Genomic DNA, 55,732 nt, shown 5'->3' on the forward strand with positions numbered 1-55,732 from the left:
CGGCAAACAGATCGTCTGCGCGGCGATGCGTAAATTGCTCTGTATCGCCTATGGCGTGTTGAAATCCGGCGAACCGTTCAACCCCGAACTCGCTATTGCGAAGTGAGGGGCAAGACGGTATCTACGAAGCCGCGGCATTTGTAGGTCGAATTAGCCGAAGGCGCAATCCGACGATCCGAAGGCGAACCCGACACGCACCTCTCAATCACACCACCCACTCTGCCTCGCGCCTGAACGCTGCCGCCCTCCTCGCACGCAGCTTGCGCCACCAGATCACCACACCCGTCACTGACAGCACGGCTATCGCCACGCCCAGCACCGCGATCAGGATCCGCCCCGGCATCCCGAGAATACGCCCACCATGGATCGCCGGCTGCAGCATGTGGAACTGCTGGCCCAGGGTGCCTTGCCCCGGTATTTCCTGACCCAGCAACCGGGTCCCATCGGTACCGTGGAAGAACAGCCAGGCATTGCCCTGGTTGCTGTCGTGATCGCCGAAGCCGGCGCCGTAGAAGTTGTATTCGAAGCTGTAGTACAGCTCGCCGATGGGCTCGCTCAGGCCAAGGTCGGCCGCATGCTGCATGGCGTAGGCGTAGGCCTGGTGGAAATCGTAGGCGGTAGTGCCCAGCTCGTTCTTGGGCAGCCTGCCGCGCGCCTCGTAGACGCTCGGCTCTACCTTGGATACCAGCGACACCACCGGCTTGAACACCTGCTCGGGCAGGTTCATGGCCACGCTGCTCACCGCTACCGGGGTGAGCAGCAGCCACAGCCACAGGCCGCCAGCGCGGTGCACGTCATGATTCATGCGCTGGCGCTTGATCTTCCACGACGTCCACCACTTGCCGAAGAAGGGCCGTCCGCGGGGAAAGGTCAGCAGCAGCGAAACGAAGCAGTCGAGCACCCAGGCGATCGCCACGATGCCCATCAGCCACAGCCCCCAGTTGCCCGGCAGAGACAGGTTGTAGTGAAACTCGAGCATGAAGGGCACGAAGTTCTTGCGCGAGAAACAGCACTCGCCCCAGTAGCGCGTGCCGACCGGCGCGCCGGTCACCGCGTCGAGGTAATGCACCACGGGCCTGATATCGAAAGACTTGCCGGTCGCGGGGTCCTTGCGTGGCACCAGCGCCATCAGCGCGGCATGGCCCGGCTCGTCGGGGAACTCCATGTACCAGACCTGCATGCGCGGATTGGCCGCCTCGATCCGCTCGACCAGATCGCCCGGCGCCAGCACCGGGCCCTCGCTGGTGGTGTGGTAGAACTCGGGATTCAGCCACTCGTCCAGCTCGTGATGAAAGGCCAGGATGCTGCCAGTGATGCCCGCCAGAAACAGGAACAGCGCAGTGGCCAGGCCGATGTAGCGGTGCAGGAGCACGAGGATGGAACGCATCGTCGGTTATCCGTATTTCAGAAAGCACGAAGCCGCCGGCCCGTGCAGGCCGGCGGCTGGTTATCGATCAGAATTCGTAGCTGACCGTTGCGGTGACATTGCGCTCCTCACCCAGATAGCAGTAGTTCAGGCTGCTGCCGCAGGCCGCCACGTACCTTTTGTCGGTGAGGTTGTTGGCGTTCAAGCGGACATCCATACCCGGCAGGCCCACTTTGGCAAGGTCATAGCCGATGGAGGCATCGAAGAGCGTATAGGACGGAATACGTTGCGTGTTCTCGGCATCGGCCCAGCTCTTGCCGACATAGCGGATGCCCGCGCCGGTGCTCAGCCCTTCCAGGCGATCACCGATGAAACGGTAATCCGCCCAGAGGGAGGCCATGTGACGCACGGATTGGGTCGGGGTGTTGCCCTTGTTATCCAGGGTGCTGTCCAAGGCGCTGAACACCGACTTCGAGTATTCGATATCAGTGAAGGTGTAGCTGCCCAGCAGGCGCAGGCTGTCGGTCAGTTGCAGACGGGCTTCAAGCTCCAGACCTTGCGAACGAACGGCCCCGACCGGGCGGAAGAAGTTCTCGTCAGGCAGCTTGGAGGCGAGGTTTTCCTGCTCGATGTGGAACAGTGCGGCGGTATACAGGTCGTCGCTGCCTGCCGGCTGGTACTTGATGCCCAACTCCCACTGGGTGCCCTCAGTCGGTTCGAGCGGAACGCCATTGGCGTCGGCGGTCGAGTTCGGGTTGAACGATTCCGAATAGCTGAGATAGGGCGCCACACCATTGTCGAACAGGTACAGAACGCCGGCGCGGGACGTCAGCTGATTGGAATCCTTGGCCGAAGAGACGCTCGCACCTGCCGTTTCCACCTCGGTCTCGACCCAGTCCTGACGCAGGCCCAGGGAGAAACGCCAGCGGTCGAGCTCGATCAGATCCTGCATATACAGGCCCGTCTGTTCCAGTCGACGGGTCTGGGCGAAGGGCGCGCCGGGCGCCACCGGTGCGCCGTAGACCGGGTCGAAGGCATCGAGGTTGGCGACAGCCGCGCCGTAATAGGCCACCTTCGCTTTTCCGCGCTGGTAATCGATACCCGTGATCAGGGTGTGGCGAAGCGCACCGGTGTCGAATTCGGCCTGCAGCATATTGTCGATGATCCAGGAGTGCAGCCGCTCATCCGCACCGGTATAGGCGCGCGCCAGTTCCGAGGTATCCCCGACCCAGCCCATGCCATAGACCTGTTCCGACTCGACCTGCGAATCCAGATAGCGGAAGTTCTGCCGCATCGACCAGGTATCGTCGAAGCGGTGCTCGAACTGGTAGCCGAGCATCTGCTGGGTGCGCTCGAATTTCTCGTGATCGGGCTCGCCTTCGAAGAAACCATCGGAGAGATAACGCCCGTTGCGCCGATAGAGCGTGCCTTCGGCAGGCAAGCCACCGTGATAGCCGCTTTCAGGGTCGTGTTGCATATAGGCTTGCAGCGTCAGCGCGGTGTCCTCGGAAAACGCCATACGCACAGACGGCGCCAGCGCATAACGCTCCGATTCGACGTGGTCGTACTGGGTATCGCTCCGGTCAGCCAGGCCGACCAGGCGATAGGAAAGCTGCCCCTGCTCATCCAGAGGGCCGCCCAGATCGACGCCGATGGCCTTCTGCCTGTTGCTACCGACCGTCGCCTGGATCTGGCGGTATGGCTCGCGGGTCGGCTGCTTGCTGGTCATCGCCACCAGCCCGCCGGGGAGGCTGCGGCCATACAGCACCGACGAAGGCCCCTTCAGCACATCGATACGCTCCAGCAGATAGGGATCGATCTGCATGGTGCTGTAAGTGCCGGCATCCCCCATGACCTTGAGGCCATCGAGATAGAGGTTATCCACCGAGCCATCGTTGAAACCGCGCATGGCCACATAGTCGTAGCGGCTGGTGGCGCCGTAGGGGCTGCTCATCACTCCTGGCGTGTAGCGCAGGGCCTGGGCAACCGTGAGCGAGCCCTGGTCATCCATCTGCTGGCGGGTCACCACCGAGACGCTCTGCGAGGTTTCCACCAGCGGCATGCTGGTCTTGGTCGCCACGCTACTGTGGCTGGCGTTGTAGCCTTCCATCGCGCCCAGGGCGTTACCCAGAGCGAAGCCTTCGACCACCATCGGCTTGAGTTCAACCGTACTGGCCTGTTCAGCACGCGGCACCAGCGAATAGGTGCCCTGCCCATTGCGTAGCGCTTGCAGACCGCTGCCCTGCAGCAACGCGGCGAAGCCTTCGTCCACACCGTATTGCCCGCTCAAACCGCGCGACTGGCGGCCTTCGAGCAAGGCGCCATCCACAGAAAGCATGACGCCCGCCTCACCGGCGAAGCGGCTGAGGGCGCTGGACAGCGGGCCTGCGGGAATTTCATAACTGCGAACCGATTGCTCGCTGGCGGCGAACTGCGCTAACGCGGCAGGCGTAGCGACGAGGGTCGCCAGTGGCAGGCAGAACAGCGCGGCGCGAATGGCCTGCGCCAGGGGACGCGAACGGTGATACGGGCGGTCTTGGAAGGGCATGAGTGATCCTTTTTGCGGAGGGCAAATTCACGGTCAGTGACCCTATGCCCGCCCAGCTCACAAAAAGGGAACCCGAACAGGAATATTTTTTATTCGCGTTAAGGTCGAACTCAGACGTCGCCTGTTCGCCCCGAGGGTTCAAGGCTGATCCACCAGGGCATGCGCCGGTTGATGCGCAGCGGCAAGGTGCTTTCCAGCGCATCCAGCACCCGCTCGGTATCCGCCAGCGGAAACGCGCCCACCACACGCAGATCGGCGATGCGTGGATCGCAACCGATATAGCCACGGCGATAGCGGCCCAGTTCGGCGACGAAGTCTTCCAGGCGCTGATTGTCGGCCAGCAGCACGCCGTTGGCCCATGCCTGGCTGGCCGCCTGAGCGGGTTGCGCCGGTCGAATGAAGTCGATGCCGAAGGTGGCTTGTTGTCCTGAGGCAATGGTTTGCGGCGCGCCGAAGCGGGTCGGCTGGATTTCAACCATACCGGCAAAGACGTCGAGCTGGGTCAGCCCCGGATGTTGCCGCACCGCGAAGCGTGCCTGCTGGCGTGCCTGTACGCGGCCTTCTGCCGTGCGCAGCAGCAAGGGACGCCGTTCCTCAGGCGTATCGAGCAGCAACTCGCCGCGCAACAGGGAAAGCTGTCGGACATGCCGGTCGAAAGACACATCCACGGCGCTGTAGGTGTTCAGCCACAGTTGCGAGCCATCCGCCAGGCGCAGGTCGCGGACTTCGCCGACGGCGGTGCGTTGATCAGCCGACCACTCCTGCCACCCGCCCAGGCCCGTAGACAGCGCCAGCGCGCCGCCACCCACCAGCGAGAGCATCTTCAGCGCCTGCCTTCGGTTGGGCTGACGTTGTTGCAACAGACGGCTGGCTGCCCGCCCGGCCCGGTCATCGGCCAGTGGCTGGAATTGTCCGCTGATGCGCTCGACCCGTTGCCAGGCCAGTGCATGTTGCGGCTCCCGCAACCAGGCGTGCCAGGCCTGCCGGTCCGCCGCACTGGCGGAGCCCGACTGCAGCACCGCGAACCAGTGTGCCGCCTCCTGCAAGACCCGGTAATCGGCGTTCATGGCTCTTCCGCCAACAGCAGGCAGTGCAGCATCGCCTGCGCCATGTACTTCTTGACCATGCGCTCGGAGACGCCAAGCTCCACCGCAATGGCAGCGTACTTCATGCCATGCAGCTGGGACATGAGAAACGCCGTTGTCACTTTCGAGGGCAGGCGGGCCAACATCGCGTCGATTCGCAGCAAGGTTTCCACGATCAGCGCCTGGGATTCGGGCGAAGGCGCGACCGCCTCCGGTTGCAGCATCAGGGCATCGAGATAGGCCTGCTCCACCTGCCGGCGACGCCAGTGATTGATCAGCAGCCCCTTGGCAATGGTGTGCAGATAGGCCCGTGGCTCGCGGATGGCGGCCATGTCCTGATCCTTGCCCAGCAGCCGGACGAAAGTATCCTGCGCCAGATCGGCGGCGTTCTGACTGCAGCCCAGCTGGCGCCGCAACCAGCCATTCAGCCAGCCCTGATGCTCGACATAGAGCCGCTGTATGTATTGTTGCCGGATGAGACTGTCGGCTGCCATGGAGCCTCCCGCAGGTTGGCGAGAGGAATGATAACGCTTCTCAATAGCGGATTTCTACCGGCAGCACTTATCAGTTTCAGAGACGAGTCCATGCCCCAGCGGGTGTTTTTCTCTGGGCGAAAAAAAACCTCGAACTTCATTGGGGGAGGGGGAAGTTCGAGGTTGAATCCGGACCGCTAGGGCGGGGTCCGAAGATCTGCCAACACTTAACACAACAAGGAGCATCGAAGAGCTTTCACACCCTTCGTAGCCTAGGACTCGACTGTCCGGCCCGAAGTTCAATGCGCCACGAAAAATATTCGCGCCGTTACACAAACGAGGCGCGTCAGTGCGCCTCGTCCCAGTTGCCACCTACACCCGTCTCCACCAGCAGCGGTACATCCAGTTCAGCGGCATGGCTCATCAGCGGGCAAAGCGCCTCGCGCACCTGCTCGATCAGGTCTTCGCGCACCTCCAGCACCAGTTCATCGTGCACCTGCAGGATCACCCGCGCATCCAGCCCGCTCTGTTGCAGCCAGGCGTCCACGGTGATCATGGCGCGCTTGATGATATCCGCTGCGGTGCCCTGCATCGGCGCGTTGATCGCGGTGCGCTCGGCACCCTTGCGCATGGCGCCGTTCTTCGAGTTGATCTCGGGCAGGTACAGGCGGCGTCCGAACAGCGTCTCGACATAACCCTGCTCGGCAGCCTGGGCGCGGGTGCGCTCCATGTAGGCCAGCACGCCGGGGTAACGGGCGAAGTAGCGGTCGATATAGGCCTGGGCTTCACCGCGGGCGACGTCGATCTGCTTGGCCAGGCCGAAGGCGCTCATGCCGTAGATCAGGCCGAAGTTGATCGCCTTGGCGCGGCGCCGCTGCTCCGCACTGACCTCATCCAGCGGCACGCCGAACACCTCGGCGGCAGTGGCGCGGTGTACATCCAGACCGTTGCGGAAGGCGTGCAGCAGGCCTTCGTCCTGGGCCAGGTGGGCCATGATGCGCAACTCGATCTGCGAGTAGTCCGCCGCCAGCAACTTGTAGCCGGGCGCGGCGACGAAGGCCTGGCGGATACGCCGGCCCTCGGCGGTACGGATCGGGATGTTCTGCAGGTTCGGGTCACTGGAAGACAACCGGCCAGTGGCGGTGACCGCCTGGTGATAGCTGGTGTGGATGCGCCCGGTGCGCGGGTTGATCTGCTGCGGCAGCTTGTCGGTATAGGTGCCCTTGAGCTTGCTCAGGCTGCGGTGCTGCATGATCACCTTGGGCAGCGGGTAGTCACGCTCGGCCAGTTCCGCCAGCACGCTTTCGGCGGTGGAAGGCTGGCCGCCAGCGGTTTTCGACAGCACCGGGCAACCGAGCTTTTCATAAAGAATGGCGCACAGCTGCTTGGGCGAGCCGAGGTTGAATTCCTCGCCGGCGATATCGAAGGCTTCGCGTTCGAGCTGCACCAGCTTTTCACCCAGCTCGACGCTCTGCTGGCCCAGCAACTGGGCATCGACCAGAGCGCCGCTACGCTCGATACGCGCCAGCACCGGCACCAGCGGCATTTCGATTTCGTTCAATACCTTGAGCAGCGAAGGCGTGGCTTCGAGCTTTTCCAGCAGCGTCTGGTGCAGGCGCAGGGTGACGTCGGCATCTTCGGCGGCGTAGGGGCCGGCCTGCTCGATGGCGATCTGGTCGAAGGTCAGCTGCTTGGCACCCTTGCCGGCGATGTCCTCGAAGCGGATGGTGCCGCGACCGAGGTACTTGAGCGCCAGGCTGTCCATATCATGGCGGGTGGCGGTGGCGTCCAGCACGTAGGATTCGAGCATGGTGTCGAAGCGCAGGCCGCGCATCTCGATACCGTAGTGCGCGAGCACGTTCATGTCGTACTTGCCGTGCTGGCAGATCTTGCCCTGGTCCGGGTCTTCCAGCAGCGGTTTGAGGGCGGCGAGCACGCTGTCGCGGTCCAGCTGCTGCGGCACACCCATATAGCTGTGGCACAGCGGCACGTAAGCGGCCTTGCCGGTCTCGATGGCGAAGGACAGACCCACCAGCTGCGCCTTCTGCGCGTCGATGCTGGTGGTTTCGGTGTCGAAGGCGAAGCGCTCGGCGCGCTTGAGCTGCGCCAGCCAGCGGTCGAAGTCGGCCTGTGCGAGAAGCGTCTCGTACTCGGCTTCGGCCTGAATCGAAGCCCCTTCCGAGGTGTCCTCATTGCTTTCAGCGGCTTTCGCTTCACGCAACAGCTCGTCCAGCCACTGCTTGAACTCCAGCTCGCGGTAGAGCGCGATCAGCGCCTCGCGATGCGGCTCGCCGGGCATCAGGTCGGCCACCTGCACGTCCAGCGGCACGTCGAGCTTGATGGTCGCCAGCTCGTAGGACATGAAGGCCGCCTCGCGGTGTTCCGCAAGCTTGATACCCAGCGACTTGGCGCCGCGAATCGGCAACGCCGCAACCGCATCGAGGTTGTCGTAAAGCCCCTTGAGCCCGCCGGCGATGCCGTTGAGCAGGCCGCAGGCGGTCTTCTCGCCGACGCCGGGCACGCCGGGTATGTTGTCCACCTTGTCGCCCATCAGCGCAAGGAAGTCGATGATCAGCTCGGGGCCGACGCCGAACTTGTTCTGCACGCCTGCCACATCATAAACGCTGCCGGTCATGGTGTTGACCAGAGTGACGTGAGGGCAGACCAGCTGCGCCATGTCCTTGTCGCCGGTGGAAATCACCACGTCGCGCCCCAGCGCTGCGCACTGGCGCGCCAGGGTGCCGATCACATCGTCGGCCTCGACGCCTTCGACACACAGCAGCGGCAGGCCCAGCGCACGCACGCTGGCATGTAACGGCTCGATCTGGCCGCGCAGGTCGTCGGGCATCGGCGGGCGGTGGGATTTGTATTCGGCGAACAGCTCGTCACGAAAGGTCGGCCCCTTGGCGTCGAAGACCACCGCAAACGGGCTGTCCGGGTACTGCCGGCGCAGCGACAGCAGCATGTTCAGCACGCCTTTCACCGCGCCGGTGGGCTTGCCGGTGGAGGTGGTCAGCGGCGGCAGGGCATGGAAGGCGCGATAGAGGTAGGACGAACCGTCCACCAGGACCAGGGGCGTTTGACTCATGAGCGGGATCAACCTTTTCGATGGCCTCGGGGCTAGAATGCGCAGGACCAATCACTGGAAAGGGACAAGGTTATCATGCGCGCTCTCAAACACCTGATGCTGGCCGGTGTGCTGGCAGCCGTTCCGCTCGTCGGCTTTGCCCAGGAATCGGTGGACGGCGATCCGGACGTCACCATCCGTCAGGAAGGCGAACGCACAGTGGAGGAATACCGCGTCAATGGCTTCCTCTACGCCGTGAAAGTCACGCCCAAGCACGGCAAGCCCTACTTCTTGGTGCGCGCCGACGGCGACAGCAATTTCGTGCGCGCCGACCAGCCGGACATGCTGATTCCCGCCTGGGAGATCTTCCGTTGGTAAACGCCCGCTGTCATTGAGGAAGGCCCCCCATGTCCGTATTCACGCCACTTGAACAGCACGAACTGGAAGCCTTTCTGGCGCCTTTCCAACTGGGGCGCCTGCGCGACTTCCAGGGCATCGTTGCCGGCACCGAGAACAGCAACTTCTTCGTCAGCCTGGAGCGGGGTGAATACGTCCTCACGCTGATCGAGCGTGGACCAGTGCAGGATCTGCCGTTCTTCATCGAGCTGCTCGACGTGCTGCATCAGGCGCGCATCCCCGTGCCCCATGCCGTGCGCACCGCCGAAGGTGTGGCGCTGGGTACGCTGGCGGAAAAGCCCGCATTGCTGCAACCGCGCCTGCCGGGCCGGCACGTCACCTCGCCGAATGCCGCGCACTGCACGGAAGTCGGGCACCTGCTGGCGCGCATCCACCTGGCGACCCGCGAGCGGATTCTGGAGCGCCCCAGCGACCGTGGTCCGGACTGGATGCAGCGGGAGGGGCCGAGCCTGGCGCTGAACCTGCCCGACACGCAACTGCCACTGCTGCGCGATGGCCTGGCGGAAATCGCCGAGCTGAAGCCGAAGTTCCGCACCCTGCCCAGGGCCAACCTGCATGCCGACCTGTTCCGCGACAACGTGCTCTTCGAAGGCAGCCACCTGACCGGCGTGGTCGACTTCTACAACGCCTGCTCGGGGCCGATGCTCTATGACGTGGCGATTGCGGTGAACGACTGGTGCTCGCACCCCAACGGTGAAATCGACGAAGCGCGCAGCCGGCCCCTGCTGGCGGCCTATTCCGCCCTGCGCCGCTTCACCCCGGTCGAGGCCGAGCTCTGGCAGCCGATGCTGCGCATGGCCTGCGTGCGTTTCTGGCTTTCACGCCTGGTCGCCGCCCAGCAGATTGCCGGCCAGCAGGTGCTGGTCAAGGACCCCGACGAGTTCCACCGCCTGCTGCGCGCGCGCCAGCATTTCCACAGCGCATTGCCGTTCGCCTTCTGACAGGCAGGGAACATTTCCCCGCCGCCGGCGTCTGTCCTCTCCGCTTGTGGTCCTCCCGAGGAGTGCGGTTAAGATGAGCCACCTCGGCCATTCCTCACGCTTGTCAGGCTGACCACTCACCATCCTGATGCACCTGTGCCCTTGCGGGGCCGGTGGCATTGTCTTCAGGGAAACACGAATGACTTCACGCTATGTAATCGATGCCTCGGTACACCCCAAGGGCAGCCTGGAAACGCTGTCGCAACGGGAAGTCCAGCAGCTGAGCGAAGCCGGCTCGGGCAGCACCTATGCACTGTTCCGCCAATGCGCCCTGGCGATCCTCAATACCGGCGCACATATCGACAATGCCAAGACCATCCTCGAAGCCTATGAGGACTTCGAGGTGCGCATTCATCAGCAGGACCGGGGCGTGCGCCTGGAACTGATCAACGCGCCCGCCGACGCCTTCGTCGATGGCCATATGATCGCCAGCACCCGCGAAATGCTGTTCAGCGCACTACGCGACATCGTCTACACCGAAAACGAGCTGTGCAGCACGCGCATCGATCTGAGCACGTCCCAGGGCATCACCGACTATGTCTTCCACCTGCTGCGCAACGCCCGCACCCTGCATCCCGGCGCCGAGCCGAACATGGCCGTATGCTGGGGTGGACACTCGATCAGCAGCGAGGAATACCAGTACAGCAAGCGCGTCGGCCATGAACTGGGCCTGCGCAACCTGAACATCTGCACCGGCTGCGGGCCGGGCGTGATGAAAGGCCCGATGAAAGGCGCCACCATCGCCCACGCCAAGCAACGCCTGGTCGGCGGGCGCTATCTGGGCCTGACCGAGCCGGGGATCATCGCCGCCGAGGCGCCGAACCCCATCGTCAACGAACTGGTGATCATGCCGGATATCGAGAAGCGCCTGGAGGCCTTCGTCCGCGTCGGCCACGGCATCATCATCTTCCCCGGCGGCGTCGGCACCGCCGAGGAGTTCCTCTATCTGCTCGGCATCCTGCTGCACCCGGACAACCAGGACATTCCCCTGCCGGTCATTCTCACCGGCCCGAGCGAAGCAGCACCCTATCTGCAGCAACTGCACGAATTCGTCGGCGCCACCCTGGGCGAGGCGGCCCAGCAGCGCTACCAGATCATCATCGACAATCCGGCCGAAGTGGCCAGGCAGATGGTCGAAGGACTGAAGGCGGTGAAGAATTTCCGCCGCGAACGCAACGACGCCTTCCATTTCAACTGGCTGCTGAAGATCGAGGAAAGCTTCCAGCACCCCTTCGACCCCACGCACGAGAACATGGCCAGCCTGCAACTGACCCGCGAGGTACCGCCCCATGAGCTGGCGGCCAACCTGCGCCGGGCCTTTTCCGGAATCGTCGCCGGCAACGTCAAGGACAAGGGCATCCGCCGTATCGAGCAGTTCGGGCGCTACGAAATCCATGGCGACCCGGCGATCATGAAACCGCTGGACGCGCTGTTGCAGGCCTTCGTCGCACAGCACCGGATGAAATTGCCCGGTGGACGGCCCTACGAGCCCTGTTATCGCGTGGTGAGCTGAACCTACGGGTCACGACGCTCCACCGACCCGACGAACGGGCGGTCAGACTCGCTGAGAGCCGCGCTTTGCTTGTCGGATTACGAGACCGGATCGTCGGATTACGCCTTCGGCTAATCCGACCTACAAAGGCCGGCTCTGCGCTGTGTAGGTCGGGTCACGCTTCACCGACCCGACGAGCGGGCGGGCGGACTCGCCGAGAGCCGCGCTTTGCTCGTCGTATTACGAGACCGGATCGTCAGATTACGCCTTCGGCTAATCCGACCTACAAAGGCCGGCTCTGCGCTGTGTAGGTCGGGTCACGCTTCACCGACCCGACGAGCGGGCGGTCAGACTCGCTGAGAGCCGGCGCTTTGCTCGTCGGATTACGAGACCGGATCGTCGGATTACGCCTTCGGCTAATCCGACCTACAACGGTCGGCTCTGCGCTGTGTAGGTCGGGTCGCGCTTCATCGACCCGACGAGCGGGCGGTCAGACTCGCTGAGAGTCTGGACGTTAGCTCAACCGCACTTGGAATTGCCGCAGTTGAGGCAGGTGGCGCAGCCGTCCATCTGCACCACGGCCTGGGTACTGCACTTGTTGCACAGCTGGGCGCCGGCGGGGAAGCCGTCGCCCGGCTCAAGGGCCACGGCGCCCTGGCTGGCTTCATAGGCGGCACGCTTCTCGGCCAGGTACTTGAGCTGGGTTTCGTCCAGCGCCTGGCCTTCGAGCATGCCAATGGCGATCAGATGGCGCTCCAGCACGCCGCCGATCTCGGCGACGATGGACGGCATGTAGACGCCGCCCTTCTTCAGGTAACCGCCACGCGGGTCGAACACCGCCTTCAACTCTTCCACCAGGAAGGTGCAGTCACCGCCTTTGCGGAACACCGCCGACATGATGCGGGTGAGGGCAACGATCCACTGGAAGTGGTCCATGTTCTTCGAATTGATGAAGATCTCGAACGGGCGGCGCTGCTCGTGCTGCGTGCCGGCGTTGAGCACGATGTCGTTGACGGTGACGTAGAGCGCGTGCTCGAACAGCGGCGACTTGATCTTGTAGGTCATGCCGATCAGTGTTTCCGGGCGCTGCAGGCTCTCGTCCATCTCTACCACGGGCTTGCCAGCGGGTTGCGGCTCGGCGGGCGCGATAGGGCGTTCGAGGGTTTCATCGACGACCTTGAAGCCCTTGATGCGCTGAGTGATCTTTACGGTCATTGTGTTCTCCATCCGGGCGGCGGGCCGCCCGGCTAACGTCAGGTGGGCCGGCTCAGTACTTGCCGTAATAGCCTTCTTTGAGGGCGTCGAAGAGGTTGGCGGCGCTGTTCACCTCGCCGTCGTATTCCACTTCCTGGTTGCCCTTGAGCTCGACCACGCTGCCGTCTTCGAGGGTGAAGCGGTAGAGGGTCTTCTCCAGGTCGGCTTCCTTGACCAGCACGCCCTGGAAGGCCGCCGGGTTGAAGCGGAAGGTGGTGCAGCCCTTGAGGCCCTGGCGCCAGGCGTAGCGGTAAATATCCTTGAACGCCTCGAACGGGTAGTCGGTGGGCACGTTGGCGGTCTTGGAGATCGACGAATCGACCCATTTCTGCGCGGCGGCCTGGATATCGACATGCTGCGTCGGGGTGATGTCATCGGCAGTGATGAAATAGTCCGGCAGCTTCTCGCCCGGCTCCTGGGAGCCCGGCTTGGCGCGCTCGTTGATCAGCGTGCGGTAGGCCAGCAGCTCGTAGCTGTAGACCTCGATCTTTTCCTTGGCCTTGCGCCCTGCGCGGATCAGGTTGCGCGAGTAGTGGTGGGCGAAGCTCGGCTCGATGCCATTGGAGGCGTTGTTGGCCAGGCTCAGGCTGATGGTGCCGGTGGGTGCGATGGAGCTGTGGTGAGTGAAGCGCGCGCCCTGTTCGGCCAGCGCCTCGATCAGCTCGGGCGCGTATTCGGCGATCTTCTGCATGTAGCGCGAATACCTGGCGTGCAGCACACGGCCCGGCACCTGATCGCCGACCTGGTAGCCGTCCTTCTTCATCTCCGGGCGCTTGCGCAGCATCTCGGCGGTGACTTCGAAGGACTCGGCAAGCAGCGGCGCAGGGCCTTTCTCGCGGGACAGTTCAAGCGCCACCTGCCAGCCGACCAGAGCCATTTCGCGGGCGACTTCTTCGGTGAACACGCAGGCTTCCGGGCTGCCATAACGCAGCTTGAGCAGAGTCAGGGCCGAGCCGAGACCAAGGAAGCCCATGCCGTGGCGGCGCTTGTGCTCGATCTCGTGACGCTGGCGTGCCAGAGGCAGGCCGTTGATTTCCACGACGTTGTCGAGCATGCGGGTGAACAGGCGCACCACCTCGCGGTATTTGTCCCAGTCGAAGCGCGCATCTTCGCCGAAGGGGTCGATGACGAAGCGGGTCAGGTTGATCGAGCCCAGCAGGCAGGAGCCGTAGGGCGGCAGCGGCTGTTCGCCGCAGGGGTTGGTCGCCCGGATCGCCTCGCACCACCAGTTGTTGTTCAACTGGTTGACGCGGTCGATGAGGATGAAGCCCGGCTCGGCGTAGTCGTAGGTGGAGACCATGATCATGTCCCACAGGTGCCGCGCCTTGACCCGGCCATAGATCTTGCAGGCCACCAGGCCGTCCTCGCGAACGATGTAGCCTTCGTGGGTCGGCCATTCGCGCCAGACCACCTGCTCGGGGTCATCCAGGTCCAGCTCGGCCTTTTCCTTGAGGTGCAGCGGGAAGATCAGCGGCCAGTCGCCGTCGGCTTCGACCGCCTGCATGAACTCGTCGGTGATCAGCAGGCTGAGGTTGAACTGGCGCAGGCGGCCATCCTCGCGCTTGGCGCGGATGAATTCGCGCACGTCCGGATGGCCGACGTCGAAGGTGCCCATCTGCGCGCCACGGCGACCGCCGGCGGAGCTGACGGTGAAGCACATCTTGTCGAAGATATCCATGAACGACAGCGGCCCGCTGGTATGCGCGCCGGCACCCGAAACGAAGGAGCCGCGCGGGCGCAGGGTGCTGAATTCGTAACCGATGCCGCAGCCGGCCTTGAGCGTCAGCCCGGCCTCGTGGACCTTGCCGAGAATCTCGTCCATCGAGTCGTCGATGGTGCCGGACACGGTGCAGTTGATGGTCGAGGTCGCCGGCTTGTAGTCCTGCGCGCCGGCGTTGGAAATGATCCGCCCGGCCGGGATGGCGCCGTTACGCAGCGCCCAGAGGAACTGCTGATACCAGAGTTCGCGCGTATCCTGCGCTTCCACTTCGGCCAGCGCCCGTGCCACCCGCTGCCAAGTGGCGTCTACGTCCGCATCGACCGCCGCGCCATCCTTGCTGGTAAGGCGGTATTTCTGCGCCCAGATATCCTCGGAGGCCACCTGCAGGGGAATGCTGGAAGTGGTTGTGCTCTCTGCCGCGACCGGCCCGCCCGTCTTCGCCATGCGCTGCGCATCCTCGTGTCGTATGGGAAAAATCGAAACGCGAAGCTTATGCCATGCCGGCGAGAATGGCACCTGACGGTTATCAATCTACCCCACAGGTACGCATGAAAATGACGCATTCCGGATCAGTGGCACGCAGGTCTGCGCGATCACGAAACAGCCTGTCAGAGCGACTCCAGGCACTGTGCCAGGGTTGTGCCCAGTTCCTCGACCAGCCGCTCGTAGCCCTGGGCATCCACCGGCAAACCCACGCCCAGCACATCCAGTTCGGCCATTTTCACCGGCAGACCGCTGGTCAGGGTTGCGGCCAGGCGCGGGCGGGCGGGGGGTTCACTGAATACGCAGCTGGGGCCGGCCTGCTGCAGACGCTGGCGCATGGCCGCGACGTGGCGCGCCCCCGGCTGCACCTCGCCGCTGGCGCTGAACACGCCCGTATGGCGCAGGCCATAGGCGGCTTCGAAGTAATCGTAGGCCTGGTGGAAGACGAAGAAGGGTTTGCTCTGCACGCCGGCAAGGCGCTGCTTGAGACGCTGATCCAGCGCCGCGAGGCGTTCGGCGAATGCCGCGCTGTTCGAGCGGTAGCGTTCGGCATTGGCCGGGTCGGCGGCAGCGAAATCACCAGCCATGCGCTCGGCGATCACCCGCGCATTGGCCGGCAGCAGCCAGAGATGGGCATCGAGACTGCCAGGGCGATGGTCGTGGTCATGCTCGTCGGCATACGCAGGCCCATGATCGTGATCGTGATCGTGATCGTGATCGTGATCGGCATGCTCGTGCTGATCGTCATGGGCATCGCCGAAATGCCGCAGCGTCAGCCCCGGCAGCTCCTGTATGGCGAGGCTCGGACCTTTGCGCCCGCTCAGCGCACGCGGCAGGAAATTCTCCAGATCGGGGCCGATCCAGTAGAGCAGCGTGGCCTCCTGCAGACGCCGCACGTCGGATGGGCGCAGCGCGTAATGGTGCGCCGAAGCATTGGCCGGGAGCAGAACATCCGGCTCACCGGTGCCATCCTGCACGGCGGCGGCAATCAGCTGCAGCGGCTTGATGCTGGTCAGCACCTGGATCTCGGCATGAGCGGGCGCTGCGCCGATAACCAGCGCAGCTACTAATAGGGGAAAGGTGAAAAGACGAATCACGGGCAGCACTCGCAGGTGTGAATTGGTACATAATAACGTCTCTCCACTATGACGTCGCTGACCATGTCCAAAACTCCGCTGGCCTGCACGCCACACGATCACGATCACTGCGTCAGCCATGCGCTGGCCGAAGCCGATACGCTCTGCGCGCGCCAGGGCGTGCGCCTGACCGCCCTGCGCAAGCGCGTGCTGGAACTGGTCTGGCAGAGCCACAAACCGCTTGGCGCCTACGACATCCTCGCCGTGCTGAGCGAGCAGGACGGTCGCCGTGCGGCGCCGCCGACGGTCTACCGGGCGCTGGATTTCCTTTTGGAAAACGGCCTGGTGCATCGCATCGCCTCGCTCAACGCCTTTATCGGCTGCACCCGTCCCGAGCATCCGCACCAGGGCCAGTTCCTCATCTGCCGCAACTGCCACACCGCCATCGAGATGGAGCAGCCGGCGATTGCCGAGGCCATCGTTGCCGCCGCGCGCACGGTGGATTTCAGCGTCGAGGGCCAGACCGTGGAAGTGGTCGGCCTGTGCGCACCCTGCCGGCGCGCGGCATGAACGAGGCATTGCTGCGGCTGGAGGACATCCACGTGCGCTTCGCCAGCCAGAACGTGCTGGAAGGCGCGCAGTTGCAGGTGCATCGCGGCGAGATCGTCACCCTGATCGGCCCCAACGGCGCCGGCAAGACCACCCTGGTGCGCGTGGTGCTGGGCCTGCTCAAGCCCGATCGCGGCCAGGTCTGGCGGCAACCGAAACTGCGCATCGGCTATATGCCGCAGAAGCTGCATGTGGACGCCACCCTGCCGCTGTCGGTGCTGCGTTTCCTGCGCCTGGTGCCGGGCGTGGAGCGTACCCGTGCCCTGGCAGCACTCGAAGAGGTGGGCGCCGGGCATGTCATCGACAGCCCGCTGCAACGGATTTCCGGTGGCGAGATGCAGCGCGTGCTGCTGGCCCGCGCCCTGCTGCGCGAACCGCAGCTGCTGGTACTGGACGAGCCGGTGCAGGGCGTCGACGTGGCCGGCCAGGCCGAGCTGTACCGGCTGATCGGCGTCTTGCGCGAGCGCCATGGCTGCGGCGTGCTGATGGTGTCCCACGACCTGCATCTGGTGATGAGCGCTACCGACCAGGTGGTCTGCCTGAATCGCCACGTCTGCTGTTCGGGGCATCCCGAGCAGGTCAGCAGCGACCCGGCCTTCGTCGAGCTGTTCGGCCAGGATGCACGCAGCCTGGCGATCTACCACCACCAGCACGATCACAGCCACGACCTGCATGGCAGCGTGGTGGTCGGCAAACCCCACGTCCACGGCCCCAATTGCAAGCATTGATCGACATGCCCGACTTCCTTCTCAACGCCCTGCTCGCCGGACTCGCCCTGGCGCTGGTGGCTGGCCCGCTCGGCTCCTTCGTGGTCTGGCGACGCATGGCCTATTTCGGCGACACCCTGTCCCACGCCGCGCTGTTCGGCGTCGCCCTCGGGCTGATGCTGGACGTCAACCTGACCCTGGCGGTGACGGTCGGCTGCGTGCTGCTCGCCCTGCTGCTGGTCACACTGCAGCAGCGCCAGCCGCTGGCCTCGGACACTCTGCTGGGCATCCTCGCCCACAGCACGCTGTCGCTGGGCCTGGTGTCGCTGAGCTTCATGGACGACGTGCGCATCGACCTGATGGGCTATCTGTTCGGCGACCTGCTGGCGGTCGGCCCAACGGACCTGGCCTGGATCGTCGGCGGCAGCGCGCTGGTGCTGCTGATGCTGATTCCGCTGTGGCGACCGCTGCTGGCGATCACCGTGCACGAGGAACTGGCCAGGGTCGAGGGCCTGCCGGTGGCGGCGATCCGCCTGGCGCTGATGCTGCTGATCGCCGTGGTCATCGCGGTGGCGATGAAGATCGTCGGCGTGCTGCTGATCACCTCCCTGCTGATCATCCCCGCCGCCGCCGCGCAGCGCCATGCCCGCACCCCGGAGCAGATGGCCCTCGGCGCGAGCCTCTTGGGCATCGTCGCGGTGTGCCTGGGGCTGGCGCTGTCGTGGTTCGAGGACACCCCGGCCGGGCCGTCCATCGTGGTCAGCGCCGCCGCGCTGTTCCTGCTCAGCTTCGCCTGGCCGAAGCGCGCCTGAGCCATGAGCGACCTGAAATACCTGCGCGGCTACCCGGAGCCGCTGCTCGCCCAGGTACGCCAGCTGATCGCCGTGGATCGTCTGGGCGATTACCTGACCCGGCGCTACCCGGAACGGCATCAGGTGCAGAGCGACAAGGCGCTGTACGGCTATGTGCAGCAGCTCCGGCAGGCGCATCTGAAAAGCGCGCCGGCCATCGACAAGGTGCTCTACGACAACCGCCTCGACCTCACCCACCGCGCCCTGGGCCTGCATACGGCGGTATCACGCGTGCAGGGTGGCAAGCTCAAGGCGAAGAAGGAGATCCGCGTCGCCTCGCTGTTTCGCGAAGCCGCACCGGAATTCCTGCAGATGATCGTCGTCCATGAGCTGGCGCACCTGCGCGAGCGCGAGCACAACCGCGCCTTCTACAAACTCTGCGAACACATGCTGCCCGGCTACGGCCAGATCGAATTCGACCTGCGGCTGTACCTGCATTGGCGCGAGGGGCAGAACGGCTGAAACGCATTATGGCCAGAGACCATGGGTGGATCGCTGAAGCGTGATCCACGGATTTGTAGGGCCGAACAATTTCGGCCATTCGTGCGCTCCGCTGGCCGAATGAATTCGGCCCTACGGGGTTGTAGCTCCGCAGGATGGAATCGCGGCAGGTGCTTGTGGCGCCTGCCGCGAAGCGCGATCAGGCCGGCACCGCCTTGGCTGCCGCCTCGCGATCCCAGACACGGTGCTGACCGAGCGCCTGAGCGAAGGCGCCGAACACCGCATCCACGTCATCACCCTCCAGCAGGCCGGCATCGGGCACAAGGTTCAACGACGTCAGCAGCGGTCGCGCCGCACCCAGCATGACGACAGGCTTGAGGTGCTTGTAGGCTTCCAGCAGATAGTGCCTGGCCTCGCCGGACTGGGCCATGGCCGCCGCCGCATCGGCTCCGCCGGGCACGAATACCGCATCGAACATGACCGACGGCATGCCGTCCATGGCCGCATCGACCACCAACAACTTGCCCTCGTCGGTCTTCACTGGCGCAGGCGTCGGGCCGATCAGCTTGGCGAAGGCGCCCTCTTTGGCCAGTTTGGCCTTGAACACATCGATGGCAGCGCCGTCCACACCGTTGGCCACGAGAATCGCCACCTTGCGCGACTTGATGTTGCCTGGCGCATGATTGGCCAGGCTCAGCGCCGGCGAGCTGGGCGGCGTCGGCTCTTTCTTCGGCACAGAGGGCTGCGTCGGTGCCGGCAGGCCGAGGTTCTCGGCAACCCGCCGGGCCAGTTCCAGGTCGATGTTGGCGAGTATTTCGTTGACCTGCCGTTCGCGAATGAACACCCGCTCGACCTTGCCCAGCTCGAAGGTGTAGGCACCGATGATATGTTCCTTTTCCGGCGCGCTCATGCTGTTGAAGAACAGCGTGGCCTGGGAGAAGTGATCACCGAAGGATTCGCTGCGGTTGCGGATCTTGTGCCCTTCGACCCGCTCGGGATAGCTCTCGAAGCCGCCATCCTGCGCCGCTGGCGGGGTTTCCTTGGGCCAGCCGCTATCGATGGAGTTGGGCTCGTAGTTGGCGCGCCCCTTGTGGATCGTCTGGCGATGAAACGCATCACGCTGGTTGTTGTGGAAAGGGCACAGCGGTCGGTTGATCGGGATCTCGTGGAAGTTCGGTCCGCCCAGGCGCAACAGCTGGGTATCGGTGTAGGAGAACAGCCGGCCCTGCAGCAGCGGGTCGTTGCTGAAGTCGATGCCCGGCACGATGTGGCCGATGTGAAAGGCGGCCTGCTCGGTCTCGGCGAAGAAATTGTCCGGGTTACGGTTGAGCGTCATCCTGCCGAGCTTCTGCACCGGCACCAGCTCCTCGGGAATGATCTTGGTCGGATCGAGCAGGTCGAAATCGAAGCTGTGTTCGTCGGCCTCTTCCACCACCTGCACACCCAGCTCCCACTCGAAGTAGTCGCCCATCTCGATGGATTCCCACATGTCGCGGCGGTTGAAGTCGGGGTCCTTGCCAGCGATCTTCAGCGTTTCGTCCCAGACCAGCGAAAAGGCACCGGCCACCGGCTTCCAGTGGAACTTGACGAAGCGGCTGACACCCTCGGCATTGATCAGGCGGAAAGTGTGCACGCCGAAGCCTTCCATCGCCCGGTAGCTTCGCGGAATGGCGCGGTCGGACATGGTCCAGAGCACCATGTGCGCCGACTCCGGGGTCAGCGAGACGAAGTCCCAGAAGGTGTCGTGGGCCGACTGGCCCTGGGGAATCTCGTTGTGCGGCTCGGGTTTGACCGCATGCACGAAGTCCGGGAACTTGATCGCATCCTGGATGAAGAACACCGGCATGTTGTTGCCGACCAGGTCGAAGTTGCCCTCGTCGGTGTAGAACTTGGTGGCGAAACCGCGCACGTCGCGCACCGTATCCGCCGAGCCGCGCGAGCCCTGCACCGTGGAGAAACGCACGAATACCGGCGTTTCCTTGCCCTCGGCGGCGAGGAACGAGGCCTTGGTCAGCCAGCTGTGGTCGCCGTAGCTTGTGAACACGCCATGGGCCGCCGCGCCGCGGGCATGGACGATGCGTTCGGGAATGCGCTCGTGATCGAAGTGGGTGATCTTCTCGCGCATGATGAAGTCTTCGAGCAACGAGGGGCCTCGATCACCGGCCTTGAGGGTGTTCTGGTTGTCGGCGATCTTCACGCCCTGGTTGGTCCTCAACGCTGCGCCGGTGGCGTCGCTGCGAAACTGCTCCAGCTGATCGAGCTTGGCGTTGTGATTGGCGCGGTCTACCGTATCGGTGCCGGCCAGCTCGCTCTGTTTGGGGGTTGTGTTCGTCATGATGGGCCTCGGTTAGCAACTGGCTGAACCGCAAACGATCATCCGACAACGGCTGGATACGTGATCAATTCACGGTGTACCGATTAATGACCCTTCCAAGGCCGGCAAGGTTGCCGACTGCGACGATTTGTGTTGCCTATGGAAGCAGTAGATTCCTTCAATCGAACCAGCACAAACGAGCGACCTGAACACCAAGCAGGTAGAATGCCCGCCTTTCGCCGAACATCGGCTCCGAACGTCGCACCTACAGGTTCGCCCGTGATCGAATTCCAAGACGTCCATAAAACCTACCGGGTTGCCGGTCGCGATATCGCCGCGCTCCAACCGACCCGACTGGAAATCAGCGCTGGCGAGGTGTTCGGCCTGATCGGCCATTCCGGCGCCGGCAAGAGTACCCTGCTGCGCCTGATCAACCGCCTGGAAGAGCCTTCCGGCGGACGCATTCTGGTCAACGGCGTAGAGGTCACCGCGCTGGATGCCGAAGGCCTGCGGCGCTTCCGCCAGCGCGTGGGGATGATCTTCCAGCACTTCAATCTGCTGATGTCCAAGACGGTCGCCGACAACGTCGCCATGCCGCTGCGGCTGGCCGGCAGCTACTCGAAAAGCGAGATCGAGCGCCGCGTCGCCGCCCTGCTCCAGCGCGTCGGCCTGGAGGACCATGCGCGCAAATACCCGGCGCAACTGTCCGGCGGGCAGAAGCAGCGCGTCGGCATCGCCCGGGCGCTGGCCACCGAACCGGACATCCTGCTCTGCGACGAGGCCACCAGCGCCCTCGACCCGCAGACCACCGCGCAGGTGCTGCAGTTGCTGGGGGAAATCAACCGCGAGCTGAACCTCACCATCGTGCTGATCACCCATGAGATGGACGTGATCCGCCGGGTCTGCGACCGCGTGGCGGTGATGGACGGCGGGGCGATCGTCGAGCAGGGCGCGGTCACGGATGTCTTTCTGCATCCGCAACATCCCACCACCCAGCGTTTCGTTCTCGAAGACGAAGCCGTGGATGAAGGCGAACAGCGTGACGACTTCGCCCATGTACCAGGACGTATCCTGCGCCTGACCTTCCAGGGCGACTCCACCTACCAGCCGCTGCTGGGCAGCGTCGCACGCGAGACGGGCGTGGACTTCTCGATCCTGTCCGGGCGTATCGACCGCATCAAGGACACCCCCTACGGCCAACTGACCCTGGCCCTGGTAGGCGGCGATATCGAGGCCGCCCTGTCCCGTTTCGATAGCGCCGATGTTCATGTGGAGGTGCTGCGCTGATGGACGCTTTGTTTACCAATGTGGACTGGTACGAGATCTGGTTGGCGACGCTGGACACTCTGCTGATGCTCGGCGGCTCGCTGCTGTTCACCATCCTGCTGGGCCTGCCGCTGGGTGTGCTGCTGTTTCTCAGCGGCCCGCGCCAGCTGTTCGAGAACGGCCCGCTGTATGCCGCGCTGTCGTTCGTGGTCAACGTGCTGCGCTCGCTGCCGTTCATCATCCTGCTGATCGTGATGATTCCCTTCACCGTGCTGCTGACCGGCACCTCGCTGGGCGTGGCCGGGGCGATCCCGCCGCTGGTGGTGGGCGCCGCGCCCTTCTTCGCACGGCTGGTGGAAACCGCCCTGCGCGAAGTGGATCGCGGCATCATCGAGGCAACCCAGGCGATGGGCGCGACGACGCGGCAAATCATCTTCAGTGCATTGCTGCCCGAGGCGCGACCGGGCATCATCGCTGCGATTACCGTCACCGCCATCACCCTGGTGTCCTACACTGCGATGGCCGGCGTGGTGGGTGCCGGTGGCCTGGGCGACCTGGCGATCCGCTTTGGCTACCAGCGTTTCCAGACCGATGTGATGGTCGTCACCGTGGTCCTGCTGCTGGTGCTGGTGCAGATCCTGCAGAGCGTCGGCGACAAGCTGGTTACCCATTTTTCGCGCAAATGAACTAGTTAGCAGGCTGTTGAAAAACGTAGGCGAGGCAGGCAAGACAAGGCAAAAACAGGCGAGGACGCGGAGTTTAGTGTTCTAAATGAGCAGTCCGAGCCTGTTTTTAACGCAGTATTGCCAACGCAGGTAGTTTTTCAACAGCCTGTCCGGGCGAGCGAACCTTCGCACCCCATTCACCTCCGAAGGAACCGAACGATGAAAAAACTGATTGCCGCCCTGGCCACCGTCGCGGCGTTTTCCGCCCAGGCTGCCGAACTGAACGTCGCCGCCACCGCCGTGCCCCATGCGGAGCTGCTGGAATTCGTCAAACCCAAACTGGCCGAGCAGGGCGTGACGCTGAACGTGAAGGTTTTCACCGACTATGTGCAGCCCAATATCCAGGTCGCCGAGAAGCGTCTGGACGCCAACTTCTTCCAACATCAGCCGTACCTCGATGAATTCAACAAGGGCAAGGGCACCGATCTGATCAGCGTCGCGGGCGTGCATATCGAGCCCTTCGGCGCCTACTCCAGCAAGCACAAGTTGCTGGACGAACTGCCCAACGGCGCCAACGTGGTGATTCCCAACGACGCCACCAACGGCGGTCGCGCGTTGCTGCTGCTGGCCAAGGCAGGCGTGATCAGTCTCAAGGATGGCGCCGGCATCACCGCCACGCCGAAGGACATCGCCGACAACCCCAAGCGCATCAAGGTGCGTGAACTGGAAGCGGCGACCTTGCCGCGCGTGCTGACCCAGGTCGATCTGGCGCTGATCAACACCAACTACGCGCTGGAGGCCAAGCTCAACCCCACCGAGGACGCACTGGTCATCGAAGGCAGCGATTCGCCCTACGTGAACATCCTCGTCGCCCGCCCGGACAACAAGGACAGCGAGGCCATGCAGAAACTCGCCGCCGCGCTGCACAGCGAGGAGGTTCGCCAGTTCATCGAAGAGAAGTACCAGGGCGCGGTCGTTCCCGCCTTCTGATCTGCTCTTGGTCTGACGACGAACCCCGCCGCGTGCGGGGTTCGTCGTTCATGGCGCAGGGCCGAATTCATTCGGCCACGAACCGGCAATGGCCGAACAAGGTTCGGCCCTACGAGTAGGGGTTTAGTTTCGGAGCGGGCGGCTTCTACTGTGTCTGGGTCAGTAGCCCCGGCAATTCTGCCTTCAGCTTCTGCACTTTCAGCGGCGCGCGGATAAAGCCGCGCTGGCGACCGTCCGGGCCGATGATGACCAGGTTGCCGCTGTGATCGACGGTGTAGTTTTCCCGGCTGGTATCGCCGGGAATGAAGGGTATGCCGACGCCATTGGCCAGGGTCTGGATATCGTCCAGCGGGCCGGTCAGCCCGGTGAAGCCATCGCCGAAAAAGCCCAGATACTGCTTGAGCTGCTCAGGCGTGTCGCGGTGCGGATCGACGCTGACCAGCACCGGCTGCATGCGCTCGCGCACCGTCTCGGGCAGCTCGTTTCGCACTTGGCGCAGCTCGGCCAGAGTCGCCGGGCAGATATCCGGGCAGAAGGTATAGCCGAAGAACAACAGGGTCCACTTGCCCTTCAGCTCATCCACCTGGACCGGCTCGCCATCCTGATTGGTCAGGCTCAGCGCCGGCACCGTGCGGCTCTGCGGCAACAGGATGATGCCGGCATCCAGCATCCGGGTCGGATCGGCCTGGGGCTCGCTGTCGAGCACCCGGTAGACCGTCAGCCCGATGACCAGCGCGATCAACGCGACGAGGATGAACACGGTGGTCTGGATACGAGTCATGGGCTTCCTTGTTGAGCGGCTTCAGATATTCAGCAGCAGATAATGATCAACCAGCAGCGCAATGAACAGGGCGAACAGGTACCAGATGCTGAATTTGAAGGTCCTGATCGCCGCATGGGGCCGGCTGTCGCGGTACAGCACGACGGCCCAGTAGAGGAAACGCGCACCCAACAGGACGGCGGCAGCCAGGTACAGCGGGCCGCTCATGTGGATGGCATAGGGCATGAAGCTCACCGCCAGCAGCACCGCCGTGTAGAGCAGGATGTGCACCTTGGTGTAATGCTCGCCGTGGGTCACCGGCAGCATGGGGATATTGACCTTGGCGTATTCGGCCTTGCGATGGATGGCCAGAGCCCAGAAGTGCGGTGGCGTCCAGGCGAAGATGATCAGCACCAGCAGCAGCGGTTCGGCGCTGACCTGCCCGGTTACCGCGACCCAGCCCAGCAACGGCGGCGCGGCGCCGGCCAGCCCACCGATGACGATGTTCTGCGGCGTGGCGCGTTTGAGAAAGCCGGTGTAGACCACCGCATAGCCGAGCAGCGAGGCCAGCGTCAGCCAGGCCGCCAGGGCATTGGTGAACACCAGCAGCAGGGCCAGCCCGGCGACGCTCAGCGCCAGGGCGAAGGTCAGCGCGGCGAAGGGTGAAACCCGCCCCTCGGCCAGTGGCCGCTTGTGGGTGCGCGCCATCACCGCGTCGATACGACGGTCCACCACATGATTGACCGCCGCCGCGCCCCCGGCGCACAGGGCGATGCCGAGGTTGCCGAACAGCAGCACCGTCCAGGGCACCCCGGCGCGGGTGGCGAGGAACATGCCTACCAGCGAGGTGATGAGCATCAGCAGCACCACCTTCGGCTTGGTCAGCTCCAGGTAGTCGCGCCAGCCTGCCGTGACGCTCGATTGGCTGAGTACTGTGGCCATGGGCTTCTCCTTGTGGTCATGGGCTGGGCAGTTCGACCCCGGCGTTGCCATTGGGGTCGCGCTGCAGCATGCCGGAAGGGGTTTCAGTGTGTGTCCGGGCAACCGTCCGGCGCTGCGCACGCAAGCGGAAATTGATCAGCACCAGCACCAGCAGCAGAGCCGCGCCGCCACCGTTGTGGGCCACGGCGACGGCCAGCGGCAGGTTGAGCAGCACATTGCTGATGCCCAGGGCGACCTGCACGGCCAGCGCCGCCAGCAACAGCGCGGCAAGGTGACCGAGGCCGTAGCGAAACAGTCGCCAGGCCAGCATCAGCAGTACCAGAATGATCAGCAGCGCACCGATCCGGTGGGCGACATGGATGGCGGTGCGCGCCTCGCCATAGAGCAGCCCGCCAAGGTAGTTGGGGCCGATGTCGTGATGAGTCAGATCGAAGGCGCGGATGAAATCCATCTGCGGCCACCATTCACCGTGGCAGGTCGGGAAATCCGTGCAGGCCACTGCCGCATAGTTGCTGCTGACCCAGCCGCCCAGGGCGATCTGCCCGATCACCAGCGCCATGGCCAGCCCGGCGAACAGCCGCAGCCGTGCCGGAACGGCTACAGACAGAGCGGGTAAGCGTCCGGACAGGCGCAGACACAGCAGAAACAGCAGGCTCAGGGTGGCGAAGCCGCCGAGCAGATGCGTGGTGACGATCTGCGGCCAGAGCTGCAGCGTCACCGTCCACATGCCGAAGATCGCCTGGGCGATCACCACAGCGAGCAACAGCAGCGGCAGTTTCACTGGCTGGCCCGGCTCGCCGCGACGGCGCAGGGCCTGTACCGCCAACCCGAGAATCACCAGCCCCAGGGCGCCGGCGAAGTAGCGATGGACCATCTCGTTCCAGCCCTTGCGCACCTCCAGCGGTGCCTCGGGGAAACGCAGGGCAGCGAGGCTCTGCTTGTGCTCGCTCATCGGCACCGCGAGAAAACCGTAACAGCCGGGCCAGTCCGGGCAGCCCAGGCCAGCATGGGTCAGCCGCGTATAGGCGCCCAGCAACACCACCACCACGGCCAGGGCGGTGGCGATCAGGGCGAGACGATATCCGGGGCGTGATGCTTGCATAGAGTCCTCGTTTCACTCGGTCTGGAGGCTTGAGGCTGGACGCTCAGACCGCCGTCTCACCAGTAATCCGTGTGGCAGACGCCTCCCCGTCCAGCCTTCAGCCCCCAGCGCCTTTATCGTCTTCACCCTATCTGCGAAATCTTCAGCAGGTACTTCAGATCATCAAGAATCGCCTTGCCATCGGCATCGGCCGCGTAGCGCAGCACCAGGTTGCCGAGGGGATCGACGATCCACAGTTGCGGTCCGGCGGGGACTTCGGGATTTGCCGAATAGGCGGCGGCATCCAGTGCATAGCGCGTCAGCTGCGGGTATTCGCGTCGCAACCGCTGATCGTAATCGGCCTCCAGCGTCTGCGTCGTGGCCAGCGCATGCCCGGCACGAGCAGCTTCGCGGGCCAGGCCGATGTTGATCTGTCGCGCCAGGTAGACCAGTTGCCGGCATTCCTCGTGGCAGCCCTGCGGTGCGGTGACCAGCAGCTCCCAGCGCGGCTCGCCCGCAGCCGTCACGCCGATGGCATCGCGGCCCTGTCCGTCGGCGACCAGCACGCCATCGTAGCTGCGGCTTTCCGGCACCCAGAAACCGAAGCGGTACATGGCCGAAGCAAGCAACATCGGCCCCAGCACCACGCCGATGATCAGCAGCAGTTGCAGGCGACCACGGCCACGCCGTGGCTCAGGTTGGGCGGCGGTCGGATTCATGAGTGGCATGCTGATTCTCCCGTGCCTGATGCACGCCCAGATAAATGAACAGCGCCAGCAGCGCGGCGGCCAGCGCGAACCATTGCACGGCATAGCCCCGATGCTGCGCCGGGCTCATGCTGGTGACCGGCCAGTCGGCGCGATAGGCCGTCGGCCCCGGCTCGAGACGCAGCTCGTAGGCAATGCCGTCGCGCCCAAGGGTCTCCCACAATTGCTGTACATCCACATGATTGATCAGCCTGGGCCAACCTTCGGCCATGCCCCTGTCGAGGACGAACGGCTTGCCCGCCGGCACATGGACCCAGGCGGCCAGCTTCAGCGCCTGCCCGGGGGTATCGAATGCGGGCGCGATACGCCGGTCCGGCCAGGGAATCCAGCCGCGATTGACGATGACCCAGCGTCCGCTGGGCTGATCCTGGAAGGGCTGCAGCAACTCGACCCCGACCTGGCCGTCGCGGGTGCGGCTGTCGAGCAGGAAGCTGTGCTCGGCATCGAAACGGCCCTGCAGGTGTACGCGACTGTAGGCAGGGTCCGGCAGCCCGTCCAGCTCGGCGGGCGACAATGCTCCGAGCTGGGCGCGGGCCTCCTGTCGCTCCAGCATGTCGCGCTTCTGCTCGCCGCGTTCGAGTTGCCAGAACCCCAGCCAGACCAGCACCGGCAGCAAGGCCAGCACCACCAGCGTCGGCAGCAGCCCCGGTCGGAAGCCGTTCATGACGCGGCCCTCCTGCGGTCGCTCTCGTCTGTGGATACGGCTGGCTATACTCCACCCCCATCACCCCTGTCGTGGATCCGCCCATGCTCAAGGCGGTTATCGTTGTTCTCTTAGTCGCCACGCTGATCAGTCTGTTCAGTGGCCTGTTCTTCCTGGTCCATGACGCGGGACGGACGTCTCGTGTCGTCATGGCCCTGTTCGTTCGCGTCATCCTCAGCGCGCTGATCGTCGCGCTGATCGGCTGGGGGTTCTATTCGGGCCAGCTGCGGTCGGTTCTTGGCTAGAGCACGTAGACGAAGATGAACAGCCCCAGCCAGACCACATCCACGAAGTGCCAATACCAGGCAGCCGCCTCGAAGCCGAAATGATGTTCACGCGTGAAGTGGCCTCGCAGGATGCGTACCAGCATCACCGTCAGGATGATCGCGCCGATGGTGACGTGGGCGCCGTGAAAGCCGGTGAGCATGAAGAAAGTCGCCCCGTAGATGCCCGATCCCAGCGTCAGCCCCAGCTCGCTGTAGGCGTGGACATACTCTTCGATCTGTAGCGCCAGGAAGATCGCACCCAGCAGCACGGTCAGCCCCAGGCCGATCTTCAGCTGCTTGCGGTTGTCCTTCTTCAGCGCATGGTGCGCCCAGGTCAGGGTGAAGCTGGAGGTCACCAGCAGTATGGTATTGATCAGCGGCAGGCCCCAGGCGCTGATGACGCCGTCCGGTGCCGGGTAGAGTTTCGGGTCGGGGTTGTTCAGCAGCGGCCAGGTGTATTCGAAACCGGGCCAGAGCATGTTGCTGACGCCCTTGTCACCTTCGCCGCCGAGCCAGGGGCCGACCCAGTAGCGGATGTAGAACAGCGCACCGAAGAAGGCGGCGAAGAACATCACCTCGGAGAAGATGAACCAGGTCATGCCCCAGCGGAACGAGCGGTCCATCTGCGGGCTGTAGAGGCCCGAGCGGCTTTCTCTGACCACCGCACCGAACCAGCCGAACATCATCCAGGCGATCAGCAGGGCGCCGATGAAGAACACCAGCGGACCGCTGGATTCGGCCCGTGCGGCCTTGAGATCGTTAAACCAGAGCCCCAGGCCGTAGACGGTGACCAGCAGTGCGACGGTGGCGACGATGGGCCATTTGCTCTGGGCCGGGACGTAGTACTGCTGATGGCTTTCGGTTGGCTGATGGCTCTCGGTGCTCATTGCGGGCTCTCCTTGGTCGCCCTGGACAGAGCGGCAACCGGCGGCTGGCTGGACGTGATGTCGAACAGCGTGTAGGCGAGGGTCAGGTTGTGCACATCGCCCGGCAGGTCGCGGTCGACGATGAAGCGCACCGGCATTTCGATACGCTCACCCGGCTGCAACACCTGCTGGGTAAAGCAGAAACACTCGGTCTTGTGGAAATACGCTGCCGCTCTGGACGGCGACACGCTGGGCACGGCCTGGGCGGTCATCGGCTTGTCCGTGGGGTTGTAGGCGACAAAGCGGATTTCCTCGCTGGCACCGGGGTTGACCCTGAGCTGCTCAGCCTGGGGACCGAACTGCCAGACCATGCCGGCGGCGTTGGTGGCCAGGAACTGCACGCGAATTTCTCGCGCCTCGTCCACCGTCTGCGCCCCCTGATAGGCACCGGCGGTCTTGCCATTGATGCCGAAGGCCTGGCACATCACGTCATAGATCGGCACCAGAGCGAAGCCGAAGGCGAACATCGCCACCACGACGAAGATCAGGCGGCGGACCAGTTGGGCAAGCGGCAGCTCAGCTTTCATGGCCGTATCTCCAGAAGACGACAAGAGCGCTGGAGGCTGGAAGCTGGACGAAAAAGCCCTTTAGCCACTCCAGAATTATCCGCAGAAACATGCTCGCGAAGCTTTGCGCCAAGCACCAGCGAAGCACGCCGCATCGGTTTCCCTTCGTTCAGCCTCCAGCCTCCAGCGGCTTCTAACCTATTCATGCTTGGGACCCGTCCGGTGCTCATGCAGGGTGTGCATGTCCGGCGGGGTGGTAAAGGTGTGGTAGGGCGCCGGCGAAGGCACGCTCCATTCCAGTCCTTCCGCACCGTCCCAAGGCTTGGCTGCAGCAGCGGGGCCACCTCGGATGCACTTGATGACGATGAACAGGAACAGCAGCTGAGTGGCGCCGAACATGAAGGCACCCACCGAGGACACCATGTTGAAGTTGGCGAACATCATGTTGTAGTCCGGGATACGCCGTGGCATGCCGGCCAGACCGACGAAGTGCATGGGGAAGAACGCCAGGTTCATGCCCACGAACGACAGCCAGAAATGCAGCCTGGCCAGGGTTTCGTCATACATGTGCCCGGTCCATTTGGGCAGCCAGTAGTAGGCCGAAGCGAAGATGCCGAAGATCGCACCGGGCACCAGCACGTAGTGGAAGTGCGCCACCACGAAATAGGTATCGTGGTACTGGAAGTCCGCCGGGGCGATGGCCAGCATCAGCCCGGAGAAGCCGCCGATGGAGAACAGGATGACGAAGGCCACGGCGAACAGCATCGGCGCCTCGAAGGTCAAGGAGCCGCGCCACATGGTGCTCACCCAGTTGAACACCTTCACCCCCGTTGGCACGGCGATGAGCATGGTCGCGTACATGAAGAACAGCTCGCCGGTCAGCGGGATGCCCACGGTGAACATGTGGTGCGCCCAGACGATGAACGAGAGGAAGGCGATGGCGCCGGTGGCGTAGACCATCGAGGTGTAGCCGAACAGCGGCTTGCGGCTGAAGGCCGGGATGATCGAACTGACCGCGCCGAACGCCGGCAGGATCATGATGTACACCTCGGGGTGGCCGAAGAACCAGAAAACGTGCTGGAACAGCACCGGATCGCCGCCACCCGCCGCGCTGAAGAAGCTGGTGCCGAAGTGGATGTCCATCAGCATCATGGTCACCACGCCGGCCAGCACCGGCATCACCGCGATCAGCAGGAAGGCGGTGATCAGCCAGGTCCAGACGAACAGCGGCATCTTCATCAGCGTCATGCCTGGCGCGCGCAGGTTGAGCACGGTGGCGATGACGTTGATCGCGCCCATGATCGAACTGATGCCCATCAGGTGGATGGCGAAGATGAAGAAGGTCACCGACTCCGGCGCGTAGGTCGTCGACAGGGGCGCGTAGAAGGTCCAGCCGAAATTCGGCCCGCCGCCCTCCATGAACAGCGTTGACACCAGCAGGCCGAAGGCCGCCGGCAACAGCCAGAAGCTGAAGTTGTTCATCCGCGGCAGGGCCATGTCCGGCGCGCCGATCATCAACGGGATCATCCAGTTGGCCAGGCCGACGAAGGCCGGCATCACCGCGCCGAAGACCATCACCAGACCGTGCATGGTGGTCATCTGGTTGAAGAACTCCGGCTGCACGATCTGCAGGCCGGGTTGGAACAGCTCGGCACGGATGACCATGGCGAAGGAGCCGCCGAGCAGGAAGGCGGCGAAGCTGAACCACAGGTACATCGAGCCGATGTCCTTGTGGTTGGTGGTCAGCAGCCAGCGCGAGAGGCCCTTGGCCGGGCCGTGATGATGGTCGTGCCCGGCATGACCATGGTCGTCGATCACTGCACTCATCAGCCTGTCCTCTTATTGGGTGGCTTCTTCGGCCTGTTTGAAATCGAGCACGTCTTTCGGCGTGACCATCTCGCCCGTGTCATTGCCCCAGGCGTTGCGCTCGTAGGTGATGACGGCAGCCAGATCGACTTCCGACAGCTGCTTGCCAAAGGCCGCCATGGAGGTGCCCGGCTTGCCGTTGACGACGATATCGATATGCGCCTCGATGTCCTGGGTGACCATCTGCGAGCCCTTGAGCGCCGGGAAGGTCGGCGGCATGCCCTCGCCGCTGGCCTGGTGGCAGGCCACGCAGGTGGTCTGATAGACCTTCTCGCCGCGAGCAATAAGCTCCTCCAGCGTCCATTCCTTGCTGGTCAGCTCGGCCAGCTTGGCGGCCTCAGCCTTTTTCTCGACGAGCCAGGCGGCATAGTCTTCCGGCGCACGTACGTCCACCACCACCGGCATGAAGCCGTGATCCTTGCCGCACAGCTCGGTGCACTGACCGCGGTAGATGCCGGGTTCCTCGACGCGGGTCCAGGATTCGTTGATGAAGCCGGGAATGGCATCCTTCTTCACCGCCAGCTGCGGCACCCACCAGGAGTGGATGACATCCGCCGCAGTAATCAAGAAGCGCACCTTGGCGCCGGTGGGAATCACCAGCGGCTCATCGACCTCCAGCAGATAGTGCTCACCCTTGGGCACCAGGTTGTTGATCTGGACGCGCGGCGTGGTGAGGTTGCTGAAGAACTCCACATCCTCACCCAGGTACTTGTAGTGCCACTTCCACTGGTAGCCCGTAATCTGGATATCCACGTCGGACTCGGACGAATCGTAGATATGGATCAGCGTGCGCGTGGCCGGCACCGCCATGCCCACCAGGATCAGCAAGGGAATGACCGTCCAGAGCACCTCGACCCTGGTGTTTTCATGGAAGTTCGCCGAGTGCGGACGCTTGGAGCGGCGGTGCGCGATCATCGAATAGATCATCACGCCGAACACCAGCGCGCCGATCACCACGCAGATCCAGAAGATCGCCATGTGCAGGTCGAAGACGGAGCGGCTGACATCGGTTACACCGGCTCGCATGTTCACGTCCCAGGCGGCGTGCGCCTGACCGAACAATAGCCACAGCCCGAGACTCATCCAGAACGTTGGATGTCGAGACATTGCGGGTCCCCTTTATGGTTCTTGTTATCCCGCCGACTGCTTCGCCCCGCCGAAAAGCGGCTGTTCCGGGCCTGAGGCCTTGGCCCGGTGATCCCAGCTACGTTCCCGATCAGACCGATCTGCTCTGGCTGCGCCACCGAGACTACAGTGGCCAATCCTTCGCCTGCATAACACAGTCGGATTGCACTCAGTACCCCTACGCTTCGGAGTATAGACAGCGATTGCCGACTGGCAATTCATGAACCCTCCGTCGCTGCTTCGGACCGCTCGGTACCACCATCGTTCTTCTTCACGCCCCGAATGTTCATCAGCGCCAGGCATACCTGCAGGACGATCAGCGCCCAGGCGCCGGCATGCCAGCCCCAGATGACCCAGAGCAGGTTGCTTGCCAGAAAGCACCAGAAACCAGTCGTCCGCCGTCCCGGTCGCAACGAGCCGATCAGCCACGCCGCGACTACCGTGACCACCATCGCCGGCCATTGCAGCAGGTCGAACCAATCCATATCGCCTCCAGTAAGCCAAGAAACACGTCAGGCAATCCGTTGCGTGCATGGGTTGGTGCCATTCGCGCTCGCCAGAGTTCCGGTGCGAAATCCGTGAGGGCAGAAAAGCCGCAGATCCCGCCCGTCGAGTGCGGGTTATCCAATGGCTGAATGAATGCAGCCCTACGGTCGGCAAGCGCCCATACCGGGCTGTCGTAGGGCCGAACGTGTTCGGCCTCTGTTTCAAGGCCTTAGAGCAAACGCATCTGCTGCCCCGGCGGGGCGAAGCGGCTGCAGTCCAGCCCGAAGTTCTGGTCACGGCGGTTGTAACCCAGACGCTTGCAGGCCAGCCGAAAACGCTGGGCAAGCAACTCGGCGAACTGACCTTCGCCGCGCATGCGGCTGCCGAAGCGGCTGTCGTAATCCTTGCCGCCGCGTGACTGGCGCACCAGGCTCATCACATGCCCGGCGCGCTGGGGAAAGTGTTCGGCCAGCCAGCCCTCGAACAGCTCCACCAGCTCATGGGGCAGGCGCAGCAGCACGTAACCCGCCGACGCCGCACCGGCTTCGCGTGCGGCTTCGAGCAGACGCTCCAGCTCCATGTCGTTGATCATCGGGATCATCGGCGCGCACATCACACTGACCGGCACGCCCGCCCCGTGAAGGGTGCGCAATACGCGCAGACGCGCCGCGGGCGAGGCGGCGCGGGGTTCCATGATGCGCTTGAGCTCGTCATCCAGCGTGGTCAGACTGACCGAGACGCTGACCAGCCGCTGCTCGGCCAAGGGCACCAGCAGATCCAGATCGCGCAGCACCAGCGAGCCCTTGGTAATGATGTGCACCGGATGCCGGTAGCGCAGCAGGATTTCCAGCGTCTGGCGAGTCAACCGCTGCTCGCGCTCCAGCGGCTGATAGGCATCGGTGTTCACGCCCAGCGCGATGGGTTGCGGCACGTAGCCGGGCTTGCTCAGTTCCTGCTCCAGGCATTCGGCCAGATTGGTCTTGGCGATCAGCCGGGTCTCGAAATCGATGCCCGGCGACAGGTCCCAATAAGCATGGCTGGGCCTCGCAAAACAGTAGATGCAACCATGTTCGCAACCCCGATACGGATTGACCGAACGATCGAAGCCGACATCCGGCGACTGGTTGCGGGTGATGACGGTCTTGGCCGTCTCACGGCGCACTTCGGTGGCGCGGGTGGGCGGCACCTCTTGCTCCCAGCCATCGTCATAGGCCTCGCTCAAGGTCGGTGCGAAGCGGTTGTGCGGGTTGCTGGCAGTACCGCGACCGCGGGGGGTGGAGAGGTTTTGGCTCATGGCTGCATCCGTTACTGTTCATGCATACAGTATATGTTGCCACCAAGCCTCTGCCGCGCCTTCCGACGAACGCAAGGAGAAAAGAACGTGCCAGCGCTCCACAGCCGCTGGTCGGAAAAGCGGAACGATTCGGTTACGCAATGAACGAAGCCTCTGCAGAAAAATAACAACCAGGCCTGCTCATGGCCTTTAGGGAGAGCGACCATGCAGCGCGGTGCATCCTTGCCGTCGAGGCAAAACAACTTCGATTTCCTGCGCTTTTTTGCAGCTTCGCTGGTGCTGGTCGTTCACAGCTATCCACTGACCGGACGACGCCCGGACGAACCTATCGAGCTGCTGACCGGTTACGAGAACGGCGGAGAGTTCGCCGTCGCGATCTTCTTCGTCATCAGCGGCTACCTGATCACTTCGTCCTGGCTGAACAGCAGCAGCACGACGAGCTTTCTGATCAAGCGGGCGTTGCGCATCCTGCCGGCGCTGGTGCTGACCGTGCTGCTGTCGGCCTTCATCATCGGCCCCCTGGTCACGCAGGAGAGCCTGGGCAACTACTTCGCCTCCTCGACTACCTGGACCTACCTGCTGAACATCCTGCTGGCCACCCAGTACGAGCTGCCGGGCGTATTCACCCAGAACATCTACCCCGACGTGGTCAATGGCTCGCTGTGGACCCTGCCGCTGGAAGTCATGATGTACCTGGGCGTGCTGGTGATGGGGCTGACCGGCATTCTCAGCCAACGCCTGATCATGCTGCCAATCGCTTTCTTCGCGGTGTGCCACTTCTGGCTGATCGGCAGGCTCGGGATCGACTCCTTCCTGCTCAAGAACATCTTCAAGCTCGGCCTGCTCTACTACAGCGGCGCGGCGCTGTACCTGTATCGCGACAGCATTCCGTGGCGCGCCTGGATCGCCGCGCTGCTGGTCGGCGCGCTGGTGCTGACCTTCCACACCGCCAGCGGTCCCTTCGTCTACGCCCTGGCGCTGCCCTATCTGGTCATTTACATCGCCTACGCGCCGATCCCCTGGCTGGCAGGGTTCGGCAAATACGGCGATTTTTCCTACGGCATGTATATCTACGCCTTTCCCCTGCAGCAGCTGACGGTCTACTCGCTGGGGCACGAAATCGGCGTGTTCTGGCTGACACTGATCAGCTTCGTACCGACCCTGCTGCTGGCGGCGCTTTCATGGCATTACATCGAAGAACCGGCGATGCGGCTCAAGCGCCTGTTCGCCCGCGCGCCGCAGGTAACCGCCACGGCGCCGGAAGTGGTGAAATGAGCCGCTCACGCCGCCCCGCGCAGGCTTACCCTACTCCGGTTTTTTCAGCTTCGGATTGGGAAAGAACTGCACGGTCTGCACCTGCGCCTCAGGCGCTTTCGGCTTGGTCTGATTGACTCGCGTGCCCAGCTCCGAGGGCACTGACTGGCCTTGGGCGTTGAGCGTATCGGCATAGCCGCAGACCACGCATTCACGGTGCGGCACGTCGTCCACATCCCACATCTTGATGCTGTCGGTGGCACTGCACGCCGGGCACACGGCGCCGGCGATGAAGCGCTTGGTGGTGACCTTCGACTCCTCGCTCATGCCACTTTCTCCGCCAGGCCCAGGTGGCGCAGCAGCGCGTCGGTGGACGGTTCGCGGCCACGGAAATCGACGAACAGCACCATCGGCTCCTGCGAGCCGCCACGGGCCAGGATGGCCTCGCGGAAGGCGCGGCCCGTCTCGGGATTGAACACGCCTTCTTCCTCGAAGCGCGAGAAGGCATCGGACGACAGCACTTCGGCCCATTTGTAGCTGTAGTAACCGGCCGCGTAACCGCCGGCGAAGATGTGCGCGAAGCTGTTGGGGAAGCGGTTGCTGGCCGGCGGACGCATCACCGAAACCTCGTCGCGGACGCCTTCCAGCACCTCCAGCACGCTGCGACCATCGCCGTGGGTCGCGTGCAGTTCGAAGTCGAACAGCGAGAATTCCAACTGGCGCACCATCATCATGCCGGACTGGAAATTCTTCGCTGCCAGCATCTGGTCCAGCTTGTCCTGGGGCAGGCGTTCGCCGGTCTGGTAATGTCCGGAAATCAGCGCCAGGCCCTCCGGTTCCCAGCACCAGTTCTCCATGAACTGGCTGGGCAGCTCGACGGCATCCCAGGCCACGCCGTTGATGCCCGAGGCGCCGGCATGTTCGATCCGGGTCAGCAAGTGATGCAGGCCATGGCCGAATTCGTGGAAGAGGGTGGTGACTTCATCATGGGTCAGCAGCGCCGGGCGCTCGCCCACTGCCGGGGTGAAGTTGCAGACCAGGTTGGCCACCGGCGTCTGCAGGGTGCCCAGGCAGGTGCGGCGCTTGTCGCGCGCACCGTCCATCCAGGCGCCGCCGCGCTTGTTGGCACGGGCGTAGAGGTCGAAGAAGAAGCGGCCGACGTGCTCGCCGTTCTCGCGGATCTCGAACAGGCGCACGTCCGGGTGCCAGCTGTCGAAGTTCTCCAGCTCGTGAATCTCGATGCCGTACAGACGCTGGACGATGGCGAACAGCCCCGACAGCACCTTGTCGATGGGAAAGTATTCGCGCAGCTCTTCCTGATTCAGACTGTAGCGCTGCTGGCGCAGCTTCTCGCCGAAGTAGCCCAGGTCCCAGCTCTGCAGGTCGGTCACGCCATGGTCGGCAGCGAAAGCGCGCAGCTCCTGCAGGTCGCGCTCGGCGAACGGCTTGCTGCGCACGGCCAGGTCACGCAAGAAGCCCAGCACCTGATCGGTGCTTTCGGCCATCTTGGTCGCCAGCGACAGCTCGGCGTAGTCGCCGAAGCCCAGCAGCCTGGCCAGTTCCTGGCGCAGATCGAGAAGCTCTTCCATCACCGGGCCGTTGTCGAACTGGCCGGCATTCGGCCCCTGGTCCGAGGCGCGGGTGGAATAGGCGACGTAGACTTCCTCGCGCAACGCGCGGTCATCGGCGTAGGTCATCACCGCATAGTAGCTGGGGAATTCCAGGCTGATCAGCCAGCCATCGAGTTCCTTGGCCCTGGCCGCTTCGGCCATCTGCGCCCTGGCCGAATCCGGGATACCGGCCAGCAGGCTTTCGTCGGTGACGTGCCGGGTCCAGGCCTGGGTCGCATCGAGCAACTGGTTGGAGAAGGTGCTGCCCAGCTCGGCCAGCTTCATCTGGATGGCACCGAAACGCTGCTGCTCGGCGGGCGGCAGGTCGATGCCGGACAGGCGGAAGTCACGCAGGGCATGTTCGAGGATGGTCTTCTGCGCCACATCGAAACCGTCCGCCTCGGGGCTCAACGACAGCGCCTGGTAGGCGGCGAACAGGTCGGCATTCTGACCAAGCTCCGTGGCATACGCGGACAGCTTGGGCAGGCAGGCCTCGTAGGCGGCGCGCAATTCGGGGTTGTTGCACACCGCATTGAGGTGGCTCACCGGCCCCCAGGCACGGCTGAGGCGCTCGTTCATTTCATCCAGGCCGACCACCAGTGTCGACCAGTCGAGGCTTTCCGCCGGACGGCTGAGCAGTTCCTGCAAGGCGACGCGGTTGTCGCCGAGGATGCTGTCCACGGCCGGCTCGACGTGCTCGGGGCGGATCTCGGAATAGGGCGGCAGGTCGAAATCGCGAAGCAGCGGATTGGTGGCGGTCACGGCATTGGCCCTTTGTGATGAATATGCCCCGCATGTTAAAGACAAATGCCTGACCGCGCAGCTGGGGATCGGACCGATAAACGGGGGCTATGGGTTGCGCCTTTCGTAGAGCCAGCTTGCTGGCGATCGGTTTACAAGAATGGCGTTGCCAGTGAACGCTCCGGAACGTGCTCGAAAACTATGCGTGCGCTTCTCTGCTGAGCAGATCGGCAACCCACTGGTTGATGCTCTTGTGCGCCAACGCAGCCTTTACAGCGACGGAGGCATGCAGTTCGGGTTCAAGTCGCAGACTCAACTTGCCGGAGTACGGCTTTTGCGGGGAGCGATCCAGCTTGGCGCATGTGGCCAGGTAATCGTCCACGGCCTCTTCGAAGGCGGCGCGCAGCTCCTGTACGGATTCCCCGTGAAAACCCACCACATCGCGAATGCCGGCGATATGCCCCACGAACAGGCCATCTTCGTCACTGTATTCGATACGGGCGGCATAGCCCTTGTAATTCATGGCTTTCATGGCGTCACTCCTGCTTGTTCAAGGAAGGCTCGCGCATCGCGTACCTGGTAGGGCCTGGCTTCCTTGTCAGGATGCGGTCGATGGAAGGTACCGACCACACCATTCAGCTCGAAGCGAACGCGAGAGCCGTTGCCTTCGATGGTTCTGGCACCCGCCGCCACGAACAGGGCCTCGATGCGCATCCACTCCAGCGAACTCGGCACTGGCTTGGCGAAGATGGCTTTCAGGGTGCTGAGCTGCTTGCTGTTCATGGTGGCAAATCTTAATACCATGACTGCGGTGATACAACCTCACCGCCAGGCGGCTCACGAAGAAGGGCTCCTTTGTGCATCACCTCCTTCCTCCACCAGTTCCTCTCGCTGCGCATAGCGCTGGGCAAGTACCGCGCAGACCATCAGCTGGATCTGGTGGAAGATCATCAGCGGCAGGATGATCGTGCCCACCGCGCTGGTGGCGAACAGCACCTGCGCCATGGGCACGCCGGTGGCCATGCTCTTCTTCGAGGCGGCGAAGAGGATGGTGATGCGGTCTTCCAGATTGAACCCCAGGCGCTTGCCGAGGAAATGCGTGGCCCAGAGCACGATGGCCAGCAACAGGCAGCAGACCAGCGTCAGCGCCAGCAGTCGCGACAGCGGTATCAGTTGCCAGAGCCCCTCGACCACCGCATCGCTGAACGCGGTGTAGACCACCAGCAGGATGGAGCCCTGGTCGACGGTTTTCAGCCAGCCCTTGTTGCGCGTCACCCAGGCGCCGATCCAGCGCCGCGCGAACTGCCCGGCGACGAAGGGCACCAGCAGCTGCAGCACGATCTTGCCGATGGAGTCGAGCGTCGACCCGGCTTCGCCTTCAACGCCCAGCAACAGCATCACCAGGATCGGCGTGAGGAAGATGCCGAGCAGGCTGGAAGCCGCCGCGCTGCAGATCGCCGCCGGGATGTTGCCGCGCGCCAGCGAGGTGAAAGCGATCGCCGACTGCACGGTGGCGGGCAGGGCGCAGAGGTAGAGGATGCCCAGGTACAGCTCGGTGCCCACCAGCGGCGTCAGCAGCGGCTTGAGCGCCAGGCCCAGCAGCGGAAACATCACGAAGGTGCAGGCGAAGACCAGCAGGTGCAGGCGCCAGTGACCGGCACCGGCGAGAATCGCTTCGCGCGACAGCTTGGCGCCGTGCATGAAGAACAGCAGGGCGATGGCCAGGGTCGTGGCCCAGCCGAAGATCACCGCGCCCTGGCCTTCGCAGGGCAGGAAGGTGGCGATGGCGATGACCGCCAGCAGGGCGAGGGTGAAGTTATCAAACAGCAGGCGCAGATGGGCCATGGCGAAAAATCCTTGTAGCTTGCAGACAACAGGCCGCGACCTTATCGTGACCGGAATTTTCCGACTAACGCCAGGCAGGCACTAAATGTCGCCAATCGGACAAGAGGCTGCGCTGATCGCCCGCCTCGGTGAGCTCCGGCAATTGCCACGGCCGGTCTATGGCCAGCTCGATTCACCGCCCAACCTCAAGCTCGGCTATCGCCACAGCCATCCCTGGGTGCAGCTGTCCCATGCGGTGGAAGGGGTGCTCGAGGTGCGTACCGACCGTGGCCGCTTCATCGCGCCGCCGCTGCGCGCGGTATGGGTGCCCGCCGGCATCACTCATCAGGTGTTCTGCGCGGCGGATACCTGCATCCGCAGCCTGTACATCGACCGCAGCGTGGTCAGCGACGCCCCCGAGCGCTGCCGCGTGTTGCAGATCAGCCCGCTGTTGCGTGAGCTGATCCAGCACTTCAGCACGCTGCCCGAAGCCTATGCCGAGGATGGCCCGGAAGGCCGTCTGGTGCAGGTGTTGCTGGATCAGCTGGGTTGCGCGCCGGAGATCGAACTGGTGCTGCCGCTGCCAGCCGAACCGCGCCTGCGCCAGCTGTGCAAACGCCTGCAGAACCACCCCGACTCCCGCGAGAGCCTGGCCGACTGGAGCCAGGCGCTAAACGTTTCGGAACGCACCCTGAGCCGGCTGTTCCTGCGCGAAACCGGCCTGACCTTCCGCGCCTGGCGGCAACGCCTGCGGCTGCTCAGCGCGCTGCCGGCGCTGGAGCGTGGCGAGCGGGTCACCGATGTGGCGCTGGGCTGCGGCTACGAATCGCTGTCGGCCTTCATCGCTGCGTTTCGCGAGCAGTTCGGCGCCACGCCCGGCGAGTTCTTTCGCGATGCCCGGCGAGAGAATCAGCCATAAGCTTCACGCCAAGGAGGTTCTGCTCTGCTTGGCGTTCATTCATCACTGGAGTCAACCATGTCCATCCGCACCTACCAGAATCACACGCCGAAGCTCGGCGAGCGCGTATTCGTCGACCCCAGCGCCGTGCTGATCGGCGACATCGAGATCGGCGAAGACAGCTCGGTCTGGCCGCTGACGGTGATCCGCGGCGACATGCACCGCATCCGCATCGGCGCGCGCAGCAGCATCCAGGACGGCAGCGTGCTGCACATCACCCACGCCGGCCCGTTCAACCCGGACGGCTTCCCGCTGACCATCGGCGACGAAGTCACCGTCGGCCACAAGGTCACCCTGCATGGCTGCACCCTGGGCAACCGCATCCTGGTGGGCATGGGCTCGATCGTCATGGACGGCGTGGTGGTCGAGGACGACGTCATCATCGGCGCCGGCAGCCTGGTACCGCCGGGCAAGACGCTGGAAAGCGGCTTCCTCTACGTCGGCAGCCCGGTGAAACAGGTCCGCCCGCTGACCGAGAAGGAGCGCAGCTTCTTCAGCTATACCGCCGGGAATTACGTGAAGTTGAAAAATCTGCATATGGCGGAAGGTACGTCGTAGGGCCGAACTTGTTCGGCCACCACCGCTCCCCCTTGGCCGAACAAGTTCGGCCCTACGCTGCGCCCTATATAATTCCACCCATCGAAACGCAACGACGAGCACTCATGCACCACTCCACCCTCCTCTTCGATCTCGACGGCACCCTGACCGATCCGCGCGAAGGCATCACCCGGTCGATTCAGCATGCGCTGGCCAGGCTCGGCATCGACGAGCCGGACCTCGCCAAGCTGGAGCCTTTCATCGGCCCGCCGCTGTTGCAGGCATTCATGCAGTTCTATGGCTTCGACGAGGCGCGCGCGTGGGAGGCGGTGGGGCATTACCGTGAGCGTTTCAAGGTCACCGGTCTCTACGAGAACCTCCTGTTCGACGGCGTGCTGGAGATGCTCGAACACCTGCGTGGCCAGGGCCGCACACTCTACGTCGCCACTTCCAAACCCTCGGTGTTCGCCCGCGAGATCGCCCGGCATTTCGCCTTCGATCATCACTTCAAGGTGATCTACGGCAGCGAGCTGGATGGCACCCGCACCAACAAGGTCGAATTGATCGCCCACCTGCTCGCCGAGGAAAAGCTGGAAGCCGCGCAGACGCTGATGATCGGCGACCGCAAGCACGACCTGATCGGCGCCCGCGAAAACGGCCTGCAGGCCGCCGCCGTCGGTTACGGCTTCGGTAGCCATGCCGAACTGATGGCCGAATCGCCCGCTTACTACTACGCCACGCTCGAAGAGCTGCGCAACGCCTTCGCCTGAACCACGACGAGGCCCATCAAGGCCGTTTCGCCTGCGCTTCGGACAATCGCGCTTGCCGCTCATCGGACGAAAGCCGGGCCAGTTCGGCGACGCGCCGGTGGAAGCGTGGCCAATCGCCTGCGCACTGTTCGAAGATCGCCGAAAATGCTGGCACCCAGCGGTCATACAGGCCGAACGGCAGCAAGGTGGCGTTGTTCAGCGGCTGTGTGAACCAGCGCTCGAAGCGCCGGTCGCCTTCCCAGGCGCCGTCACGCAGGGCTCGGTAGTCCTGCCGCAGGCGCGTGAATTCGGCCTGCTTGAGCCGGCGCAGCTCCGCTGGCGGCAACCCGGTCGCATACAGCGTGGCCAGGCGCTCCCGTGCCTGCAGCAATAGTGCCACCAGTTGCCGGTAACGAACCCTTCCTTGTTGATCCTGCTCGACCAGACCCCGGCTGGCCCGCCACTGGCGCAACCCCTCGCGCTCGATGAAGCTGGCATAGGACTCGTTGAACGCCGTGTCGCCGGGCAGGTACAGCTGCTGGTGCGCCAGCTCGTGAAAGATCAGCGCGGCCAGTTGCTCGTCGTTGCGGCGCAGCATGGTGTTGAGCAGCGGGTCGTCGAACCAGCCCAGCGTCGAATAGGCTTCCACCCCGGCGACATGGGTATCCAGGCCTTGCAAGCGCAGCCGCGCAGCCGCGCCACGTGCGGCGCCCTGGCGGTAATAGCCGCGATAGGCCACGCAGCCGGCGATGGGAAAACAATGCTGCAGCGGTTCGACGGAGAATTCCTCGGTGGCGAACAGGTTCCACACCACATAGGGCCGCTGCAGATCGGCGTAGAGCCGGTAGCTGTCGTTGTCCGGCAGGCCCAGCGCCTGGCTGGCGAATTCACGTGCCTGCAGCGCCTGGGCAAGCCGCTGGCGCAGGGCGGCGTCCTGCGACGAGTCGGCGATAAGCGCTTCGACCGGCTGGCGCTGGCGCAGCAGTTCCAGCTGCCCCAGCGCCAGCTGGCCGTAGTAGGTGCTGCAGCCATTCAGACCGACGGCAAGCAGCAGGGGAACCCAGCGCAGGCGCAGGCGGTCGATCAAGGCGGCGTTGAGCTTCGGCATCGGGGAACCGTATCGGGAGTGGGCGCAAACACCCTACAAAGCGGTGCGGCGGGCGGCAATCCCGGCGTGTCGATTCCTCCAGCCGGAGCTCTTTCATGCGTCGTTTCGCCCTCATCCTGTTCGTTTCGACTCTCGCCGGCTGTTCGCTGTGGATGCCCAAACCCGACCCGGCGCAGGCCTGGATCGAACTCGCCCCGCATCAGAAGACGGACCTGCAGGCGCTGGCGGTGGACGGTCGCCACCTGGATGACGACCGCTATTTCCAGGTCCAGCCCGGCAGCCGCACGCTGGAGATGCGCTACCGCTTCCAGGTCGAGGGCGCCGATATCGGCCCGAACAGCGAGCCACTGCCGCGCGACTGCAAGCTGAGCCTGGAATACGACCGCTTCACCGCCGGTGCGCGCTATCGCCTGGTTGCGGGTGGCTATGGCTTCCGTCCCTGGGCCAAGCTCTACGACCAGCATCAGTCGCTGCTGGCGCGGGCCTCGGAACAGGGTTGCGGCAATCTTGCGGAGCGATGAAGCCTGCGGGCAGCGTGATCGCGAGCAAGCTCGCTCCTATAGGTTTGATCGCGTCCGGGCCGGCGGCGTTGAAAACGAGTGGTAGTTGGCGCAGGCTCGGGCAACGATTCCATGAACTTCGGAGCCATCGCCATGCGCCTGCCGCTCGCCTTCCTGCTCGCCCTTGCCCTTGGCGGTTGCGCCAGCCCGCTGCCGCCGCATGATCCGGGCATGGCCTGGGTGGACATGGCCGCCCAGACCACCGATATCTTCATGTCCGACCGCCTGGATGGCAAACGCACCTATGATGGTCGCTACTTCCTGGTGCCGCCGGGCGCGCATGAACTCGAAGCGCGCTACGAATTCGAAGTCAGCAGCGGCGGTTTCGGCCTGTTCGGCGACACCCAGACCATGCGCTGTACCCTGGTGGTGCAGTACGACAACTTCGAGGCCGGCAAGCGTTACCTGTTCCAGGCCCGTTCGCTGGGCTTCACCCCGCAGGGCTGGTTGCGCGACGAGCGGCGCAACGTGCTTGTCGAGGCCGAAGCCGAGCACTGTTACTGACTTTCGAGGTAGACGATGTCCCGCATTTCCAAGGTCCGCTTTTCCGCCCTCGACCTGGCGCCCATTCGCGACGACGGCACGCCGGCCCAGGCGCTGCACAACGCCCTGGCACTGGTCCGGCACGTGGAAGAGCTCGGCTTCGAGCGTTTCTGGGTCGCCGAGCACCACAACATGGACGGCATCGCCAGCGCGGCGACCTCGGTGCTGATCGGCTACCTGGCCGCCAACACGGAGCGCATCCGCCTGGGCGCCGGCGGGGTGATGCTGCCCAACCATGCGCCGCTGGTGATCGCCGAGCAGTTCGGCACCCTGGAGGCGCTCTACCCCGGTCGGATAGACCTGGGCCTGGGCCGTGCGCCCGGTGCCGACCAGTTCACCGCCCACGCCTTGCGCCGCGACCGCATGGGCAGCGCCGACGACTTTCCCGCCGATGTCGAGGAGCTGGAAACGCTGCTCGGCCCACGCCAGCGCAACCAGCGGGTGATCGCCATGCCCGGCGTGAACAGCAATGTGCCGATCTGGCTGCTGGGCTCCAGCCTGTTCAGCGCGCAATTGGCGGCGGCCAAGGGTCTGCCCTATGCCTTCGCCTCGCATTTCGCGCCGCGTTTCATGCACCAGGCGATCAAGCTCTACCGTGAGAACTTCCAACCCTCGGCGGTGCTCGACAAACCCTACGTGATGCTCGGCGTGCCGCTGATCGCCGCCGACAGCGACGAACAGGCCGAGTATCTGGCCACCAGCGTCTATCAGCGTATTCTTTCGCTGATCCGTGGCCAGAGCCTGGTGCTGCGCCCGCCGGTGCAGAGCATGCGGGGGCTGTGGCTGCCGCACGAGCAGCAGGCGGTGGGCGACTTCCTCGGGTTGGCGTTGATCGGCGGACCGGAGAAGGTTCGTGCGCGGCTGGAAGTGTTGCTGGAGCAGACCGAGGCCGACGAGCTGATCTTCACCTGTGACCTCTACGAAACCGCCGACCGCCACCGTGCCTTCGAGATTCTGGCCGGGTTGAGGTAAACGCTCGCCCTGGTGCGCGCTGGCGGGCCTGTTGGCCGAATGAATTCGGCCCTACGGGTGCGGGCGTAGGAGGGGACTTGTCCGCGCTTTGAGCGGGGAAACGACCTGCGGGCCAGAAAAGCTCGCGGACAAGTCCCCTCCCACACGAGCAGCGGATCAGCTGTCCTTCAGGCGGAAGCCGATCTTCACCGTGACCTGGAAATGTGCCACCTGGCCATCCTGGACATGGCCGCGAATCTCGCCCACCTCGAACCACTCGACGTTCTCCAGCGTCTTGCTCGCCTCGGCGATGGCGTTGCGAATGGCCTCGTCGACGCTGTTGCGCGACGAGCCGACGATCTCGATTTTCTTGTAGGTGTGATGATCCGACATGAAACCCCCTTCTGGTCGATGAGCCTCCGCTCGATTGAGGTCGTCCCTGCCTGAATTGAGGCTAGCAGAGGCCGGCGAAGTTCAGCGGCGCGGGGTTCATGAGCGCTCGAAGCCTTCGGCCTGCATACGCCACAGCGCTTCAAACTCACCGCCGCGCCGGCGCAATTCGTGCGGCGGGCCGTCCTCGACGATCTGCCCGTCGCGCAGCACCACGATGCGATCGAAGTTGGCCAGGGTCGACAATCGGTGCGCCACTGCCACCACGGTACGGCCACGAATCAGCTGGTTCAGGGCGTCCTGGATCTCCGCCTCGGACTGGGTATCCAGCGCCGAAGTGGCCTCGTCGAGGATCAGGATCGGCGCGTCCTTGAGGAAGGCGCGGGCGATACCCAGACGCTGGCGCTGACCGCCGGAAAGCATCACCCCGCGTTCGCCCACCAGGGTCTGGTAACCCTCGGGCAGGGCGCGGATAAAGGCGTCGCAGAAGGCATGCCGCGCCGCCTCGAAGACCTCTTCGTCGCTGGCCTCGGGGCGCCCGTAGCGGATGTTCTCGAGGATGCTGCGGTTGAACAGCGCGGTTTCCTGCGGCACCACGGCGATCTTCTCGCGCAGGCTGTCCTGGCTGACCTGACGGATATCCTGACCGTCGATGAGGATATGCCCGGCATGCACGTCGTCCAGCCGCTGCAACAGCGCCAGCAATGTGGACTTGCCCGCACCCGAGGCGCCGACGATGCCCACCGATTGCCCGGCAGGAATGCGCAGGCTGAAATCCTCGAACACCGGCGCCCGCTCCGGATAGGCGAAGCGGATGTGCTCGAAGTCGATATCGCCCTCTTCCAGCGTCAACGCCGGCTCGGGATCTTCCAGACCATGGGGCTGATTGATGATGCGCAGAGTGTCGGCAATGGCGCCGACCTGCTGCGTGGTGTCCACCAACGCCAGGGCCAGATCGCGCGAGCCGTGCAGGATACGGAAGGTCAGCGCGCTGACCAGCACCACGTCACCGGCGCTCACCTCGCCGCCGATCCAGCTGCGAATCGCCCAGACCAGCATGCCGCCGGCCATCAGCGACAGGCAGATGTCGTGCATCACCCGCGCCTTTTCCAGGTACATCCAGCTGCGCCGCTGGGCACGGGCTTCGTAGCCGATTTCCTGCGCCAACCGCTCGGCCTCACGGTCGCGAGCGGAGAAGGCCTTGATGGTCCAGACGTTGGACACGGCGTCCACCAGCTCACCACCGACTCGCGCAGCCTGGGCGGCGAAGCGCTGATGCTTGCCGCGCCCGCGGATGCCGAAGCCGGTGATCAGCAGCGCCACCAGCAGCACGAAAAGCACCAGCGCCAGCGCCATGCGCCAGTCCACGGTGAGCAACACCACCACCGCGCCGAGGAAGTCGACGATGGGTGGCACCACCTTCCAGGCCAGGCCGCCATAAATGGTGCCAGCGGCCTGGCCCACGGCGGAGATGCGGTTGCCCAGCGAGCCGGCGAAATGCTCGTTGAAGTAACGCATGGGATGGCCGGTGAGGTACTGGAACAGATCGACGCGGATGTCTACGCAACTGGCCACCACCGTACGGCAACCGAGCCAGCCACCCAGGCGCCAGAACACGTTTTCCATGACGATCAGGCCGAGGAACAACCACAGCGGCAGCCAGACGTTGGCCGCGCCACGGTTGCCGCCGCTCTGCGCCATGGCATCGACCAGCAGCTTCATGCCGTACTGCACTGCCACCGCACAGACCGAGGCGCTGACCACCAGCGCCAGCAGGCCGCTGAAGTGCCAGGGCCGTGCGCGCACGTAGCGCCAGAGGAATGCCAGTGGTCTGCTGGGCAGCACCTCGGCATCCGCCCGCGCCGGGGCGTTCATGCGATCACCCGGTCCGCACGTGTTCGCGGCGCCTGAACGCCGAAACGGGCCTGCTGCAGACGCAGCTCGTCCGCCAGACCACTGTGCACCTCGCGCCGGCCTGTCGCATCGGCAAAGCCCAGCAGGCCGGTCGGGCAATGGCGCTCGTCGTCCCAACCGGGGTAGTCGAGAACCGGATAGAGGCAGATACCTTCCACCGGCACCCCACGCTGCTGGGCGAGGCCCACCTGCTCGCTGACGTAGCGCAGCCAGTCACCGCGCAGGTCGCCTTCGGCACCGGTTTCGGCCACCAGCAGCGGACGCCCGTAACGCTGGTGGATTTCAGACAGAATGCCGACAAACGGACGGTAATCGGGATGGCCACGCTCGATGGTCGGCCCGCCCAGATACCACTGGTTGTTCGAGTAGTAGTTGATGCCGAGGATATCCAGGTATTCGGGCCGGCCACCAAGACCCGGCCAGGCCCTGCCGCAGAGCATGTCCCAGGCCTCGAACTGGCCTTGACGGGCATTCTCCGCCTCGCGCTGCGGGCCGGGGCGGTCGTTGCCGGCACGCACATGAATGGCCGGGTCGACCTGGACGAAGCGCGCCAGCGGATCCACCCCTCGGATCGCCTCGATGGCGGCGATGCTGGCACGGATCAGCTGATGCTTGAGTTCGGCGCCGCGCCCGCGGGCCATGGGATTGATCAATTCCCTGTCGCCACCAGCCCAGGCCCAGAAGGAGATTTCATTGATCGGCGCATAGAAGGCCACGCCCGTGCTTTCATCGCGCACCCGTTGCGCGGCGGCGGCGGCGAAACGGGCGAAGCGCTCGACGAAGCGCGGTTGCCAGATATCCAGGTCGTCCGGCCAGCCGTAGTGGCACAGGTCCCAGATCACCTGGGTGCCGGTAGCCTGCGCGGCGCGAAGTTGCGGCAAAAAGCTGGACCAGTCGTACTCACCGGGCCGGCGCTCGATCAGATGCCAGCGCAAACCGTCGCGCACGGTGCGGATGCCATAGCGCTGCAGCGCAGCGTAATCTTCCGCCGGCCAGCGATCATGTCCGGTACCGGCCAGCAGATCGAGCCGGCGCCCGTCAGCACGACGATGGCTGGAGCACTCGAAGCCGCCAATAAAGAAGCTGTTGAACAGGCTGGGGTGGTGCATCGGTTACCTCGTTGATCGATTGTGCGGCTCAGCCGGCTTGCTCGGCCAGGCTGCGCGCATGCTCGGCGCTCTCGCCGGGTGCCGGTCCGCGCTCGGCTTCCTCGATGCGCTTGTACAGCGCCAGCGCCTGGCCCACCACCTGGTCCATGTTGTAGTACTTGTAGGTGCCGAGCCGCCCGACGAAGGTCACGCCGGGCGTCTCGTCCGCCAGCTGCTGGTAACGTTTGTACAGCGCGGCGTTCTCCGGTCGCGGAATCGGATAGTAAGGATCGCCTTCGGCGGACGGGTATTCGTAGGTGATGCTGGTCTTGGGGTGGACTTGTCCGGTGAGGTGCTTGTATTCGCTGATGCGGGTGTAGGGCACATCCTCGCTCGGGTAGTTGACCGTACCGACCGCCTGGAACTGTTCCTGATCGAGCTGTTTGTGCTCGAACTTCAGCGAGCGATACGGCAGCTTGCCGAAGCGGTAATCGAAGTATTCGTCGATGGGGCCGCAGAAGATCAGGTGGTCATGCTGCACCTCGTCACGGATTTCCCGGTAGTCGGTGTTGAGCATCACCTTGATGTTGGGGTGGTCGAGCATCTTCTCGAACATCTTCGTATAGCCGTGCAGCGGCATCTGCTGGAAGGTGTCGGTGAAGTAGCGGTCATCGGTGTTGGTGCGCGTGGGAATGCGCGAGGTGACGGACTTGTCCAGCTGCGAGGGGTCCAGCCCCCACTGCTTGCGGGTATAACCACGGAAGAACTTCTGGTACAGCTCGCGGCCAATGCCGTTGATCACCACGTCTTCGCTGGTCTGGATGTTTTCCACAGGTTCGGCGCGGCTGGCAAGGAAGCCCGCAGCCTCCTGTTCGGTCGCCATGTTCAGGCCGTAGAGCCTGTTGAGCGTGGTCATGTTGATCGGGATCGGCACCTGCTGGCCGTCCACCTGCGCCAGCACACGGTGCTCGTAGGGGCGCCATTCGGTGAAGCGCGACAGGTAGTCGACGATGCGTTGTGCGTTGGTGTGGAAGATGTGCGGTCCGTAGCGATGGATCAGCACGCCCGATTCGTCATGATAGTCGTAGGCGTTGCCGGCGATGTGCGGACGCCGGTCCACCACCAGCACACGCTTGTTCAGCCCGGCGGCCAGGCGCTCGGCCAGAACGCTGCCGGCGAAACCGGCGCCGACGATCAGATAGTCGAAGCCCTGGCGACGCTGCGGCAGCTCGCCGCCGACCCCGCCGAGACGTTCCGGGTGACGGTCTTGCGGGTTCATATCGCGCATTGCATCTTCTCCTTCATCAGGCTCCAGGTATGGTCCCAGGACATGTCACCGAGGACTTCGTCGGCCCTGGCCAGCAAGGTGTCACGGTCTTCAGCATCGGCCAGTGCGGCCTCGCAGGCCGCGACGAAGGCCTCGGCGTCGCCTGCGATGCGCACGATGCCGGTGTCGCCGTAGGTGCGCATCACGTCGGTGATCGGCGTGGACACCACAGGACGGCCACCGGCCAGGTATTCGGGGGTCTTGGTCGGGCTGATAAAGCGGGTCGACTCGTTCAGCGCGAAGGGCATGATGGCCACGTCCCAGCCGGACAGGTAGTGCGGCAGCTCGTCGTAGGTCTTGCCGCCCAGGTAGTGGATGTTGTCGCGTTGCGGCAGCAAGGCCGGATCGATCTTCACCACCGGGCCGATCAGCACGATCTGCCAGTCGGGACGCTGCGCGGCGACCTTGGCGATCAGCGCGAGGTCCAGGCGTTCGTCGATCACGCCGTAGAAACCCAGGCGCGGGCTGGGGATTTCCGTCTGGTCCGGCGGATCGGCCTGTGGTCGACGCGCCGCGGCAAAGTGCTCGACATCGACGCTGCTGGGGAACGGATGGGCATTGTCATGCCGTTCGCGCTTGGCTTCGTACAGGCTGTGCCCGCCAGTAAATACCAGATTGGCACGACGCATCAGTTCCACCTCGCGCTCGATCAGCTGCGGTGGCGCGCCATGAAAGGCGGACAGCTCATCCATGCAGTCATAGATGGTCAGCTTCGGCTTCAGATGGTCGGAAAACGCCAGGCTCATCGGCGTGTAGTACCAGAGCAGCAGCTCGCTGACGCCGAGCTTGGCCAGGTAGCCATCGAGCAGGCTGCGCTGGACACGCTCTGCGGCCTCGCCCTCGCAGCCGGCGGGCAGACGCGGAATCAGCACCTGCACGCCATTCTCCTCGGGGCGCACCTCCAGCCAGGGCTGGGCGTCTTCGGTGGGGATCGGCTCCTCGCAGAACAGCACGTTGAAATCCCGGGCGAAGCGCGACATCAGGTGTTGCGGTCGCTGGTAGACGAAACTCCAGCGCAGATGGGACAGGCACAGCAGCGTCGGCACCTGCTCGTCGAAGACCACTTCGGCCGGCTCGGCCGACTTGTGGGGGGATTTGCCAATCTCGTACTGAAAGGGGCCAGCCCAGCTCATGAGAAACCTCGGTACGGGTGGCGGTGCGGTCAGCGTCCCATCCGCTGCATCGCGCTTAAGTCAGCGCTGCCCTGCGCAACACATAAGGCGTACGGCGCGGCCAATAGTTCGTTTTCGGGCGCACCGTTCGCCGGTAATGGAAGACACGCAGCAGCCGGCGGTTCGCTCTTCCCGACCCGCGAACCACCCGGCAACTGCCGGTCGGCGGGCCGGTTGAACTTGCCCGGCATCCTGCCCGTCCCTACTTCAGGACGCCTGATTTCGACTCGGCCCCAGCTTTCGCTCGCAACCTGTTCTTGCGCCCGGCTCGGTAGGCCGATCCCACTCTGGAAATGCTCTACGGCGCTGTCTTGACGACAGCCTCGGTGTGTTCCGCGCGTGTCCATAAATTGCATTTGCGGAGGTAGAAAGAGATGATTCTGGTCACTGGCGGAGCGGGATATATCGGCTCACACGCAGTACTGGAGCTGCTTCTGGCAGGCGAAGAAGTGCTTGTACTGGACAACCTTTGCAACAGTTCGAAAGTCGCCCTCGACCGTATCGAACACCTGAGCGGGCGAGCGCCGCAGTTCGTCAAGGGCGACGTGCGCAACCGCTCGCTGCTGGCCGCGCTGTTCGCTTCCTATCCCATCCGCGCAGTGATGCACTTCGCCGGGCTCAAGGCCGTGGGCGAAAGCGTGCGTGAACCGCTGCGCTATTACGAAACCAACGTCAGCGGCAGCATCGCGCTGTGCCAGGCAATGGCCGAGGCGGGCGTGTTCCGGCTGGTGTTCAGCTCCTCGGCCACGGTCTACGGCGAGTCGCCGATGATGCCCATCACCGAGGACCGTCCCACCGGCGCGCCGACCAACCCCTACGGCCAGTCCAAGCTGATGGCCGAGAGCGTGCTCAAGGGCCTGGCCGAATCCGACCCGCGCTGGTCCATCGGCCTGCTGCGCTACTTCAACCCGATCGGCGCCCACGAATCGGGGCTGATCGGCGAAGACCCCAATGGCGTGCCCAACAACCTGCTGCCCTACATGCTCCAGGTGGCGGTCGGGCGGCGCAGGCAGCTGAGTGTCTATGGCGCCGACTACCCGACGCCGGACGGCACCGGCATTCGCGACTACATCCACGTGGTGGATCTGGTGAAGGGTCACCTCAAGGCGCTGGATCGCCTGGAGCAGGTTCGCGGGGTATCCGTCTGGAATCTCGGCACCGGCCAGGGGCATTCGGTACGCGAAATGATCACCGCCTTCGAGGAAGTCACTGGCCGGCCCCTGCCGCACGTGATCAAACCACGCCGCGTGGGCGACATCGCCCAGTGCTGGTCCGATCCGGGCAAGGCCTGGGCGGAACTGGGCTGGCGCGCGGAAAAGGATCTGATAACCATGCTCGCCGACGCCTGGCGCTGGCAGAGCAACAACCCTCGCGGCTACGCCGAGCCGGCCCCGGCGAAGAAAACGCCTACGGCATTGGCCAGCTGAACCACTTCGGGCCAACCGGGCTTGAGTGGCAATGACCGCGGGGCGGGAGGCTCAACCGTCACTGCAGCAGCGGAGCGCTGCTGCGCTCCGCTTGCTCAGAAGCCATACAACCGAGCCGGATTGTCCACGAGGATCTTGCGCAGGATCGCTTCGCTCCGCCCTGTCCATTCAAAGAATTCTTCGATCAAGCCCGTATCGTCTGGCATTTCACCGGAAATGCACACATGCGGCCAGTCGCTGGCCCACAGGATACGGTCAGGGTTGGCTTTGATCAGCGCCTTGGCGTAGGGCGTCACGTCCGGATAGGGCGGTTGGCGCAGACTGGTGAAACGGTAGGCGCCAGAGAGCTTGACCCAGACCTTCGCTTCGCGGGTCAGGCGCAGCAAGTCCTGAAAGCCGGGATGCTCAACCCCGACACTGGCCGGCATGTGCCCCATATGGTCGATGACCACATCAACCGGCAGATTGGCCAGGGTTTCGTAAAGATCGGCGAACTCCGAGATATCGATCAGCAACTGCAGGTGCCAGCCCAGCGGGGCCACCTTGCGCGCCAGCGTGGCGACATCCGAAACCTCGACCCCGCTCTTGTAGATGAGGTTGATACGTACGCCACGCACGCCCAGCCTGTCCATGTCGAGCAGCTCGTCTTCACTGACCTGATCGCTGATGACCACCACGCCACGATAGTCCTTTCCGCCCTCACGCAACGCCTGAAGCATGACCCGGTTGTCGTAGCCGTAGACGCTAGGCTGGATGATCACGCCACGTGACAGCCCGAGCCTTTGCCGCATCGCTTCGTATTGCGCCAGCGAAGCCTGCGGCGGCGTGTACGAGCGGTGGGGCGTGAACGGATACCGCGCCGGATCGCCGATGACATGGAAGTGACAGTCGCAGGCATCCGCCGGCAGGACCCGCGATGGCGACCGCACCGCCAATACCGGCGCCGCGCACGAAGGGGCGTAGGTCTCGCCGAGCGAGGTCATGCGTGTTACTTCCCAGCCTTGCAGGCCGCGCAGACCGTTGCGCTCAGCGGAATTGATGATCTGCACCCAGGCTGCCCGTCGAGCCAGGTCAGGATCGCCCAGTTCAATGGCCTGCAGTATCGACTCGTACTCCGACAGCACCGCTTCGCGCAGCGCCCCGGAGCCGAGGATGCGCTGTTCAAACGATGCAGCCTCGAAAATATGCGCGGTCAGAAACAGCATGAAATTCTTGAAATATTCATTGCCGGTGGCATTGGCGATGGCGCGTTTGAACGCCAGGCTTGGTTCGATGACGGGCTGTCCCGTTGCCAGCGACTCGCTCAGGACGCCAAACGCAGCCTGGATCACCGCCAATTGGCTGCGCGAGCGGCGCCGCGCAGCCATGCCGGCCGCCGAGACCTCGAGATCCAACCGCAGCTCGTAGAGCTGGCGCAGCTTGGGCATGCTGCTCAACTCGTCATGATCGATGCGAAAGCTACGACGATGCGCCTTGCTCGAGACGAAAGCACCTGCCCCCTGGTAACTCTCGACCAGACCATCGGACTTCAACCGGGCCACCGCCTCGCGTACCACGTTGCGACTCACTCCGAAGTGCTCGGTCAGCTGCGACTCGCTGGGAATTCGTTCACCGGGCTTGAGGCGGCCTTCGGCGATTTCCATTTCCAGATACCGGGAAATTTTCACCGAGAGTTGGCTGCGTCCCACCGAAGCCGGGTTTTTCATGGACTTTATCCTGTCGTCGATTTCCATAGCGACCTGGCGTACACCAGACCACGGTGGCCGCATGTTACGTCGCTTGCGGTCGTCCTCTCCATGCCAGTTTCACGGCGACATCGACGCGCCCCTCTTGACAGCACGCAGGACTCCGGTTTTCATGCCTGCAACTTGTAGGACAAGTTGTGAAACCGATACTGTTTCACAGGCACCATCGAGCACAGCTCCACAAGCCGTGCCATAACAACAAGAGGAAGGCCGTAATGACGCTCCTGTCCAGATTCTCAAAGCTAATGATGACCTCGGCGCTGATGACCGCCGTGCTGAGCACGCCGATCATGGCCAGTGCGGCGACAACCATCCGACTCGGCTGGACCACTGCCGACAGCGCGGTCGACCCCTACGCCATCGCCGCTCACTATTTCGCCGAAGAGCTGGAAGCGGTCGCACCGGGCGCCTTCTCGGTGAAATTCTTCCCGAGCAACCAGCTGGGCAACGACACCGACATGCTTCAAGGCATGCAATTTGGCACACTCGATGCTGGCGTCATTACCGGTACACAGCTGGGTACGCTGAACAAGAGCTTTCAGTTGCTGGACCTTCCGTTTCTGTTCAAGGACCGCGAGCAGGCGCACCAGATTCTCGATGGCGAGCTTGGCCAGGAACTGTTCCAGCGTCTCGAACAGCAGGGCATCGTCGGTCTGGGTTTCGCTGAGGCGGGCTTTCGCCACACGATCAACAACCGCCGCCCGGTCAACACACCGGCTGACCTGAGCGGCATCAAGCTGCGCGTGCAGCCCAGTGATCTGTTCCTTGCCAGCTTCCAGGCGCTGGGGGCCAATCCGGTGCCGATGGCCTGGAGCGAGTCATATACCGCCGTGCAGCAGGGTACGGTCGATGGACTGGAGATACCGCTCGCAGTGATTTATGCGAACAAATACGCCAGCGCGGTGAAATACCTCTCGCTGACCAACCACACTTACAACGCGCTGCCACTGCTGATGTCGAAACAGGCCCTTTCCCGGCTGCCGGACGAACAGCAGAAAGCCATCCACACGGCAGCCAGGAAAGCCATCGAACGCCAGCGGGCCGAAGTGGCGAAGAACGAGCAGGCGCTTATCGAACAGATCGAGTCCGAGGGGATGCAAATCAACGAGGTGACCGACGCCCTGGCCTTCCGCGAGGCGGTCCGCCCCGTCTATGAACGCTACCGCACACAGATCGGAGAAGATCTGGTCGACCAGACCCTGCAACTGATCTCCGAATAACGTCACGACACCCAGCGGGCGCAGATCCATGTTCAGACTTCTGGAAACGGGCAGCAGACGGCTTGCCGCCGTCACCGCAGCCCTCGGC

General features: G+C 64.0%; 53 protein-coding genes and 1 pseudogene (1 of these 54 cut by a window edge). 22 read left to right on the top strand and 32 right to left on the bottom strand.

Going from position 1 to position 55,732, the window contains the following annotated elements:
• A pseudogene (locus G7020_RS24070) lies at positions 1-106 on the top strand (IS110 family transposase); the annotation flags it as partial.
• Between the two features lie 99 nt (positions 107-205).
• On the opposite strand, the gene G7020_RS13190 reads toward G7020_RS24070, so the two are convergent.
• From G7020_RS13190 to polA, 5 genes are all read right to left on the bottom strand, one after another.
• The gene (locus G7020_RS13190; protein ID WP_181085109.1) at positions 206-1,387 is read right to left on the bottom strand and encodes a PepSY-associated TM helix domain-containing protein; all 1,182 of its coding nucleotides are present in this window, start codon (positions 1,385-1,387) and stop codon (positions 206-208) included.
• 67 nt (positions 1,388-1,454) lie between these two features.
• Positions 1,455-3,914 carry a TonB-dependent siderophore receptor gene (locus tag G7020_RS13195; RefSeq protein WP_181085111.1) on the bottom strand — a complete coding sequence of 820 codons (2,460 nt, stop codon included), beginning with the start codon at positions 3,912-3,914 and terminating at the stop codon, positions 1,455-1,457.
• A 110-nt stretch (positions 3,915-4,024) separates the two neighbouring features.
• The gene (locus G7020_RS13200; RefSeq protein WP_181085113.1) at positions 4,025-4,981 is read right to left on the bottom strand and encodes a FecR domain-containing protein; all 957 of its coding nucleotides are present in this window, start codon (positions 4,979-4,981) and stop codon (positions 4,025-4,027) included.
• Entirely contained in the window at positions 4,978-5,493 is a 516-nt protein-coding gene (locus tag G7020_RS13205; protein WP_181085115.1) for a sigma-70 family RNA polymerase sigma factor, read from the bottom strand. The genes G7020_RS13200 and G7020_RS13205 overlap by 4 nt, the downstream gene beginning before the upstream one ends.
• 325 nt (positions 5,494-5,818) lie before the next feature.
• Positions 5,819-8,560, bottom strand: coding sequence for a DNA polymerase I (gene polA / locus G7020_RS13210; protein ID WP_181085117.1), 2,742 nt, complete (start codon positions 8,558-8,560; stop codon positions 5,819-5,821).
• A 75-nt stretch (positions 8,561-8,635) separates the two neighbouring features.
• Between polA and G7020_RS13215 the strand changes: the two genes are divergently transcribed.
• The 3 genes from G7020_RS13215 to ppnN all read left to right on the top strand — a co-directional run bounded on the left by G7020_RS13215 (position 8,636) and on the right by ppnN (position 11,449).
• On the top strand, positions 8,636-8,917 hold the full coding sequence (locus tag G7020_RS13215; protein WP_181085119.1) for a DUF2782 domain-containing protein: 282 nt from the start codon (positions 8,636-8,638) through the stop codon (positions 8,915-8,917).
• Between the two features lie 29 nt (positions 8,918-8,946).
• Entirely contained in the window at positions 8,947-9,897 is a 951-nt protein-coding gene (locus G7020_RS13220) for a homoserine kinase (protein WP_181085121.1), read from the top strand.
• 178 nt (positions 9,898-10,075) lie between these two features.
• Positions 10,076-11,449: a nucleotide 5'-monophosphate nucleosidase PpnN gene (ppnN, locus tag G7020_RS13225; RefSeq protein ID WP_181085123.1), complete on the top strand. Its 1,374-nt coding sequence runs from the start codon at positions 10,076-10,078 to the stop codon at positions 11,447-11,449.
• Between the two features lie 498 nt (positions 11,450-11,947).
• Here the strand turns inward: ppnN and G7020_RS13230 are convergent, their stop codons facing one another.
• The 3 genes from G7020_RS13230 to znuA all read right to left on the bottom strand — a co-directional run bounded on the left by G7020_RS13230 (position 11,948) and on the right by znuA (position 15,982).
• Positions 11,948-12,643, bottom strand: a complete 696-nt coding sequence (locus G7020_RS13230; RefSeq protein ID WP_181085125.1) for an NrdJb — start codon at positions 12,641-12,643, stop codon at positions 11,948-11,950.
• 52 nt (positions 12,644-12,695) lie between these two features.
• Positions 12,696-14,846, bottom strand: coding sequence for an adenosylcobalamin-dependent ribonucleoside-diphosphate reductase (locus G7020_RS13235; RefSeq protein ID WP_181085126.1), 2,151 nt, complete (start codon positions 14,844-14,846; stop codon positions 12,696-12,698).
• 164 nt (positions 14,847-15,010) lie between these two features.
• Entirely contained in the window at positions 15,011-15,982 is a 972-nt protein-coding gene (gene znuA / locus G7020_RS13240; protein ID WP_181085128.1) for a zinc ABC transporter substrate-binding protein ZnuA, read from the bottom strand.
• A gap of 63 nt (positions 15,983-16,045) precedes the next feature.
• Between znuA and zur the strand changes: the two genes are divergently transcribed.
• Genes zur through G7020_RS13260 form a run of 4 tightly spaced genes read left to right on the top strand, consistent with a single transcriptional unit; the run spans position 16,046 to position 18,590 of the window.
• On the top strand, positions 16,046-16,531 hold the full coding sequence (gene zur / locus G7020_RS13245; protein WP_181085130.1) for a zinc uptake transcriptional repressor Zur: 486 nt from the start codon (positions 16,046-16,048) through the stop codon (positions 16,529-16,531).
• Complete coding sequence (znuC, locus tag G7020_RS13250) at positions 16,528-17,298, top strand: zinc ABC transporter ATP-binding protein ZnuC (RefSeq protein WP_181085132.1); 771 nt, start codon at positions 16,528-16,530, stop codon at positions 17,296-17,298. Before zur ends, znuC begins: the two co-directional genes overlap by 4 nt.
• Positions 17,299-17,303: 5 nt before the next feature.
• A complete protein-coding gene (znuB, locus tag G7020_RS13255; protein ID WP_181085134.1) occupies positions 17,304-18,089 on the top strand; it encodes a zinc ABC transporter permease subunit ZnuB in 786 nt (261 codons plus the stop codon).
• A gap of 3 nt (positions 18,090-18,092) precedes the next feature.
• On the top strand, positions 18,093-18,590 hold the full coding sequence (locus G7020_RS13260) for a YgjP-like metallopeptidase domain-containing protein (protein WP_181085136.1): 498 nt from the start codon (positions 18,093-18,095) through the stop codon (positions 18,588-18,590).
• A gap of 178 nt (positions 18,591-18,768) precedes the next feature.
• Here the strand turns inward: G7020_RS13260 and katE are convergent, their stop codons facing one another.
• A complete protein-coding gene (gene katE / locus G7020_RS13265) occupies positions 18,769-20,904 on the bottom strand; it encodes a catalase HPII (RefSeq protein WP_181085138.1) in 2,136 nt (711 codons plus the stop codon).
• Positions 20,905-21,162: 258 nt separating this feature from the next.
• Here katE and G7020_RS13270 point away from each other — a divergent pair, with 258 nt between their 5' ends.
• The 3 genes from G7020_RS13270 (at position 21,163) to G7020_RS13280 (ending at position 23,804) form a co-directional block, all read left to right on the top strand.
• The gene (locus G7020_RS13270; RefSeq protein ID WP_181085140.1) at positions 21,163-22,170 is read left to right on the top strand and encodes an ATP-binding cassette domain-containing protein; all 1,008 of its coding nucleotides are present in this window, start codon (positions 21,163-21,165) and stop codon (positions 22,168-22,170) included.
• Complete coding sequence (locus tag G7020_RS13275; RefSeq protein WP_181085142.1) at positions 22,170-22,835, top strand: methionine ABC transporter permease; 666 nt, start codon at positions 22,170-22,172, stop codon at positions 22,833-22,835. Before G7020_RS13270 ends, G7020_RS13275 begins: the two co-directional genes overlap by 1 nt.
• A gap of 198 nt (positions 22,836-23,033) precedes the next feature.
• Complete coding sequence (locus tag G7020_RS13280) at positions 23,034-23,804, top strand: MetQ/NlpA family ABC transporter substrate-binding protein (RefSeq protein ID WP_181085144.1); 771 nt, start codon at positions 23,034-23,036, stop codon at positions 23,802-23,804.
• 145 nt (positions 23,805-23,949) lie between these two features.
• On the opposite strand, the gene G7020_RS13285 is transcribed toward G7020_RS13280, so the two are convergent.
• The 5 genes from G7020_RS13285 to G7020_RS13305 form a co-directional block, all read right to left on the bottom strand.
• Positions 23,950-24,585 carry an SCO family protein gene (locus tag G7020_RS13285; RefSeq protein WP_181085146.1) on the bottom strand — a complete coding sequence of 212 codons (636 nt, stop codon included), beginning with the start codon at positions 24,583-24,585 and terminating at the stop codon, positions 23,950-23,952.
• 21 nt (positions 24,586-24,606) lie between these two features.
• On the bottom strand, positions 24,607-25,506 hold the full coding sequence (cyoE, locus tag G7020_RS13290; RefSeq protein ID WP_181085148.1) for a heme o synthase: 900 nt from the start codon (positions 25,504-25,506) through the stop codon (positions 24,607-24,609).
• A gap of 16 nt (positions 25,507-25,522) precedes the next feature.
• The gene (locus tag G7020_RS13295) at positions 25,523-26,608 is read right to left on the bottom strand and encodes a COX15/CtaA family protein (protein WP_181085150.1); all 1,086 of its coding nucleotides are present in this window, start codon (positions 26,606-26,608) and stop codon (positions 25,523-25,525) included.
• Positions 26,609-26,730: 122 nt separating this feature from the next.
• On the bottom strand, positions 26,731-27,306 hold the full coding sequence (locus G7020_RS13300; protein ID WP_181085273.1) for a hypothetical protein: 576 nt from the start codon (positions 27,304-27,306) through the stop codon (positions 26,731-26,733).
• Positions 27,281-28,018: an SURF1 family protein gene (locus tag G7020_RS13305; RefSeq protein ID WP_181085152.1), complete on the bottom strand. Its 738-nt coding sequence runs from the start codon at positions 28,016-28,018 to the stop codon at positions 27,281-27,283. Before G7020_RS13305 ends, G7020_RS13300 begins: the two co-directional genes overlap by 26 nt.
• 83 nt (positions 28,019-28,101) lie before the next feature.
• On the opposite strand from G7020_RS13305, the gene G7020_RS13310 reads away from it, so the two are divergent.
• Positions 28,102-28,302: a twin transmembrane helix small protein gene (locus G7020_RS13310; RefSeq protein ID WP_181085154.1), complete on the top strand. Its 201-nt coding sequence runs from the start codon at positions 28,102-28,104 to the stop codon at positions 28,300-28,302.
• On the opposite strand, the gene G7020_RS13315 is transcribed toward G7020_RS13310, so the two are convergent.
• The 6 genes from G7020_RS13315 to G7020_RS13340 form a co-directional block, all read right to left on the bottom strand.
• Positions 28,299-29,210, bottom strand: coding sequence for a cytochrome c oxidase subunit 3 (locus G7020_RS13315; RefSeq protein ID WP_181085156.1), 912 nt, complete (start codon positions 29,208-29,210; stop codon positions 28,299-28,301). The two genes, G7020_RS13310 and G7020_RS13315, sit on opposite strands and share 4 nt — an antisense overlap.
• The gene (locus G7020_RS13320) at positions 29,207-29,776 is read right to left on the bottom strand and encodes a cytochrome c oxidase assembly protein (protein WP_181085157.1); all 570 of its coding nucleotides are present in this window, start codon (positions 29,774-29,776) and stop codon (positions 29,207-29,209) included. Before G7020_RS13320 ends, G7020_RS13315 begins: the two co-directional genes overlap by 4 nt.
• A gap of 177 nt (positions 29,777-29,953) precedes the next feature.
• The gene (ctaD, locus tag G7020_RS13325) at positions 29,954-31,582 is read right to left on the bottom strand and encodes a cytochrome c oxidase subunit I (protein ID WP_181085160.1); all 1,629 of its coding nucleotides are present in this window, start codon (positions 31,580-31,582) and stop codon (positions 29,954-29,956) included.
• Positions 31,583-31,594: 12 nt separating this feature from the next.
• On the bottom strand, positions 31,595-32,728 hold the full coding sequence (coxB, locus tag G7020_RS13330; RefSeq protein WP_181085162.1) for a cytochrome c oxidase subunit II: 1,134 nt from the start codon (positions 32,726-32,728) through the stop codon (positions 31,595-31,597).
• 236 nt (positions 32,729-32,964) lie between these two features.
• Positions 32,965-33,231, bottom strand: coding sequence for a hypothetical protein (locus G7020_RS13335; RefSeq protein ID WP_181085164.1), 267 nt, complete (start codon positions 33,229-33,231; stop codon positions 32,965-32,967).
• A gap of 230 nt (positions 33,232-33,461) precedes the next feature.
• The gene (locus G7020_RS13340) at positions 33,462-34,526 is read right to left on the bottom strand and encodes a PA0069 family radical SAM protein (RefSeq protein ID WP_181085165.1); all 1,065 of its coding nucleotides are present in this window, start codon (positions 34,524-34,526) and stop codon (positions 33,462-33,464) included.
• Positions 34,527-34,730: 204 nt separating this feature from the next.
• Between G7020_RS13340 and G7020_RS13345 the strand changes: the two genes are divergently transcribed.
• Entirely contained in the window at positions 34,731-35,801 is a 1,071-nt protein-coding gene (locus tag G7020_RS13345) for an acyltransferase family protein (RefSeq protein WP_181085167.1), read from the top strand.
• Between the two features lie 30 nt (positions 35,802-35,831).
• Here the strand turns inward: G7020_RS13345 and G7020_RS13350 are convergent, their stop codons facing one another.
• The 5 genes from G7020_RS13350 to G7020_RS13370 all read right to left on the bottom strand — a co-directional run bounded on the left by G7020_RS13350 (position 35,832) and on the right by G7020_RS13370 (position 39,976).
• Positions 35,832-36,107 carry a YheV family putative zinc ribbon protein gene (locus G7020_RS13350; RefSeq protein WP_181085169.1) on the bottom strand — a complete coding sequence of 92 codons (276 nt, stop codon included), beginning with the start codon at positions 36,105-36,107 and terminating at the stop codon, positions 35,832-35,834.
• A complete protein-coding gene (gene prlC, locus G7020_RS13355; RefSeq protein WP_181085171.1) occupies positions 36,104-38,152 on the bottom strand; it encodes an oligopeptidase A in 2,049 nt (682 codons plus the stop codon). Before prlC ends, G7020_RS13350 begins: the two co-directional genes overlap by 4 nt.
• A 178-nt stretch (positions 38,153-38,330) precedes the next feature.
• Positions 38,331-38,663: a type II toxin-antitoxin system HicB family antitoxin gene (locus G7020_RS13360; RefSeq protein WP_181085173.1), complete on the bottom strand. Its 333-nt coding sequence runs from the start codon at positions 38,661-38,663 to the stop codon at positions 38,331-38,333.
• Positions 38,660-38,914: a type II toxin-antitoxin system HicA family toxin gene (locus G7020_RS13365; protein WP_181085175.1), complete on the bottom strand. Its 255-nt coding sequence runs from the start codon at positions 38,912-38,914 to the stop codon at positions 38,660-38,662. The genes G7020_RS13360 and G7020_RS13365 overlap by 4 nt, the downstream gene beginning before the upstream one ends.
• 54 nt (positions 38,915-38,968) lie before the next feature.
• The gene (locus tag G7020_RS13370; protein ID WP_181085177.1) at positions 38,969-39,976 is read right to left on the bottom strand and encodes a bile acid:sodium symporter family protein; all 1,008 of its coding nucleotides are present in this window, start codon (positions 39,974-39,976) and stop codon (positions 38,969-38,971) included.
• Between the two features lie 85 nt (positions 39,977-40,061).
• Between G7020_RS13370 and G7020_RS13375 the strand changes: the two genes are divergently transcribed.
• The 3 genes from G7020_RS13375 (at position 40,062) to G7020_RS13385 (ending at position 42,220) form a co-directional block, all read left to right on the top strand.
• Positions 40,062-40,874, top strand: coding sequence for an AraC family transcriptional regulator (locus G7020_RS13375; protein ID WP_122077404.1), 813 nt, complete (start codon positions 40,062-40,064; stop codon positions 40,872-40,874).
• A gap of 57 nt (positions 40,875-40,931) precedes the next feature.
• Complete coding sequence (locus G7020_RS13380) at positions 40,932-41,471, top strand: gamma carbonic anhydrase family protein (protein ID WP_181085178.1); 540 nt, start codon at positions 40,932-40,934, stop codon at positions 41,469-41,471.
• A gap of 104 nt (positions 41,472-41,575) precedes the next feature.
• The gene (locus tag G7020_RS13385) at positions 41,576-42,220 is read left to right on the top strand and encodes an HAD family hydrolase (RefSeq protein ID WP_181085180.1); all 645 of its coding nucleotides are present in this window, start codon (positions 41,576-41,578) and stop codon (positions 42,218-42,220) included.
• A gap of 16 nt (positions 42,221-42,236) precedes the next feature.
• On the opposite strand, the gene G7020_RS13390 is transcribed toward G7020_RS13385, so the two are convergent.
• Positions 42,237-43,307 carry an aminopeptidase gene (locus tag G7020_RS13390; protein ID WP_181085182.1) on the bottom strand — a complete coding sequence of 357 codons (1,071 nt, stop codon included), beginning with the start codon at positions 43,305-43,307 and terminating at the stop codon, positions 42,237-42,239.
• A gap of 95 nt (positions 43,308-43,402) precedes the next feature.
• Between G7020_RS13390 and G7020_RS13395 the strand changes: the two genes are divergently transcribed.
• The 3 genes from G7020_RS13395 (at position 43,403) to G7020_RS13405 (ending at position 45,382) form a co-directional block, all read left to right on the top strand.
• Positions 43,403-43,828 (top strand): hypothetical protein, encoded by a 426-nt coding sequence (locus G7020_RS13395; protein WP_181085184.1) that lies wholly within the window; start codon positions 43,403-43,405, stop codon positions 43,826-43,828.
• Between the two features lie 132 nt (positions 43,829-43,960).
• Positions 43,961-44,371: a hypothetical protein gene (locus tag G7020_RS13400; protein ID WP_181085275.1), complete on the top strand. Its 411-nt coding sequence runs from the start codon at positions 43,961-43,963 to the stop codon at positions 44,369-44,371.
• Between the two features lie 15 nt (positions 44,372-44,386).
• Positions 44,387-45,382, top strand: coding sequence for an LLM class flavin-dependent oxidoreductase (locus G7020_RS13405; protein ID WP_181085186.1), 996 nt, complete (start codon positions 44,387-44,389; stop codon positions 45,380-45,382).
• A gap of 156 nt (positions 45,383-45,538) precedes the next feature.
• On the opposite strand, the gene G7020_RS13410 is transcribed toward G7020_RS13405, so the two are convergent.
• The 5 genes from G7020_RS13410 to G7020_RS13430 form a co-directional block, all read right to left on the bottom strand.
• Complete coding sequence (locus G7020_RS13410; protein WP_181085187.1) at positions 45,539-45,754, bottom strand: dodecin; 216 nt, start codon at positions 45,752-45,754, stop codon at positions 45,539-45,541.
• A gap of 96 nt (positions 45,755-45,850) precedes the next feature.
• On the bottom strand, positions 45,851-47,626 hold the full coding sequence (locus tag G7020_RS13415) for an ABC transporter ATP-binding protein (protein ID WP_181085189.1): 1,776 nt from the start codon (positions 47,624-47,626) through the stop codon (positions 45,851-45,853).
• Positions 47,623-48,774 (bottom strand): beta-glucosidase, encoded by a 1,152-nt coding sequence (locus G7020_RS13420; protein ID WP_181085191.1) that lies wholly within the window; start codon positions 48,772-48,774, stop codon positions 47,623-47,625. Before G7020_RS13420 ends, G7020_RS13415 begins: the two co-directional genes overlap by 4 nt.
• A 28-nt stretch (positions 48,775-48,802) precedes the next feature.
• On the bottom strand, positions 48,803-50,041 hold the full coding sequence (gene glf / locus G7020_RS13425; protein ID WP_181085193.1) for a UDP-galactopyranose mutase: 1,239 nt from the start codon (positions 50,039-50,041) through the stop codon (positions 48,803-48,805).
• Complete coding sequence (locus G7020_RS13430) at positions 50,029-51,213, bottom strand: glycosyltransferase family 1 protein (RefSeq protein WP_181085195.1); 1,185 nt, start codon at positions 51,211-51,213, stop codon at positions 50,029-50,031. The genes glf and G7020_RS13430 overlap by 13 nt, the downstream gene beginning before the upstream one ends.
• 413 nt (positions 51,214-51,626) lie before the next feature.
• On the opposite strand from G7020_RS13430, the gene galE reads away from it, so the two are divergent.
• Entirely contained in the window at positions 51,627-52,679 is a 1,053-nt protein-coding gene (galE, locus tag G7020_RS13435) for a UDP-glucose 4-epimerase GalE (protein ID WP_181085197.1), read from the top strand.
• A 95-nt stretch (positions 52,680-52,774) separates the two neighbouring features.
• Here the strand turns inward: galE and G7020_RS13440 are convergent, their stop codons facing one another.
• The gene (locus tag G7020_RS13440) at positions 52,775-54,385 is read right to left on the bottom strand and encodes an amidohydrolase family protein (protein ID WP_181085199.1); all 1,611 of its coding nucleotides are present in this window, start codon (positions 54,383-54,385) and stop codon (positions 52,775-52,777) included.
• A gap of 254 nt (positions 54,386-54,639) precedes the next feature.
• On the opposite strand from G7020_RS13440, the gene G7020_RS13445 reads away from it, so the two are divergent.
• Positions 54,640-55,644, top strand: coding sequence for a TRAP transporter substrate-binding protein (locus G7020_RS13445; RefSeq protein ID WP_181085201.1), 1,005 nt, complete (start codon positions 54,640-54,642; stop codon positions 55,642-55,644).
• 28 nt (positions 55,645-55,672) lie between these two features.
• Positions 55,673-55,732, top strand: the start of a protein-coding gene (locus G7020_RS13450) for a TRAP transporter small permease (protein ID WP_065985909.1). Its footprint extends 435 nt past the window's final position; only the first 60 of its 495 coding nucleotides appear in the window; it begins with the start codon at positions 55,673-55,675; the stop codon falls past the right edge of the window.

Source organism: Stutzerimonas stutzeri (assembly GCF_013522825.1).
GTDB classification, from domain to species: Bacteria; Pseudomonadota; Gammaproteobacteria; order Pseudomonadales; family Pseudomonadaceae; genus Stutzerimonas; species Stutzerimonas stutzeri_AK.

Excerpts from the sequence above, each read along its gene's own strand:
- G7020_RS13190 (WP_181085109.1), bottom strand. The coding sequence starts at position 1,387 with ATGCGTTCCATCCTCGTGCTCCTGCACCGCTACATCGGCCTGGCCACT.
- G7020_RS13195 (WP_181085111.1), bottom strand. The coding sequence starts at position 3,914 with ATGCCCTTCCAAGACCGCCCGTATCACCGTTCGCGTCCCCTGGCGCAG.
- G7020_RS13200 (WP_181085113.1), bottom strand. The coding sequence starts at position 4,981 with ATGAACGCCGATTACCGGGTCTTGCAGGAGGCGGCACACTGGTTCGCG.
- G7020_RS13205 (WP_181085115.1), bottom strand. The coding sequence starts at position 5,493 with ATGGCAGCCGACAGTCTCATCCGGCAACAATACATACAGCGGCTCTAT.
- polA (WP_181085117.1), bottom strand. The coding sequence starts at position 8,560 with ATGAGTCAAACGCCCCTGGTCCTGGTGGACGGTTCGTCCTACCTCTAT.
- G7020_RS13215 (WP_181085119.1), top strand. The coding sequence starts at position 8,636 with ATGCGCGCTCTCAAACACCTGATGCTGGCCGGTGTGCTGGCAGCCGTT.
- G7020_RS13220 (WP_181085121.1), top strand. The coding sequence starts at position 8,947 with ATGTCCGTATTCACGCCACTTGAACAGCACGAACTGGAAGCCTTTCTG.
- ppnN (WP_181085123.1), top strand. The coding sequence starts at position 10,076 with ATGACTTCACGCTATGTAATCGATGCCTCGGTACACCCCAAGGGCAGC.
- G7020_RS13230 (WP_181085125.1), bottom strand. The coding sequence starts at position 12,643 with ATGACCGTAAAGATCACTCAGCGCATCAAGGGCTTCAAGGTCGTCGAT.
- G7020_RS13235 (WP_181085126.1), bottom strand. The coding sequence starts at position 14,846 with ATGGCGAAGACGGGCGGGCCGGTCGCGGCAGAGAGCACAACCACTTCC.
- zur (WP_181085130.1), top strand. The coding sequence starts at position 16,046 with ATGTCCAAAACTCCGCTGGCCTGCACGCCACACGATCACGATCACTGC.
- znuC (WP_181085132.1), top strand. The coding sequence starts at position 16,528 with ATGAACGAGGCATTGCTGCGGCTGGAGGACATCCACGTGCGCTTCGCC.
- znuB (WP_181085134.1), top strand. The coding sequence starts at position 17,304 with ATGCCCGACTTCCTTCTCAACGCCCTGCTCGCCGGACTCGCCCTGGCG.
- G7020_RS13260 (WP_181085136.1), top strand. The coding sequence starts at position 18,093 with ATGAGCGACCTGAAATACCTGCGCGGCTACCCGGAGCCGCTGCTCGCC.
- katE (WP_181085138.1), bottom strand. The coding sequence starts at position 20,904 with ATGACGAACACAACCCCCAAACAGAGCGAGCTGGCCGGCACCGATACG.
- G7020_RS13275 (WP_181085142.1), top strand. The coding sequence starts at position 22,170 with ATGGACGCTTTGTTTACCAATGTGGACTGGTACGAGATCTGGTTGGCG.
- G7020_RS13280 (WP_181085144.1), top strand. The coding sequence starts at position 23,034 with ATGAAAAAACTGATTGCCGCCCTGGCCACCGTCGCGGCGTTTTCCGCC.
- G7020_RS13285 (WP_181085146.1), bottom strand. The coding sequence starts at position 24,585 with ATGACTCGTATCCAGACCACCGTGTTCATCCTCGTCGCGTTGATCGCG.
- cyoE (WP_181085148.1), bottom strand. The coding sequence starts at position 25,506 with ATGGCCACAGTACTCAGCCAATCGAGCGTCACGGCAGGCTGGCGCGAC.
- G7020_RS13295 (WP_181085150.1), bottom strand. The coding sequence starts at position 26,608 with ATGCAAGCATCACGCCCCGGATATCGTCTCGCCCTGATCGCCACCGCC.
- G7020_RS13300 (WP_181085273.1), bottom strand. The coding sequence starts at position 27,306 with ATGAATCCGACCGCCGCCCAACCTGAGCCACGGCGTGGCCGTGGTCGC.
- G7020_RS13305 (WP_181085152.1), bottom strand. The coding sequence starts at position 28,018 with ATGAACGGCTTCCGACCGGGGCTGCTGCCGACGCTGGTGGTGCTGGCC.
- G7020_RS13310 (WP_181085154.1), top strand. The coding sequence starts at position 28,102 with ATGCTCAAGGCGGTTATCGTTGTTCTCTTAGTCGCCACGCTGATCAGT.
- G7020_RS13315 (WP_181085156.1), bottom strand. The coding sequence starts at position 29,210 with ATGAGCACCGAGAGCCATCAGCCAACCGAAAGCCATCAGCAGTACTAC.
- G7020_RS13320 (WP_181085157.1), bottom strand. The coding sequence starts at position 29,776 with ATGAAAGCTGAGCTGCCGCTTGCCCAACTGGTCCGCCGCCTGATCTTC.
- ctaD (WP_181085160.1), bottom strand. The coding sequence starts at position 31,582 with ATGAGTGCAGTGATCGACGACCATGGTCATGCCGGGCACGACCATCAT.
- coxB (WP_181085162.1), bottom strand. The coding sequence starts at position 32,728 with ATGTCTCGACATCCAACGTTCTGGATGAGTCTCGGGCTGTGGCTATTG.
- G7020_RS13335 (WP_181085164.1), bottom strand. The coding sequence starts at position 33,231 with ATGGATTGGTTCGACCTGCTGCAATGGCCGGCGATGGTGGTCACGGTA.
- G7020_RS13340 (WP_181085165.1), bottom strand. The coding sequence starts at position 34,526 with ATGAGCCAAAACCTCTCCACCCCCCGCGGTCGCGGTACTGCCAGCAAC.
- G7020_RS13345 (WP_181085167.1), top strand. The coding sequence starts at position 34,731 with ATGCAGCGCGGTGCATCCTTGCCGTCGAGGCAAAACAACTTCGATTTC.
- G7020_RS13350 (WP_181085169.1), bottom strand. The coding sequence starts at position 36,107 with ATGAGCGAGGAGTCGAAGGTCACCACCAAGCGCTTCATCGCCGGCGCC.
- G7020_RS13360 (WP_181085173.1), bottom strand. The coding sequence starts at position 38,663 with ATGAAAGCCATGAATTACAAGGGCTATGCCGCCCGTATCGAATACAGT.
- G7020_RS13365 (WP_181085175.1), bottom strand. The coding sequence starts at position 38,914 with ATGAACAGCAAGCAGCTCAGCACCCTGAAAGCCATCTTCGCCAAGCCA.
- G7020_RS13370 (WP_181085177.1), bottom strand. The coding sequence starts at position 39,976 with ATGGCCCATCTGCGCCTGCTGTTTGATAACTTCACCCTCGCCCTGCTG.
- G7020_RS13375 (WP_122077404.1), top strand. The coding sequence starts at position 40,062 with ATGTCGCCAATCGGACAAGAGGCTGCGCTGATCGCCCGCCTCGGTGAG.
- G7020_RS13380 (WP_181085178.1), top strand. The coding sequence starts at position 40,932 with ATGTCCATCCGCACCTACCAGAATCACACGCCGAAGCTCGGCGAGCGC.
- G7020_RS13385 (WP_181085180.1), top strand. The coding sequence starts at position 41,576 with ATGCACCACTCCACCCTCCTCTTCGATCTCGACGGCACCCTGACCGAT.
- G7020_RS13390 (WP_181085182.1), bottom strand. The coding sequence starts at position 43,307 with ATGCCGAAGCTCAACGCCGCCTTGATCGACCGCCTGCGCCTGCGCTGG.
- G7020_RS13395 (WP_181085184.1), top strand. The coding sequence starts at position 43,403 with ATGCGTCGTTTCGCCCTCATCCTGTTCGTTTCGACTCTCGCCGGCTGT.
- G7020_RS13400 (WP_181085275.1), top strand. The coding sequence starts at position 43,961 with ATGCGCCTGCCGCTCGCCTTCCTGCTCGCCCTTGCCCTTGGCGGTTGC.
- G7020_RS13405 (WP_181085186.1), top strand. The coding sequence starts at position 44,387 with ATGTCCCGCATTTCCAAGGTCCGCTTTTCCGCCCTCGACCTGGCGCCC.
- G7020_RS13410 (WP_181085187.1), bottom strand. The coding sequence starts at position 45,754 with ATGTCGGATCATCACACCTACAAGAAAATCGAGATCGTCGGCTCGTCG.
- G7020_RS13415 (WP_181085189.1), bottom strand. The coding sequence starts at position 47,626 with ATGAACGCCCCGGCGCGGGCGGATGCCGAGGTGCTGCCCAGCAGACCA.
- G7020_RS13420 (WP_181085191.1), bottom strand. The coding sequence starts at position 48,774 with ATGCACCACCCCAGCCTGTTCAACAGCTTCTTTATTGGCGGCTTCGAG.
- glf (WP_181085193.1), bottom strand. The coding sequence starts at position 50,041 with ATGCGCGATATGAACCCGCAAGACCGTCACCCGGAACGTCTCGGCGGG.
- G7020_RS13430 (WP_181085195.1), bottom strand. The coding sequence starts at position 51,213 with ATGAGCTGGGCTGGCCCCTTTCAGTACGAGATTGGCAAATCCCCCCAC.
- galE (WP_181085197.1), top strand. The coding sequence starts at position 51,627 with ATGATTCTGGTCACTGGCGGAGCGGGATATATCGGCTCACACGCAGTA.
- G7020_RS13440 (WP_181085199.1), bottom strand. The coding sequence starts at position 54,385 with ATGAAAAACCCGGCTTCGGTGGGACGCAGCCAACTCTCGGTGAAAATT.
- G7020_RS13445 (WP_181085201.1), top strand. The coding sequence starts at position 54,640 with ATGACGCTCCTGTCCAGATTCTCAAAGCTAATGATGACCTCGGCGCTG.